Raw genomic sequence first — 56,921 nt, 5'->3', positions numbered from 1 at the left:
CCAGGTTGTCCATCAAGATCGCCTTGCGCACACCTCGGGCGTCCATCTCCTCGAGCAACTTCGACAACTCGACCGGGGCGAACATGGACTCCGGGCCCTTGAAGTAGTCGTCACGCACCTTGAGCATCCAGGTCGGCTGCTGCTCGGTCTCGCCGAAGTGCACGTTGACCAGGCAATCGATAGCTTTCATGTCGACATCGGCGCCCTTGCTGTCGCGTGACGTTTCGCCCAACGGTAATCGGCCTTGCCGTTGCCCAACCGCTGGACCTGCTCGACGACGAGGAACTCCTTGGGCGCCTTGAACCGCGCCAGTCGCGACGTGCAGAGTGTGTGCAACTCCTCGGCGGCCGCGGCGGCCCCATCACGGAGTTCGACGAGGGCGACGAGTTCTTCGCCCCACCGCTCGCTGGGCCGGCCGACCACCAGCGCGTCGGCGATCGCCGGATGCGCGCGCAGCACCTCTTCGACCTCCTCGATGAAAACCTTTTCGCCGCCGGTGTTGACCACCAGCGAGTCGCGGCCGTACAACCGCAACGACCCGTCGGGTTCCAGCCCGGCCCGGTCACCGGATATCACCACCCGCTTGCCGTCGATCTCGGGGAAGGTCTTGCGGGTGGCTTCGGGATCGTTGAAATATCCCAACGGTATTCGTCCTGCCCGGGCGACCCAGCCCACCTCCGACTCGCCGGGGGAAAGGAAGTGGCTGTAATCCTCGGACAGCACCAACCCGCCCTCGCGCAGTGTGAAGGTGTCGGCCTGGGTGCCTCGCCTGCTGTGGCCGAAGCCCATGTTCCCCGTCTCCGATGAGCCGTAACCGTTGATGAGGGTGATGTGGGGCAGCAGTTCCAGCAAGGCCTGCTGATATTTCGGATTGGTCGCGGCACCGCCGGTGCCGATGGCGTACAACGACGACAGCTCGTAGGAGCCACCCTGCAACTGCGCCACCAGCGGTGCGGCGTAGGCGTCCCCGACCATGGTCATCATGCCGACCTTCTCACGCTCGGCCGTCTCCCAGACGCCGTGCGGGTCAAGTCTTTTCGAGGTGTCGTAGAGCACCACGGGCGTGCCCGCCATGATCGCCGCGAACGCCGTCCACATGCCGGCCGCATGCATCAGCGGCGAGACAGCGAACCACGGGGCACCGGCGTCGCCCCGCACCTTGTCGTGGATCTCCCGGGCGCAGGCGTGGTCGGCCCCCACCATCGAGGACACGTAGATGTCGGACTGTCGCCACAGCACGCCCTTGGGCCTGCCGGTCGTGCCGCCGGTGCAGATCATCAGCACGTCGTCCGGGGACGGTGTCCCGCCATGGTCGGTATCCCCCTGCGCCAGTGCGTCTTCCAACGACGCCGCGCCGGGTAACTCCGGGACGTCGCTTCCGTCGTCGACCGACACCAGCACGTCAACGCGCGTCAGCACGTCGGCGAATTTTGCGCCCAAGGCGCGGTGGTAGATGACCGCTCGGGGTTTCACGTAGTCGAGCAGCTCGCCGACCTCGCGCGGCGTGTAGTTGTAGTTGATGTTCACCGGGACGGTGCGGGCCTTGAGGCAGCCGATGACCATGTCCGGGTACAGATCGTTGTGCATGACCAGCGCGACCCGGTGCTGCCCGCATTCCCAGTTCTGCAGAGATGCGCGTTCCCGGTGCGCACCTAACCCGTGGCCTGCCAGGAAATTCGCCAGCCGTCGGGTGCGCTCTGCCGACTCGCGGAAAGTACTGCGGCGGCTGCCGCACACCGTCATCGTCCGGTCTCCGATGACGTCGGCGATTTCGTCGAGAACCGCCCCTATGGTCCATTCGCTCACGGGCGTAGCCGGCCTTGGGTAATCAAGTCGATCAGGCAGCCGAGCCGACTTGGACGCCAAGGAGGTCTAGCGCGTTGTCGCGCATAATCTTTCGAACGTCGGACTCGCTGAAGCCTTTCAGCTCCTCGGCAAACGATACCGGCGCTTCGAGGCCCTCTCCGTGCGGCCAGTCGGAACCGAACAGAATCTTGTCGACGCCGATGGCCTCGGCCAGCTCCGCCAGGTCGTCCTCGTAGTAAGGGGCGACCCACACGTTGTTGCGCAACTGCTCCACCGGGTCTTCGGGGAAGAACCGGGGCTGGGTGTTCGCCGCCTTCTTCAGGCGCTTGATCAGCCGGTGCACGAAGTAGGAGCCGTTCTCGATGCTGACCGCCTTGAGTGTCGGATGACGGGTGAACACCCCGTGCACGATCATCGAGGCCATCGTGTCGTGGATCGCCCGGTCGTCGAGTAGCACCTGATCCAGCGGATCCTTGGCACCGAAGCCTTCGAACGTCGCCTTGCCGCCCCACGCCGCCGCGATGTGCAGATAACCGCTGTCGGACAGGTGGAATCCCACCGGCACCCCCGCCTCGGCCAGCCGGGCCCACACCGCGTCATGGCTGGGATCACCCAGCGACCGGGGTTTGACCAGGCCGGGCACCGGCGCCGGCCGAACCAGCACCAGCTTGGCGCCGCGCGCCAACACGAACTCGACCTCTTCGACCGCCTTGGCCGGGTCGGCCAGCGAAATGATCGGCGCGGCAATGATTCGGCGATCGGGCCGGGCGAAGCCCCAGTCCTCGTCGAGCCACAGATTGAACGCATGCACCGAAGCCATCGTCGCCTCGATGTCGTGTTTGAGCGCCTCCTCGACCCCGCACCCGAAGGTCGGCAGCATGAACACCGTCTCGATGTCCTGGGTGTCCATCACCGTGATCCTGGCGTCGCGGTTCTGATACTCGGGATGGTCCGCCAGCCGTTCGACCTTCATCAGCGAGGCCGGGTCGACGCCTTCGGGAATCTCGCCGCGGAACAACAGATCGAGGCAGCCCGGCACGATGATCGGGTCGAAAGTGGGGTTGGGGATGAAGTGGTTGACGCGATCCCCGATCACGGCCCAGGTCCGCTTGCCCTCATTGACCATCTGGACGCCGCGCCGTTTGAACCTCTTGTCCAGGTGGCGGGTGAAGGAGTCCAGCGGCTCGTAGTAGTGGTTGTCAACGTCGATCGCCTGGTAACCCAAGTCGGCCATAATCATCCTTTCCGCCATACCGGCGAACACTAAGCGTCGGTCGAATCGAGCGACGGGAATTGCGGCGGCCGCTTTTCGAGAAAACTCGTGATGCCCTCGATCACGTCCGGGCGCGGCATGGCCTCGTGCAACAAAACTTCGGCGAGCGAATTGGCCTGTTCGACGCCGCGGGTCGCGTCGCCGTAGACCTGCCTCTTGATCACGGCCATCGACGCCGGGGAGCAATTCGCGGCGATGTCCTCGGCGTAGTCCAGGGCGCGTTTCATCAGACTGTCCGGAGCGACAACCTCTTTCACGAGGCCCAGCTCGGCCGCCTCCTCGGCGAGGAAGGTCCGCCCGCTCAGCAACAGATCGAGAGCCACGCCCCAGTTGGTCAGCCGCGGCAGTATCCAGGAAATCCCGAATTCCGCGATCAGACCGCGGCGCGCGAACACGGCGCCGAACTTCGCGCCGGCGGCCGCGAACCGGACATCGCACATCAGCGCCTGGGTCAACCCGATGCCGACGCACGCACCGTTGATGGCCGCGATGACGGGCTTGCGCAGCGTCGTGACGAAATGGGGCGGGCGCTCCCCGACCAGGTCGGCCAGGTTCGTCTGCGCCGCCTTCTCCATCGTCTCGCCGTAGCTGGGTGCCGAACTCGGCGCGCCCAAATACGCGCCGGCACAAAACCCCCGGCCCCGTCCGGTCAATATGATGGCCCGGACGGCCGGGTCCTGCTCGGCGCGGTCGATCGCCGCATAGAACCCGGCGGCGATGTCGGGGCCCCAGGCGTTGAGTCGATCCGGGCGGTTGAACGTCAGAGTTGCAACACCGGTTTCAGTGGTCTCATACAGCACCGCCTCATCGGTGACCACATGGTCGGCGGCGCTCATCGGACCCGTCCCCTCATAGCCGATCAACAGGCGAGTTTGTACCCATACTGTATACCTATCGGTACCGCATTCCACAACCGGCGCCGTCGGGGGGTGAAACCCCGGCTAAACTGCGCTTTCGGGCGCCGAACCTTCGCTTTAGCCACCCACGGATGGATGGCCCGCCGAACAACGAATTTGACGGCGCCGTAACCGAACGCCGACAACTCTTTTTCCTCCCACAAACCGGCCGCGACGTGGCAAGACTTAATTCTTGTGGTGTGGGACACGTTGGAGCCACGTTTGCGTCTGTCGGGCGATCGGGAAACCCAGTACAAGCCAGCCGACAATGGGAGGTAGATGCAATGGTTGACGTCAAGAGCGGTCCGATCGAGCTCGTTCGAGGCATCGTCGAAGATGCCCTGGGCAAGACCAAGCAGGTCATCGGGATCATCATCGGCAACGACGGCCTGATCGACGAGGGCAAGGCTCAGCAGGACAAGGCGGACGCGCAGCGCAGCGCCGGCAAGAAGGAAGCCGCTGCTGAGAAGGCCCGCGGCAAGGCGAAGGCCTACGAGGAGCGTGAGCGGGCCGAGCAGAACTAGACGGCCAGCTAATGGAGCGGGCCCGGTCGCCGACCGGGCCCGCTTCGCTGTGTAATTCCCTCTACTGCAACACGGTTTCTAGAAGGCCCAGGCGCTGGTAGGCGTTCTCGATCTGGGCCTTCGCCGCGGCGGGCAGCTCGGCCTGCGGGGGACGGGAGTGCGGATACGCCCCGATTGGCAGGCCAAGCAGCGACGCGGCGTACTTGAACGCGCCGCCCCAGTGCGTGAAGTAATCCGCTCGCCCCGGGTAGCACGTCCACCAGGATCCGATGTCGAGATCGAACTGGTCCAGGCCGGACTCGCGGCCGTAGTCCATGGCCTCCACGAGCTTGTCGCTGCGCACCAGCTCCCAGTATTCGGAGAACAGGCGTCGCGTGGGCGTTTCGAAAAGGTAACCCGCGGTGCCCAATTGCGCCGGGCAGACGATTCCGTCGCGCAGCCACCCGGCCCGGTACACCGTCTTGTCACATTCCCACACCGCCAGACCGGGCGCCAGTTCATGCAGCATCCGGCTGCTCGCCGGCCGGAAGGCGCCCTCCTTGGTGGCACACACCGCGGGAACCTCGTGGTAAATCCGGGCACTTTCGGCCGGTGTCAACACATAGCCGGACGAAGGCGAATTGAACATGCCCAACGCGATATTCGTGCGCGCCGCCACGTATTCGAAGAAGCGCAGCACGCCGTCGCCGCCGTGTGCCTCCATCATCGGCGTTTGGATGTAGGCGATGTCGGCGCCCGCCTCCTGGGCGTGCACCGTCAAATCCACACAGTCCTTGGCCGACATGGCCGCCGTGCAGGCCTGTACCACCACGTCGGGATTGATGCTGCGCGCCTCGTCGACGGCCACCTCCAGCAGGCGTTTGCGCTCGTCGAGGGTCAGCGACCAGAACTCCGCAATTCCGCTGGTGCACCACAACATCGGATGCCCGAGATCGCCCACGCAGTAGCGCACCAGCGTCCGGTACGCGTCCCAGTCGATGTCATCGCCGTCGGTGCCGCAGAACGGGGTGTAAAGGGAATCACCGATCCCCCGCAACGCGCCGGGCGCCCACGCACGCGCCTCTGCTGCCGTAGCCATGGTCGACTCCTCTTGTCTGCCAATCGATTTCTTGAACCAAGATCAGGTGAAGTCTGAGCCGCCATCGACGTTGATGTTGGCTCCAGTCATGTAGGAGTTGCGGCGCGAGGCCAGGAATGCGGCGACCGGGCCGATTTCGTCCGGCAGGCCCGCACGCGGCATGTGCGCAGGATGGCCGAAATGCTTGGCGATGGCCTCCATCAGAGCGTAGGGGTCGTTGCCGTCGACCCCCACCGAATTCGCCCACCCGACCAGGGATTCCGACGCGATGCTGCCGGGCGATACCACGTTCACCAGGATCTCGTCCTTGGCCAGCAGCAGCGACAGGTTCTTCGAAACGCTCGTCAGCATCGACTTGGCCGCCGTGTAGGCCGGCAGCATGACGCTTTGCCGCTGAGTCGAGTGCGCCGAGAAGGTGACGATCCGGGCCCATTGCGCCTTGCGCAACAGCGGAAGCGCGGCACGCACGCAGCGCACCATCCCCAGCACGCCGTCTTCGACCGACTCGCGCCACTGGTCGTCGGTCAGATCTTCGAACGTGCCCGCGGCGCCAGGCCCCACCGTGATGACCAGTGCGTTGAGTTCGCCGTCCCATCGCTTCGCGAGCTCGCCGAACACCACGCCGACCGCATCGTCGTCCCGGATGTCGGCGGCCAGTCCGACCGCCTCCGGGCTGCCGCGCCGGGTGAGATCGGTCACCGCCGCATCGAGGGCGCCTCGGCTACGCCCGACGACCGCCACCCTGGCGCCTTCGTCGGCAAAGCAGCGCGCCGTGGCCAATCCCATCCCGCGGCTACCGCCGACTACCACCGCAGTGGCATTCGCCAGCCCTAGATCCATCGCTTTACCCGTAGCTCTAGTCTGGTCATTTTCGCCTGTCCAGCCGATTTACCAAAAAGCCTACGATAGGTATTACAGTAGCAGAGGAAGAATGCGACACGAAGGCGTATACGCAGGTCAGATAAGAAGTGCCGGTAAATTCGATATTACCGGCAGCACGGCTGCCAGACCGCATGCACGAAACAGATTTTGATGGAGGTGCCCGTAGTGGCAAGACAGGCAACCGCCGATAAGCGCCAGCGACGCGAACGCGGGTCCATCAATCCCGATGACATCATCAGTGGCGCATTCGAACTCGCGGAGCAGGTGTCGATCGACAATCTGAGCATGCCGCTGCTCGGCAAACATCTCGGTGTCGGTGTGACGAGCATCTACTGGTACTTCCGCAAGAAGGACGACCTCCTCAACGCGATGACCGACCGCGCCCTGAGTAAGTACGTCTTCGCCACTCCCTATGTCGAGGCCAGCGACTGGCGCGAGACGTTGGCCAACCACGCGCGATTGATGCGTAAGACGTTCATGGGCAACCCAATTCTGTGCGACCTGATTCTGATTCGGGCGGCCCTTTCCCCGAAGGCGGCGCGGATGGGTGCTCAGGAGATGGAGAAGGCGATCTCCAACCTGGTGCAGGCCGGCCTGTCGGCGGAGGACGCGTTCGACACCTACTCGGCGATTTCGGTTCACGTGCGCGGGTCGGTGGTGCTGCAACGGCTCTATGAAAAGAACCAGTCGTCCGACGTCGGCCCCCGGGCCATCGAAGACGCCGTGTCCATCGACCCGGAGAAGACCCCGCTCCTCGCTCAGGTGACCGGGATAGGTCACCGCATCGGCGCGCCCGATGAAACCAATTTCGAGTACGGCCTGACCTGCATTCTCGACCACGCCAGCCGGCTGATCGAAGAGCGAAAGGGAACGAAAAGTGGCAAGGCGGCGCCGTCACGACAGCGCAAGCCGACCAAGTCGGCTACCACTCGGAGCCGGACGAAGGCGGCGGCGGTCCGCTAACCCCGCTCGAAATGGCTTCTCAGCCTTCGGGTTCCGGTACGTGGAAGTGCTCGTCGCGTAACCGAAAAGCCTCCCTGGCGCCGTGCTGCGCACGGGTTTTGATGAAGTTGAATTCGTCCGGCCCGAATTGCAGATTTGTGCCGAAGGCGTGGAACAGATAGCTGGCGACCTCTTCGCCCTGGTACGCCTGGCTCTGTTCGACGAGCCGGAATGCCTCCTTGGCGATCACGACCCCGTCGGCGGGCATCTTCGCCGCCTTTTCGGCCCAATAGCGTGCCCGAGCCGTCACCGCGCCGGGCGCGCAGGTGTCGGTGAAGATTCCGAGGTGTTCGATCTCAGCCGCCTCGATGATGTCGCCGGTCAGCAGCAGGCGCCGGGCCAGCACCGGCCCGAGCCGGTGAAAGAACATGTGCAGGCTGCCGAGCGCGGGTCCGAGGAAACGGGTTGCCGGCATGCCGATCTTGGTGTCGCGCGCGATGACCGAGATGTCGGTCATCAACGCCATCTCGAAGCCGCCGCCGAGGGCGTAGCCGGCGATCTCCCCCACCGTCACCTTCGGGAAGCCCATGAAATTGTGATAGAAGCCAAAAGACTTGCGGTCCACGGAAAGTCGCCGGCGCTGGCTGGGGCGGCGGTTGGCCGCCCGGTCGTCGGCGGCTACCTGGCTCTGTGGCGCCGAGGCGCCGTACCAGCCGTAGGCGTTGTTCATGTCGGCTCCGGTGGAAAACACCCCCTCGGCACCGCGCAGTAACACCACTGTCAGGTCGTCGTCCTCGGCCACCCGGTCCAGGCAACGGGCGACTGCCTCACGCATCGACGCGTCATACGAGTTCCGTTGCTTGGGATTGTTCAGCGTGATGGTCGCGATGTGCCGATCGGGATCGACGTCGAAGAGCACCCGATCGTCTGAGCTGCTCGAGGCGGTCATGTATCGGACTCCTTTCGGCGCCTGCCGAATCGCGATCCGGCAAGCTTCTCGGGCCGTGACGCCAATGTGTTGACCTCGCCGGTACACAGGACGTCGTCGTCGAGAAACAGCCGCCCGGTCGACGTGATGCCGCGCTCACCCTCGGAGCGGGTGATGTCGAATCGCAGCTCGGTCAGCACCGGCGTCGGGCGGCGGAAGGTCACCACCAGGGATCGGGTCTTGCCGGACATCCCGGTGACACAGTTGTGGTGCTGTATGACGCAGTCGAAGAACACGCCCACGAATCCGCCGTGCACCAGCCCCGGCGGCCCCTCGTAGACCAGCGGGAACTCGACACTGCCCGTTGCGTTCTCGGCATCTAATCGGTCGAACCGGTATTCGGGAAAGCACGGGTTGTACGCACCGATGTCGGTTGCGTGGTTGAGGTAGACGCGGCGAGGATCGTCGGGCAGTTCGCCGATGCGCGGCGCGTTGTCCGCGGGCGCCGCGGCCGACAGCTCGCCCTCCCATTCGGCGAACTTCTGCAGCATGGCGTCGACCGCGCGGTGCGGGTGCTCGAGGGAGACCAGCAGCGAGCTCAGGCGCCGCATGGCGGCAGCTGCGGCGACGGTCTGGGCGAGCGGCGCCTCGCCGAATCTGGCGTCGCCGTTGCCCGTCGACGCGGGCGCGGCATGCCCCTCCGACAAAGTCATCTGCGCCACTCCTCTCCCCCGCAAGCGGGAGGTACCCCCACATCGCTGCGCTCCGCATCGTCGCCGGCGCGGCCATGGGTCTCTGTTTCACCCCGGGTTGTTTCGCAGGCAGCGTATCCTTGCTAACTTATACAGCGTATCAATCGTATTGCCTACTGTATGGGTAACCGTATCGGCGAAGAAAGGCCGGATTCGACGGTGAGTCAGGGGGCCGACACGGCCGGTGCCGAGGGTTCGGTAACAGTGCACCGCGACGGCGCGGTATTACGGGTGACGATCGACCGTCCATCCCGGCGTAATTCGTTGACGCAGTTAATGATCGGTAATCTGGTCCAAACACTGACCGATGCCGGCGCCGACGATTCGCTGCGAGCCGTCCACATCCGCGGCGCGGGCGACGACTTCTGCGCCGGCGCCGACTGGGTGGCCGCAAACAATCCGGGCGGGCAGCGTCCCCGCACCGGCGATCTGGTCCGACGGATCCCGCACGCCGCGCACCGGGTGATCGAGCTCGTGGCGACCATCCAGTTGCCGGTGGTGTGCAGCGTGCGGGGCTGGGCCGTGGGATTCGGCTGCAACCTCGCGCTGGCCGCCGACTTCACCGTGGCCGCCGACGATGCGGTGTTCTGGGAGCCCTTCATCGACCGCGGGTTCAGCCCGGACTCCGGATCCACCTGGTTACTGCCCCGGCTCGTCGGCATGGCGCGGGCCAGGCGCATGCTGCTGCTCGGCGAGAAGGTGAGCGCGCCGGATGCGGCCGATTGGGGATTGATTCACCAGGCGGTGGGCACACCCGACCTCGACCACGCCGCCGAGGAGTTGGTGCGCCGACTGGCCTCCGGACCGACGGCCGCAATCGGCCTGGCCAAACAGGCCCTGAACTTCGGCCAGCAAGCAACGCTGAGCCAATCGCTGACCCAGGAGCTGTTCAACCTGGAACTGTCCTGCCGGACAAGCGATTTCAAGGAGGGCCTGGAGGCCTTCCGGCAGCGACGCCCACCGAAATTCGATGGCCGATGATCGAAGGGATGATCAATGCCCACTGATTCGTTCGACACGATCAAGTACGAAGTCGACGGGCACACCGCGACTGTCACCCTGAACCGCCCGGATGCGCTCAATGCGCTCAGCCCACACATGATCACCGAGCTGCGAGCCGCTTACGACGAGGCCGAAAACGACGACAACGTATGGCTGACCATCGTGACCGGCACCGGCCGCGCGTTCTGCACCGGCGCCGACGTCAAAGAGATCCCCGAAGACGGCAAAGTGATCTACGAGCGGCCGTACCTGTCCACGTACGACCAATGGGAGGCGCCCCAGGAGGGCACGCCGCCGTTCCGCACCATGGCCAAGCCCGTGCTGACCGCCGTGAACGGAATCTGCTGTGGCGCCGGGATGGACTGGGTCACGACGACCGACATCGTCATCGCTTCCGAGCAGGCGACCTTCTTCGATCCACACGTCAGCATCGGATTGGTGGCCGGCCGGGAACTGGTGCGGGTGTCTCGGGTGTTGCCCCGCTCGATCGCGCTGCGAATGGCCTTGATGGGCAAGCACGAGCGAATGAGCGCACAACGCGCCTACGAGCTCGGGCTGATCAGCGAGATCGTCGAGCACGACAACCTGCTGGAGCGAGCTCACGAGATCGCCGAGATCGTCAATTCCAATGCGCCGCTCGCTGTTCGGGGCACCCGACTGGCGATCCTCAAGGGCCTGAACGTGCCACTGCACGAGGCGGAGATACTCGCCGAAACTTTCCGCGAACGTGTGCTGCGCACCGAGGACGCGGCCGAAGGCCCCAGGGCGTTCGTCGAGAAACGCAAACCGAATTGGCAATGCCGATGACCTTCGAAACCATCCTGCTCGACGTCGACGCGGACAGCCATGTCGCCACCATCACGCTGAATCGCCCCGATCAGCTGAACGCGTTCAACCGCACCATGTGCGAGGAGATGGCCCGCGCCTGGCGCACGGTCAAACTCGACGAGTCGGTGCATGCGGTGGTGCTGCGGGCGGCCGGAGACCGCGCGTTCAGTGCCGGGCTTGACATCAAGACACCGTACGGCCAGCCCGAAAACATCTGGAACCACGAGGATCCCGGGGAGCTGCTGAGCCCCAAGTGGCAGAAGATGTGGAAACCGGTGGTCTGCGCGGTTCAGGGAATGTGCACCGCTGGCGCGTTCTACTTCGTCAACGAGTCCGACGTGGTCATCTGCGCAGAAGACGCCACGTTCTTCGACTCTCACGTGTCGGCCGGCCTGGTCTGCGCACTGGAGCCGGTCGGCCTGATGCGGCGGATCGGACTGGGCGAGACGTTGCGCATCGCCCTGATGGGCAACGACGAGCGTGTCAGTGCCGACACAGCGCTGCGAATCGGACTGGTCTCCGAGGTCGTCGCCGCCGACCAGCTGTGGAACCGCGCCCACGAGATTGCGTCGACCATCGCCGCCAATCCGCCGACCGCGACCGCGGGCACCGTCAAAGCGATTTGGGAGTCGCTGGACAAGCCGTATCGCACGGCGATGGCGCAGAACTTGATCTACACCCGGCTGGGCAACCCGCTGGGCACCGCCGAGCTGGCCGCTCAGAGCGATTCGGAAGCCCGCGGCTCCGCGCGCACACCGAAGATTCGCTGATGTCGCGTCACCCGCTGGTTCAACGCATCGCCGACGTGCTCGACCTGGAACCGGACGCGCACGCCATCGAGTATGGCGGCCAATGGATCTCCTGGGCCCAACTCGCCACATCGGCACACCGCATCGCCGCGGTCACCGCCGGAGGCGAGATCGGGATGCTGTTGCGCAACCGGCCGGGACACGTGGGCGCGTTTCTGGGCGTGCTGCTGGGCGGCGGAACGGTCGTGGTCATCAACCCCTCTCGCGGCGACGAGCGCACCAAGACCGACATCGCGGGACTGCAGCTCCCCGTGATCGTCGGCGAGCGCGACGATCTGGCGACGCTGGTTGCCGCGGGCACGCCGACGATCACGATTTCGCGCCTGCTGGACGACGTCGACGTGTCCGCGCCGCCCACCGGCGGCACCCCGTCGCCGTCCGGTGTCGCGGTGCGCATGCTGACCAGCGGCACCACGGGCCCGCCCAAGCGAATCGATCTGGGCTACGACATGTTGGCGCGCAGCGTGATGGGGCCGGATCCCGAACAGGCTGCGCCGCCTCGAGAGCTGCGCCGAGGCGTCGCGATCGTGAACTCGCCGCTGGTGCATATCGGCGGCGTGTTCCGGGTGCTGCAATGCATCGCCGAGGCGCGAGCGTTCGTGCTGCTGGAACGATTCGAGCTGAACGCTTGGGCCGCGGCGGTGCGCAAGTATCGGCCCCGCGCGGCGTCGCTGGTACCGGCCGCCCTCCGCACCGTCTTGCACTCCGATATTCCGCGCGCCGACCTTCAGAGTCTGAAGGCCGTCACCTGCGGGACGGCGCCGCTGTCGGCAGAGGATGCCGATGCCTTCACCGAGAAGTACGGCATCCCGGTGTTGACCTCCTATGCGGCAACCGAATTCGGCGGTGGTGTGGCGGGCTGGACCCTTGCCGAGTACCAGCGGTACTGGCAAACCAAACGAGGCAGCGTCGGTCGGGCCAATCCGGGCGCCCAACTCAGGGTCGTGGCCGACGACGGAACCCCGTTGGGCCCGGGCCAAGTCGGCCTGCTGGAAGTCAAGCCGGGCCAACTGGGGCCCGCCGCGCAGTGGATGCGGACCACGGATATGGCACGGATCGACGCCGATGGGTTTCTCTGGATCGTGGGCCGCGCCGACCAGGCGATCATCCGCGGCGGTTTCAAGGTGATGCCCGACGACGTCCGCATGGCACTGGAGAGACACCCCGCAGTGGCCGGTGCGGCCGTGATCGCCCGACCTGACGAGCGGCTCGGCGAGACGCCGGTCGCGATGGTTGAGCTACGCGAACGAGCCGACGCCGACGCGCTGGTGGAGTATCTACGAGAGCGGCTGGCCCGCTACGAGATACCCACCGAAATCGCGATCGTTGACGCCATCCCCCGGACACCCTCGGGGAAGGCCGATCTCGGTGCAATTCGGGACTTCTTCCGCGAGCCCGCGGTGCAGCGCGACCATGCCCGTTGATCCGTTGACAGTCGCCGAGATCCTGCGGCAGCAAGCACGTTTACGCGGTGATCACCCGCTTCTGGTCTGCGATGCCGATCGGATCAGCTACGCCGAGGCCGATGTCCGGTCGGCGGGACTCGCCCGCGGTCTGATTGGCCTCGGCGCCGGCAAGGGAACCCATGTGGGGCTGCTGTATCCGAACGGACCCGAGTTCGTCGTCGGGATGCTGGCCGCGGCGCGAATCGGTGCCGTGGTGGTCCCGTTCTCCACCTTCGCCACCGCCCGCGAGCTGCGCGAGCAACTGGTCGACAGCGATGTGGGAATCCTGTTGACTGCCGCATCGTTTCGCTCTCACGATTACGTGCAGCGACTGTCCGAGATATTCTCCGGCGCCGATCTCGGGTTCCGGTTGTGGTGTGCCGCGGCACCGCAGCTGCGCCACGTGGCGATCACTCACGAGCCGGTGCACCGGCTGGCCGACGCCGTCGATCCGGCGCTGCTGACGGCGCTGGAAGATGACGTCGCGGAGGGTGATCCGCTCGCGATTGTGTACACGTCGGGCTCCACTAGCGCCCCGAAGGGGGCGGTGCACACGCACGGCAGCCTGCTCGCGCATCAGCGCAACCTCAACCGGATCCGGGGCTTGACGGCCGACGACAGGCTGTTCTGCAACTCGCCGTTCTTCTGGATCGGCGGGCTTGCGTTCGGCCTACTCGCGGCCTTGATGGCCGGATCGACCTTGGTGTGTTCCAACGCCACTGATGCGGGGGCGACGCTCGACCTGTTGGAAGCCGAAAAGCCCACCGTCACGAATGGATTCGTGACCGGGATCGCCCACCTGGCCGACCATCCGAGCTACCCTCGACGTGACCTGGCGTCGATGCGGCGCGGCAACCTATACCCGATCATGGCTCCGGGCGCGCGCCCGGCCGACCCGGAACTGCGGCACAACATGCTGGGGATGACCGAGGCCGGCAGCGTCGTGCTTATCGGTGATGACGAATCCGACCAACCCGAACACCGGCGCGGCTCGTTCGGCAAGCCGGCACCGGGATTCGAGACCAAGGTCATCGATCCCGACAGCGCGGCCGCCGTTGCGGTCGGCGAGGTCGGCGAACTGTGCCTTCGCGGGCCGTACCTGATGCAGCGCTACTACAAGCGCAGCCGGGAAGAGTGTTTCGATGCCGACGGTTGGTTCCACAGCGGCGATTTGGTGCGCATCGATGCCGACGGATTCGTCTATTTCGTCGGTCGGCGCAGCGCGATGATCAAGACGGCGGGCGCCAACGTCTCGGCAGCCGAAGTGGAAAAGACCATCACCAGGGTCACCGGCGGGGCGCCGGCCTATGTGATCGGCATCCCCGACGCCCGGCGCGGGCAAATCGTCGCCGCGGTGGTCGTGCAGCCAGGAGGAGCCGCGGATTTCGACGCAGCCGCACTGGTCGCATTGCTGAAAACGGAACTGTCCGCGTACAAGATTCCCAAACGGTTCCTCGCCCTACGCGGCGCCGAGATTCCGCTGCTGTCCAGTGGCAAGGTCGACATGCGGCGACTCAGAGAGCTCTTCGATGTCTAGCACCATCGACGAACTGGTGCGGTTGCGGGCCGACCACGACGGCGACGCGCCGATGGTGATCGATCCGACCTCCCGGATCAGTTACCACCAACTCGACTCCACCACAAAGGACTTGGCTGCGGTCTTCATCGAGGCGGGCGTGGGCAAGGGCACCCGGGTGGGACTCATCATGCCGAACAGCACCCGCTGGGTGCAGGTCGCCATCGCCCTGACCCGTATCGGTTCGGTGCTGGTCCCGCTGAGCACCCTACTGACGGTCGCGGAGCTGGCCGCGCAGCTGCGGGCGGCCGCGGTGCAGTTCTTGGTCAGCGTCGAGGAATTTCGCGGCCACCGCTACCTCGACGACCTCGCGACGGTGCGAAGAACCGATCTTCCTGCATTACACGAGATTTGGCCGGCCGACCGGCTCGATAACGCCGGCGCGAGCGCACAGGCCCGCAACATCGTCGGCCCCATGGCGTCGACGGTCACGCCCGCCGACCCGTTGGTGATCATGTTCACCTCGGGCAGCAGCGGTTCCCCGAAGGGAGTCATCCACTCGCACGGCAGCGCGTTGGGCGCCGTGCGGTCGGGCCTCGCGGCGCGGTGCATCACCGCCGAGACCCGGCTGTATCTGCCGATGCCCTTCTTCTGGGTGGGCGGCTTCGGCAGCGGAATACTCTCGGCCCTGCTGGCCGGCGCCACCCTGGTGACCGAAGAAATTCCCCGGCCCGAAACGACCCTGAAACTGCTGGAAGACGAACGGGTCACGCTGTTTCGGGGCTGGCCGGACCAGGCCGAGACGTTGGCGCGGCACGCCGGCAAGGTGGGCGCGGACCTGTCGACCCTACACGCGGGGAGCCTGCAGGCCGTGCTGCCGGCCGAGCAGCGCGCCCAGCCCGGCGCGCGCGCCACCTTGTTCGGCATGACCGAAGCCTTCGGCCCGTACTGCGGCTACCCCGCCGATACCGACATGCCCGCGTCGGCGTGGGGCAGCTGCGGAAAACCCTTCCCCGGCATGGAGGTCCGCATCGTCGACACCGACAGCGGCGCGCCCGTGGCGGCGGGCGCCACCGGGATGATCCACATCCGCGGACCGCACACGCTGCGCGGCATCTGCGGGCGAACCCGCGAGGACCTGTTCACCGCCGACGGCTTCTACCCCACAGGTGACCTCGGCCACCTCGACGAAGACGGATTCCTGTTCTATCACGGGCGATCCGACGACATGTTCAAAGTCAGCGGCGCGACCGTCTACCCCAGTGAGGTCGAGAGCGCCCTGCGCGCGATCGACGGCATCGACAACGCCTTCGTCATCAATGTTCCCGGCGCTGCGGGCAACCGGGTGGGCGCGGCGGTGGTGTGCCGTGCGCTGAGCGCCGACCAGCTGCGCCGCTCCGCCCGAACTCTGCTGAGCGCCTTCAAGGTCCCGACGGTGTGGCTGCTGCTGGATTCCGGCGACGACGTTCCGCGCGGCGGCACCGGCAAGGTCGACATCCGTCGACTGCGCGAGATGTTATCAGACCGGGCTCAGGGGACCCGGGTCCAGGGCTGACAGTTCTGCGTTGCCGCCGAGGCGGATTCACGAGGACGTTTGGCCGCCCCCGTCGGCCACCACCCCGCGCGCCACCAGGTGGTCGATCAACGGCACCGCGCCGGCGGCAAGGTGTTCCGACATCGCCGCGCGGGCGAGCTGGTCGTCGTGCTTTTTCAGCGCGGACAGGATCCGCCGATGGTCCTGCATCGATTGCTCGGGCCAGCCCTCGATGGCGGGAAACACCGATTCCGGGGCATACCGGGTGATCTGCGACATCAGCTGAGCGAGCTTGGGCGAGTCCGCCGCGACATTGATGGCGCGGTGAAATTCGTGATTCAGCCGCACGGTCCGTTCGTGTTCGTCGCCGGCATAGGCCTCCTCCAGCTGCGCCTGGATCTCCTTGAGCTCGTGCAGTTGATCATCGGTGATGTTGAGCGCGGCCCGCGCGGCCAACTCACCACCCACGTGCGCCTGCACGTTCGCCACATCGGTGACGTCGCGTCCGGTGACCGGCAACACCACGAAACCCCGGCGCGGCTGCTGGTTGATCAGGCCTTCGGCGCACAGCGCGAAAAGTGCCTCACGCACGGGTGTGACACTGATACCCAACTCGGCGGCCAATTGGTCCAACCGGACATACGATCCGGCGGCGTACGCCCCATCGAATATCCGCCCGCGGATGAGCCGCGCGACGTCCTCGGAAAGTTGAGGCCGCGCAGCGAATTCCGGAACGCTCATCTGCTTACACCTGATACTCGGCGAGCAGTCGCTTGCTGATGATGTTCTTCTGGATCTCGCTGGTGCCCTCACCGATCAGCAGGAATGGGGCGTCGCGCATCAGCCGCTCGATTTCGTATTCCTTGGAATAGCCGTAGCCGCCGTGGATCCGGAAGCTCTGCTGGGTTACCTCGGTGCAGTATTCGCTGCACAGGTATTTGGCCATCCCGGCGGCGACGTCATTGCGCTCGCCCGAGTCCTTCAGCCGCGCCGCGTTGACCATCATCAGGTGTGCTGCTTCGACTTTGGTGGCCATCTCGGCGAGCTGAAAGGCGATGGCCTGATGCTCGGCGATCGGCTTGCCGAAGGTCTGGCGTTGTTGCGCGTAGCGCACCGCGAGCTCGAAGGCACGAATCCCGAGACCACAGGCGCGCGCCGACACGTTGACGCGGCCGACCTCGATGCCGTCCATCATCTGGAAGAAGCCCTGGCCGGTGGTGCCGCCGAGCACGTCGTCGGGGCCGGCCCGGTAGCCATCGAAAATCATCTCCGTCGTCTCGATGCCCTTGTAGCCCAACTTCTCGATCTTGCCCGGAATGCGCAGGCCGGGAACGACTTCACCGAAACCGACCGGCTTCTCGACGAGGAACGCGGTGAGGTTGCGGTGGGGTTTGTCCGACCCCTCGTCGGTGCGCACCAGCACCGCCACCAGCGTGGAGGTGGCGCCGTTGGTCAGCCACATCTTCTGGCCGTCGATGGTGTAGGTGCCGTCGGTGTTCCGCCGTGCCCGGGTGCGGATCGCGGCCACGTCGGAACCCAGCTCCGGCTCCGACATCGAGAAGGCGCCGCGGGTCTCACCGGCTGCCATCCGCGGCAGGAACCGCTGTTTCTGCTCGTCGGTGCCGTGTTGGCGCAGCATGTACGCCACGATGAAATGCGTGTTCAGCACGCCGGATACGCTCATCCAGCCCCGTGCCAGCTCCTCGACGCACAGGGCGTAGGTCAACAGCGACTCACCCAGACCGCCGTACTCCTGCGGAATCATCAGGCCGAACAGGCCCATCTCGCGCATCTGGTCGACGATCGCCTGCGGGTAGGTGTCACTGCGTTCCAGTTCGGCCGCGTGGGGAATGACTTCCTTCTCGACGAATTTTCTTACGGTGGCGATGATCTCGGTCTGCACCTCGGTCAATCCGAGGGTCTGGGCGAGTTTGGTCATGTGCTGTGTTTCCCTTCCGGCGGCTCAGCAGGCGATGGTCTTGGCGTTGGTCAGGCGCTCGATGTCGGCGGCGCTCAACCCCAGGCGCGCAAGGACGTCGGCGGTGTCCTGTCCCAGGGCCGGCGCGGGAGCGCTGGCCGGATGTGTGCCGTCGAATGCGGCCGGCAGGCCCGGGGCGAAGTACTCGCCGAGACCGGGTTGCCGCAGCCGGGAAAACATCGGATTGTCGGTGACCTTGGGCCCCGCAGCTACCTCGGCGAAGGTGCGGTACCGCTCGAACAGCACCGTGGTCGCGGACAGCGCGGTGGTGATCTCGTCGGCGGTGTGATCGCTGAACCAGGTGGCGAACAGACTGGACAGCACGTCACGGTAGCGGTAGCGGTCGCCCTCGGACCCGAAATCCGCGCCCAGCGCCTCGGCGAGCGCCGACACCGCGGCGCCGGTGCCCGTCACCGCGAGCAGGTCGCGAAAGTGCCTGCCGGTCAAGGTGACCACCATGAACCTGGCACCGTCGCTGCTGACGAAGTCCTGCCCGTACTGGCCGTAGATAGCGTTACCCAGCCGTTCGCGTTGCGTCCCATTGACTTGCGGTTCGGTCAGCAAACCCAGGTTGGCCGCGGTGGCCAGGGCGACGTCCTCCAACGCCAGGCTGATCCGCGCTCCCGTCCCGGATTGCTCGCGGTGGCGCACGGCGGTGACGACCGCCAGCGCGGCGTACAGGCCGCAGCATACGTCCCAGGCCGGCAGCACGTGATTGATCGCTCCGCCATGATCGGTCGGACCGGTGACGAGCGGATAGCCCAGCCCCGCGTTGACCGTGTAGTCCACTCCGGTGGAACCGTCGCCGCGCCCGAGCAATTGAACGTGAATCACGTCGGGGCGCGTGGCCGCCAGCACTTCGTGGCTGAGCCAGGACAATCCCGCGGCGTTTGTCACCACGATGCCGTCACCCTCGACGATCAGCCGCTGGACCAGTTCATGGCCCTCCGGGGAACGCAGATCGATGGTGGCCGAACGCTTTCCCTTGTTCAGGCCGGTCCAATAGATCGAGGTGCCGTCCGCGGCCAGTGGCCACCGCTGCACATCGGATGCGCCGCCGATCGGGTCGACTCGGATGACTTCCGCACCAAGCTGACTCAGCGTCATGCCGCACAGCGGAGCGGCGACGAAACTCGACACCTCCACGACGGTGAGACCGTCCAGTGGCAACGCCGAAACGATCATCGCGATGCGACCCGTTCGAAGACGGCCGCCAGGCCCTGCCCGCCGCCGATGCACATCGTCTGCAGGCCGTAGCGCGCCTCACGGCGATGGAGTTCGCGTGCCAGGGTGGCCAGCATCCGGCCGCCCGTCGCGCCCACCGGATGGCCCAGCGAGATCCCCGAACCGTGCACGTTGGTCCGTTCGTGATCGGCGGCGCCGAAGTTCCACTCCCGCATCACCGCAAGCGCTTGCGCGGCAAAGGCTTCGTTGAGTTCGATGAGGTCGATGTCGGACAGCTGCAGGCCCGCCTTGGCCAGTGCGACCTCGGTCGCGGGCACCGGCCCGAGGCCCATGACGTTCGGTGCGACCCCCGCCACGCCCCAGGACACCAGGCGCACCAACGGCTTCAGACCGTATTCGTCGGCCTTCTCCGGTGTGGTGACCACGCACATCGATGCGGCGTCGTTCTGCCCGCTGGCGTTGCCCGCGGTGACCGTCGCCTCCGGATCATCCTTCAACAGAAGGGGTTTGAGCTTGCCCAGCGACTCGACCGATGTATCGGCGCGCGGGTGTTCGTCGGTGTCGATGAGTTCCTCGCCGCTGCGGGTGCGGACCGCGACTCCGATGATCTCCTCGGCCAGGACGCCGTCTTTCTGCGCGGCGACGGCGCGCTGGTGGGATCGCACCGCGAGCTCGTCCTGCTCCTGACGTGAAATGCCGTACTGGCGGCGCAGATTCTCGGCCGTCTCCAGCATTCCGCCCGGCACCGGGTAATTCCGGCCGCCGGCGGTGGTCCGTCCCCGGGCCAGCCCGTCGTGCACCTGTACACCGTTGCGGGCGCCGCCCCAACGCATGTCGGTGGAGTAGAAGGCGACATTGCTCATGCTCTCGCAGCCGCCGGCGACGACGAGGTCGTCGTCCCCGGCGCCCACCTGCAGGCACGCCTGGATGACCGCCTGCAGGCCCGACCCGCACCGCCGGTCGACCTGCATGCCCGGAACCGTCACCGGCAGACCGGAATCCAACGCCACCACGCGCCCGATCGCCGGCGCGTCGCTGTTGGGATAGCAGTGGCCGAGGATCACGTCCTGCACGGCGTCGGGCGCCAGCCCGGTCCGCTCGAGCAGGCCTTTGAGAGCGGTGACGCCGAGGTCTACGGCGCTGCACGCCTTGAACATTCCGCCGTAGCGACCGATCGGGGTCCGAACGGGTTCACAGATGACGGCCTCGGCACTCATAGGTGGCGGCCGCCGGTGATTTCCATAACGGTGCCGGTCATGTACGACGACAGATCCGAAGCCAGGAACAGCGCCACGCTGGCGACCTCGCTGGGCTCGCCGGCCCGGCCCATCGGCACCTCGGCGACCTTGGAATCCCAAATGCGCTGCGGCATGGCCTCTGTCATGGCCGAGCGGATCAGACCAGGTGCAATCGCGTTCACCCGGACGCCCAGGTAGGCCAGCTCTTTTGCGGCCGCCTTGGTCATGCCGACGATGCCGGCCTTGGCCGCTGAGTAGTTGGTCTGGCCGATCATGCCGACCTTGCCCGACACCGAGGACATGTTGATGATGGCGCCGCGCTTGTTTTCGCGCATGACGGCGGCGGCCAGTCGGGTGCCGTTCCAGGTACCCTTCAGGTGCACGTTGATCACCTGATCGAATTGCTCCTCGGTCATCTTGCGCATCGTCGCGTCCCGGGTGATGCCGGCGTTGTTGACCATGATGTCCAGGCCGCCGAAACGCTCGACCGCGGTCTGGATCAAAGTTTCGACGTCCGAAGACTGGGTGACATCGCACCGAACCGCGACCGCGACGTCATCGCCACCCAACTGCTTGGCCACCACCTGCGTTTCCTCGAGGTTGACATCGCCCAGTACCACTCGCGCGCCTTCGGCGACGAAGCGTTCAGCGATGGCCAGACCCAGCCCCTGCGCTCCGCCCGTGATTACCGCGGTCTGACCTGTCAACATCGCCACTCCGATCACACACCCTTCACTGTTATCGCCTACACCGGGCACCCGTAAGCCAAATATCATATTTGATATAGGATCCAGCCCTGAACCGGGGTGTCCCGGATCGAGAGAGGAGTGTGGAGCTTATGGCCACCGCCGAAGTCGCGGAAGTATCCGACGAGGACTTCCGCGAGATCCTCGCTCAGACAAGGCATTTCGTTCGCAGCGTGGTAGTCCCCCGGGAGCAGGAGATCCTCGACACCGACTGCGTCCCCGACGACCTGCGCGACGAGGCCAAGAAGATGGGCCTGTTCGGCTACGCGATTCCCCAGGAGTGGGGCGGCCTTGGCCTCAACCTGATGCAGGACGTCGAGCTGGCGATGGAGTTGGGTTACACGTCGCTGGCCTTGCGGTCGATGTTCGGCACCAACAACGGCATCGCCGGACAGGTGCTGGTGGGGTTCGGCACCGACGAACAGAAATCGCGCTGGCTCGAATCGATCGCATCCGGTGACGTCGTCGCCTCGTTCGCGCTGACCGAACCCGGCGCCGGATCGAACCCGGCCGGCTTGCGCACCAAAGCCGTTCGCGACGGCGATGATTGGGTCCTTTCCGGGCAGAAGCGCTTCATCACCAACGCGCCCGTCGCCGATCTTTTCGTGGTGTTCGCGCGTACCCGGCCCGCGGACGACCAGGGTCCGGGAATCGCCGTCTTCCTGGTGCCCGCGGACGCCGCCGGCGTCGAGGTGGGCGCCAAGGACGCCAAGATGGGCCAGGAGGGCGCCTGGACGGCCGACGTGAACTTCACCGACGTCCGCGTCGGCTCCGATGCCCTCGTCGGCGGCAGTGAGGACCACGGATACCGCGCGGCCATGACCTCGTTGGCCCGCGGCCGCGTACACATCGCGGCCCTGGCGGTGGGCACCGCCCAACGCGCGCTCGACGAATCGGTGTCGTACGCCGCCACCGCGACGCAGGGCGGGACGCCGATCGGAGGCTTCCAGTTGGTGCAGGGCATGCTCGCCGACCAGCAGACCGGGGTGATGGCCGGGCGTGCGCTGGTGCGCGAAGCCGCTCGGCTGTGGGTCGCCGACGAGGACCGCAGGATCGCACCGTCGGCCGCGAAGGTCTTCTGCACCGAAATGGCCGGCAATGTCGCGGATCTCGCGGTGCAGATTCACGGCGGCACCGGTTACATGCGCGGCGTTGCCGTCGAACGCATCTACCGGGATGTGCGGCTGCTGCGACTGTACGAGGGCACCAGTGAGATTCAGCGGTTGATCATCGGGGCGAATCTCGTCAAGGCGGCGCAGCGATAAGAGTGGCCGCGCAGCAACCGAACCCAACGGAGGAGCAAGAATGAGCGGCAAGCTTGCCGGAAGAGTCGCATTCATCACCGGCGCGGCACGCGGCCAGGGGCGGGCGCACGCGGTGCGCATGGCCTCCGAAGGCGCCGACATCATCGCCGTCGACATCGCGGGCACGCTGCCGTCCTGCGTGCCCTACGACCCGGCGACGCCCGACGATCTGAGCGAGACGGTGCGCCTGGTCGAAGCGGCGAACCGCCGGATCATCGCCTCGGTCGTGGACACCCGCGACTTCGACGGTCTGCGCAAGGTGGTCGAGGACGGCGTCGCCGAGCTGGGCCGGCTGGACATCATCGTGGCCAACGCCGGGGTCGCGGCTCCGCAGGCCTGGGACGACATCACGCCGGAGAATTTTCGCGACGTCATGGACATCAACGTGACCGGGACCTGGAACACCGTGATGGCCGGCGCGGACAAGATCATCGAAGGCGGCCGCGGCGGCTCCATCATCCTGATCAGCTCCGCGGCCGGAATGAAGATGCAGCCGTTCATGATCCACTACACCGCCAGCAAGCACGCCGTCACCGGGCTGGCGCGGGCCTTCGCCGCGGAGCTGGGTAAGCATTCGATCCGGGTCAACAGCGTTCATCCGGGTCCGGTGAACACCGCGATGGGCTCCGGCGACATGGTCAACGCGGTGGGCAGGACCATGGAAACCAACCCACAGCTGTCGCACGTCCTCACCCCGTTCCTGCCCGACTGGGTCGCCGAGCCGGAGGAGATCGCCGATACCGTGTGCTGGCTGGCCAGCGACGAGTCGCGCAAGGTCACCGCGGCGCAGATCCCGGTGGATCAGGGCTCGACGCAGTACTGACCGCCCTTTGGGCAGATCGGGAATAGCTCCACCGCCCGGGCGTTTGCACTCGTCATGAAAGCCTTCAGCGAAACCGAGCGCCAGGAATTCCTGGCCGACAAGCATGTGGCTGTGCTGTCCGTCGCCGCCACCGAAGGCCGGCCGCCGGCCAGCGTCCCGATCTGGTACGACTACACCCCCGGTGGAAACATCCGGATCATGACCGGGGCGTCGAGCCGCAAAGCTCGCCTCATCGAGCGGGCGGGGGCCGTGACGCTGGTGGTGCAGCGCGAGGAGCCGCCGTATCAATACGTGGTGGTCGAGGGCTCGATTGTCGAGACGACCAACCCGGCCCCGGTCGACGTGGCCGAGTCGGTCGCCATCCGTTACCTCGGCGAGGAAGGTGGGCGCGCGTTCGTGCGCAGCATGGAAGGCGTCGAGGAGGTGCTGTTCACCATCCGCCCGGACCGCTGGCTCAGCGCCGATTTCACCGGCGACCTCTGAGCGCTCAGCCGATCAGGTCCAGCGTCCCCAGCTCGCGGATCGCTTGGCAGCCGCGGCTGATCATGGTCAGCACCATGTCGTCGCCGCGCTCGGTGGCGGCGGCGAACGCGAACCCGAGTGCCGAGATCAGCGGGGCCTGCAATACCCCGAGCCGGTAATCGCGCCAACAGGTTTCGCGGTCGTAGTCGCCGACCCCGCCGGCCGCCAGCGCGCGGTGATAATCGGCGACCAGCCCCTCTTCGATGCTCGCACGCAGTTGCGGATTGAGGCTGGTCGCGGTGAAGTACGCGAGATCCCGGGTCGGCAGGCCCACGCCGAGCGTCTGCCAGTCCACCACGCTGACCCGGGTTCGCTCCGGATCGAACAGCAGGTTGTCCAGGCGATAGTCGCCGTGCAGCAGGGCGAACCGGTCATACTCGGACAGCAGCCAGGGCGCGATCAAACCCATTGCGGCACTGAAGGTATCGCGGTCTTCGGCGCTCATCCGGGCGCCCAGCTTCTCCAGCGTGATGTCGGCGCTCAACTTCGCCACCTCGCCCATACCGCCCGCACCGGCCTCGTCCGGTCGGCCAAACGCGATGCCCGGGAAATCCAGCCAGACGGGATCACACCAACTGGGGGCGTGCAGACCGGCCAGCGCGGTAACCGCAAGGTGGGCTTCGGTTTCCCCGCAGCCGACGAGCTGATCGCCCTGCACCGCCGGCGCCTGATCGGCGAGCAGCAGCGCGAAATTCATTGCATCCTCGGTGATCTCGGAGTAGAAGCAGCGCGGAGTGGGCACCTGGACCCGATCCACCACCGAGGAGTAGAACGCGCATTCGCTGCGGTAGCCGATGACCACCCGGTCGCGGACCGTGTCGTCCTGGGCGGGCAGTTTGATCACAAAGGTCTGCGGCAGGTCACCGGGATCCGTCGCGTAGCGGGCGGTCACCCGGTAGGTGGCCCCGGTCTGCCCGGTGCCGATCGCAACCACGTCCACGTCGGCGACCTCGACGGGTGTGCCGCTGCCACTGAGCGCGGCCGACAACCACTGTGGGGTCACGTCGCCGGGGTAACGCGGTATCGACAGCACGGCACTCATAAGCAGCACGCCTCCTGTACGCAGACAGCTCAGTCCGACTGACAAACTGTAAGGCATACCGCAAGAGTTGCGGTCAACCGCGGCGCGCTAGTCGGCCAGAATCCGCCATTCGGCGGCTTCGTGCTGCTGCCGCCAGAAATCGTCGAAACGGCCGCCCGCAGCGAGCAATTCGTCAACCGTTCCCTCCTCGACAACGCGGCCGCTGTCGAGGAACAGGACGCGGTCGGCGTGACTGATGCTGGCCAGCCGATGCGCGACGATCACCTGGGTGCGCGATTGCGGATCGGCGGTCAGCGCGTCGACCACCGCGGCCTCGTTCTCGGTGTCCAGCGCGCTGGTCGCCTCGTCTACCAGCAGTATCGGTGCGGGCTTGAGCAACGCGCGGGCGATGCTGACCCGTTGCCGCTCACCGCCGGACAGTGCCGAGCCGGCCTCGCCCACCACGGTGTCGGCGCCGTCGGGCAGCCGCCCGACGAGCTCGTCGACACGCGCGAGAGCCACCGCCCGCGCGAACCGATCAGCACCGGCGCCGGGATCCCCGGCGAACACGTTGTCGCGGATCGACCCGTGGAACAGGTAGGGATGCTGGAACACCACGCTGCTCGCCGCCCGACGGGCGTCTCCGTCCAGCGTCGCCGCGTCGACCCCGTCGATCAGCACGCGGCCGCCGGTGGGCTCGTGCAGCCCGGCGATCAGCGCCAGGATGGTGCTCTTACCCGAACCGGACGGTCCGACGATCGCCGTCGTGCTGCCCGGCTCCATCGCGAAACTCACCCCGTCGAGCACCGGCGCACTCGCGCCGTCGTAGCGGAACACGACATCGTCGAACTCGATACGGGGCGCCGTGGCACCCGGCAGCGTGCCGTTACCGGCATTCATCAGCGGCGCGGTGAGCACCGAACGGATGTTGTCGAGCGTGGCGCGGGTGCTCTCCAGCGCCGGCGCCAGCTCGCTGATCGTGGTGAACGGTTCCAGGTAGCGCACGATGACGACGATCAGCGCGATCGCCTCCGCCACCGTGAGCGTTCCGTTCACGGTCAGCGCGGTGGTCGCCCCGGCCAGCAGGATCAGCGCAAGCTGGCTGGCGAGGCTGAACAGCAGCTGCCCGGGGACCTGCATGGAGAGCAAGCGCATGGTGGCGCCGTGTTGGGCGGCCAGCGCATCGCCGACCAGGCTCCTCGCCGGCTCGACGCGCCGCGCGGCCCGCAGCGCCTGCTGGGTGCGGGCGAACTCGATGATCCGTTCGGTAAGCGCGCTATTGGCGTCGGCGGCCGCGGCATCGGCGCGCCGCGCCAAGCGGGCCGATGCCCACAGCGCGCCCAACAGCAGCGGCAGGCCACCCAGCGCGGCGAGCCCCAGTTGCCAGGAAACCGGAAGCAGGACCACCGCGATGGCGGCGGGCAGCAGGATGGCGGAGATCAACGGCGTGAGCAGGTTGACGACGAGGCCGACGAGTTCGGGTCCGGTGGCCGCGATCGCCTGCCGCGCGGTCGCGGTGTGCTCGGCGGTGAACCATTCCAGCCGCACGCCGGGCAGCCGATCCGCCACGTCGTGCTGGCTGTGATCCAGCACCGCGAAGCCCAGGTTGAAACCGATACGCGCGGTTGCGGTGTCGATCACCCAGCCGGTCACGGTCGCCGCGGTCAGCCAGCCCAGCCAGACCAGGGCACGCTGCGGCTGGTCGCTGAACAACGCCCCCACCAGGGGGACCAACAGCACGGTGGCCACCGCGCGCACCACCACGGAGATCAATGCCAGCACCGTGTAGGTGATGACCTGGTTGCGGCGATCCGCCGGAACCAAACTCAACCACGTGCGAATCATCGTGCCCCCTCGCCCGTCGTGCCGGCGGCCACCTGGTCACGGCGGGCGCCCTCCCACAGCCGCCGGTACCGGCCGTCGGCGGTCAGCAACTCGTCGTGGGTGCCGCGTTCGACGATGCGGCCGTGGTCGAGCACGATGATCTGGTGGGCGCGGGTGATCGTGTGCAATCGATGCGCGATCACCAGCACGGTGCGGTCCTGAGTCAGGCGGTTGAGCGCTTGCTGCACAAGGTATTCCGATTCGGGGTCGGCGAAGGCGGTGGCCTCGTCGAGGATGAGCACCGGGGTGTCGGCCAGGATCGCGCGGGCGATGGTGAGTCGTTGGCGCTCACCGCCGGAGAGCCCGCTTCCGGCGCCGAGCATGGTGTCGTAGCCGTCCGGCAGTCGCATGATGCGGTCGTGGATCTGCGCCTCGCGGGCCGCCTGTTCGATTTGCGCCGTGGTGGCATCCGGGACGGCCAGCGCGATGTTTTCCGCGACGGTGCCGTGCACCAATTGCGTTTCCTGCAGCACGAATCCGACCTGAGCATAGAGCTGGTCGGCGGTCATCGACCGAATATCCTGTCCCCCAACGCGTATCGCACCCTGTCCGACGTCGTGGAACCGGGCCAGCAAGGCGGCCAGCGTCGACTTGCCGGATCCGGAGGGGCCGACCAGCGCGGTGACCGTGCCGGGCCGCAAGGTCAGCGACACGTCATGGATGACGGGAACGTCGGGGCGGTAGCCGAAGCCGACGTTGTCGAACACCACCGTGCCCGCCGGATCCCGGTGGGCTTCGTCCTGGTCTCGCACCGCGAGGTCCGCCTCGTCGAGCGTGTTCTGCAGGCGCCGCGCGGCCAACATGCCGGCGCGGATGCCGCCGAGGCCGTAGGCGATGCCGAGCAGACGTGCGCCGAAGGTGGTGCCCAGCAACAAGAACGGCAGCAGATCCACCGGATTCATCCGGCCGGTGACCACCAGCAGAGTCCCCATGACCGCGATGAGCCAGAGGAAGGTGGCGGGACGGGTGACCAGGTCCATGAAGGTCTTCTTGCCGGCCAGCGGGCGCTGCCAGGCGACCAGGAAGCCGACGTATTCGTCCAGGCGGCGCCGGAAGCTGGATGCGGCCGCACCGCCGAAGACGCGGATCACCGGCTGGCCTTCCAGGTATGCGCCGGCCTCGCCGTTCATCGTCTCCGCCCAGCGCTGCGACTGCGGGATGCGCGGGCCCGACTGAATCGTCAGCGACGACGTCAGCACCAGGTAAACCAGGACGGGAAGGAACAACACCAGCGCCACCCGCCAGTCGACGGCGAACAGATAGACCAGCACCGCGACCGGTGCGACGCCCGCGGCCACCGCGTCCGGGATGGCGTGGGTGACGAGGTAGTGCAACGACAGCGTGTCGTCCTGCAGCAGTTGTTTGATCGACCCCGAGCCGCGTGCGCTGAACCAGCCCAGGGGCAGCCGAGACAGCTTGTGCAACAGTCGTGATCGCAGATCGCGCGCGAACCGGGCGTCGACGACGTGGAGCCAGAGAGTGAGCGCGGCACCGAGCAACGCGCCCAGGCCCAGCAGCGACACCGCGGCGATGCCGATATCCCACAGCCGGGACGCGGGCGCCCCGGAAACCAGCAGCCGCGCCAGCTCGACCAGCAACACGAACGGCGCCAGTTGCACCAGCGTGATCACCGCCTGCAGCACGCCCGAGACGATCAGCGCCGACCGCAGCGGCGCGAGCAGCCGGCCGGCGCCCTGCGCGCGCCAGTTCCCGCGTGCTAGAGGGGCGGGGTCCGCGTCGGATATCTGCGCGGCCGACTCCAGTTGCGCCGCAATGTCTTCCGTGGAAACGCTGGGCGCGGCGCTGCCGGATACCGCCGGTTCGTCGCCGCGGCGGGTGCCCATCGCGCGGCCGGCGCTCCAGTAAGCCTGGGCGTGTACCTCGGATTTGGGAAATCCGAACTCGTCGCGCAGCCGCGCTCGCACCTGCTTGAGCGTCGTCGCCTCGGGCGTCGCCCACGCGTACCAATTCGACCAGTCCCGACTCTCGATGGCGGCGGCCAGCGATTTCTCGTCGTGGCGGATGACCCAGTGCAATCGAAGCCGGGGATGCGGCGCAACCGGGATCAAGGTGTCGTTGTCGTCGTGCTGTTCGAGGTACATCTCGATCGGGACGTCGTCGGGGACGACGCCGATGATCCCGTTCATCCCCGGGATGGACGCCGAGTCGCCGATCAGCAGGTAACCGGCCGGCTGCTCGTCGGGCACGTCGAATCGCGACGAGCCCATCAGGGCCATGACCGCGATCGTCGCCCCGGGCCGCACGGTGCGCGCCCATGACGACGCCGGGCCGGCGGGATCATGCAGCACGATGTCGACCGCGAAACGTCCGGCGGGGACGTCTGCCTCCGAGATCGTGTAGGCGCGCTGGAATTCCGTTTTCGATCCGTCCGGGTCCGGGAACCAGAACCGCAGCCACGCAGCAGGTTCGGCATCGACGTCTTCGAACAGTGTCGGCGACGTCATGCGCACCCGCACGAAATGCGGAGCGATCCGGACGGTTTCGATCACCGTTGCGGTGTGGTCGCGCGCGCCGAAGCTGCGCAGCATCACGCCGGAGAATCCGCGTGCCATTAGCGGTCCTTTCTCGCGGCGCTCCGCGCCGCGACGGCCTCGCCGATCTGACGACCCGGCGGGTTCACCGCCACGAGGTCACGGATCGATGCGGCCGGCATCGGCCGCGCACGCCCAGAATTCGACACCTGCCACGACCCGACGTGGGCGCCGCGATCATCGGCCGGCCGCCCACGACTTGGTACGTTACCCCCACAAACTAAGGGTTGCCTTACCATAGGTCAACCTGGGCCCCGCCCGGTAACCTGGGAGGCATGAGCGGTGAGTTGGTGGCGCCCGTGCTGCTGTACGACGGGGTCTGCGGGGTGTGCAACCGGTCGGTCCGCACGATCCTTCGGTTCGATCCCACCGGTCCGCTGCGCTTCGCGGCGTTGGAGAGCGTCTTCGCCAAAGCGATCATCGAGCGGCACCCGGAAATCGGCGCCGTCGACTCGATGGTGTTTGTGGATGACCCGGGCGGGCCGTCGGAACGGGTGGCCGTCCGATCCGAGGCCGTGCTGCGCGTGGCGGATTATCTCGGCGGACCGTGGCGAATGCTCTTGGCCGCGCGCGTCATTCCGGCTCCGCTGCGAGATTGGCTCTACGACAGGTTCGCGGCGATCCGCTATCGCGTCGGCGGCAAGTACGACAGTTGTCCGCTGCCGGCCCCGGAGGTCCGTGCCCGCTTCGTGGCGGACTGACCGGCGTCGCCAGGATTACCCGGTCAGGAAGACCAGCCGGAACTTGCCGATCTGCACCTGATCGTTATTGGCCAGCACCGCTGAGTCCACCGGCTGACGGTTGACGTAGGTCCCGTTGAGGCTGCCGACGTCGGCGACCTCCCAACTGCCGTCGTCATTGAGGCGAAACTCGGCGTGGCGGCGGCTCACAGTTACGTCGTCGAGCAGAATGTCGCTGTCGGGATGGCGCCCCGCCGACGTGACCGGCTGATCGAGTAAGAATCGAGAACCGGCGTTCGGGCCACGCTTAACAACCAGCAGTGCCGATCCGGTCGGCAACCCTTCGATGATTTCCGCCGCGGTAGTAGCTTTCGTCGAACCGTCATCCTGCTCGTCAAGGAAGTCGGCACCATAATCCGCGGTGGTCTCCGCCGCCACTTCAGTGAGGTTTTGGTCGTCGTCGCCGCGGTTCACGTGATTCCATCCCCCGCCGCTCTTGGCCCGTTCTGCATGGTGCCGGCCCACTGGACGGCTCCATCGTTTACCCGGACCTCAGATAGTCGCTAGCCAGAAGAGGTACCCGGCTTCCGGCGGACTTATGCCCCACCAGCTAACCGAGTTGGGCTACCCCAGCGAGACGAGTGCGGGCGGAGGGACTCGAACCCTCAAGCTCTTTCGAGCAATGGCACCTAAAACCATCGCGTCTGCCAATTTCGCCACGCCCGCGGCGTGCCGATCGTACCGCTGAGTTCGCGGACAGACTTGTCGACGACGGCGCAGGAACGCAGTACCGGGTCAGCGGCCTGCCGACTCGGGCTGCGGTGAGGCTCGGCCACTAAAGCCAGGCGAGCGCCGCAACCACGAGGGCCTCGGTACCAACGTCGAGGGTGGGTTGCACGACCGGGGCGAAGTACGGCGAGTGGTTGACGGGGATGTCCTGGTTGACTCGCCCCGACTCCAACGCCTGCGCAAACAGCTTCGCGTCGGTGCCGCCGAAGGCCCAGTACGCGTAAGGGACGCCCAGGGCGTCGGGAATCACGCTGAAGTCCTCGCTGGCCGTGCCGCCGGTGGGCAGGATGGCGAAGCGGTCACCGAAATGCTCCACGAACGCGCCGCTCACCCGATCGGTGGTGTCGTGGTCGTTGATGGTGGGCGGAAAGGCGTCGTAGAGCTCGAATTCGGGTTCGCGGGGTGATCCCGAGGCCTGACATTCGCCGACGACGATCCGGCGGATGGCATCCAAAACCGTTGTGCGGACGGCCTTATCGTAGGTTCGCAGGTTCAGTTCCAGCACCGCGCGGTCGCTGATCACATTGCTCTTGCTGCCGGCGTGAATGCTTCCGACGGTGAGCGCCACCGTGTCGGTGGGCGCGACCTCGCGCGAGACGATGGTCTGCAGCCGGAGCACGATCATCGCCGCCAAGACAACGGGATCGACACCGGCCTGCGGCATCGATCCGTGCGAGCCGCGCCCGAATACCGTGATCCGCATGCTGTCCGCGGCCGCGGCAATGGGCCCGGACCGCGTGGCGACGTGACCCGCCGGCAGTGGCGCCACGTGTTGCGCGAGGGCCACGTCGACGGTCGGCAGGATGTCGACCAGACCGTCGTTCACCATTCCGCCGGCCCCGTCGCCGACCTCTTCCGCCGGCTGGAACAGCGCGATCGCGGTGCCGCTCCATTGTTCTCTGCGGTCGGCGAGCAGCGTCGCGGCGCCGAGCAGGCAGGCAACGTGGACGTCATGGCCGCAGGCATGCATCACCGGTACGTCGTCGTCCGCGCTGCGAGCGCGCGTGGTGCTGGCATAGGGCAGGCCGGTGTCCTCCTGCACGGGCAGGGCGTCCATGTCCGCGCGCATCAGCACGCCCGGCCCGTCACCATTGCGCAGAATTCCTACCACTCCGGTACCGCCGATCCCGAAGTGAACGTCGTAGCCGCACGCCTGGAGGCGCTGCTTGACCAAGTCCGCGGTGCGATGCTCCTGATGCGACAGTTCCGGGTGCTGGTGGATGTCGCGATACAGCGCTTCTTGCCAGGGACGTATGCGGGCCAAACCGTTCAAGATGGCCGCGACACGGGTTGAAGACGTGCTCACAAGTCGTCAGTATCCCCTCCTGGCGCCGGCGCCCGTGGCCGTGGCGCGGCTCGACGAATTCGCCGGGCCCAGATCGTGAGCGGTACGGTCAAGGGGTGTCCACTACGCATCGTCGCAGGCCCGCGCTCGTCGCGCTGGTTATCGTCGCGGCGTGCGGGTGCCTGGCCCTGGGCTGGTGGCAGTGGACCAGATTCAATTCCGTCTCCGGCTCCTTTCAGAACCTCGGCTATGCGTTGCAGTGGCCGCTGTTCGCCGGATTCTGCGTGTACGCCTACCGCAAATTCGTTCGCTATGAAGAGGAACCGCCACAGCCACGGAGCACAGACGCGATGACGGAGATCCCCGCCGGGCTGCTGCCCGCGCGTCCCAAGCCCGCGTCGCAGGCACCCGACGACCCCGCGCTGCGCGAGTACAACACCTACCTGGCCGAGCTCGCCGCGCAAGACGCCGAAAAGCAGAAGAGGACAACCGCATGACCACGCCGGAGACGCCCGGAACATCAGTGCCCGCAGTGCCCGCCGACAAGATCCGCACCGCGCTGCTCGGCTACCGGATCATGGCGTGGACGACGGGGCTGTGGCTCATCGCGCTGTGCTACGAGATCGTGTCGCACCTCGCCTTCGGCCACGAGATCCGGTGGATCGAAGTGGTCCACGGCTGGGTGTATTTCATCTACGTGCTGACCGCCTTCAATCTGGCGGTCAAGGTGCGCTGGCCGCTCGGCAAGACGGTCGGCGTGCTGCTGTCCGGGACCATCCCGCTGCTCGGCATCATCGTGGAGCACTTCCAAACCCGGGACGTCAAGGCGCGTTTCGGGTTGTAGGCCCGCGCAGCTCCGGCGGGGCCGGTCGCCCTAGCCCCCGGATCGGGCCAGCGTTTCCAGCGACGGCAACAGCAGCCGCAGCGCGCGACCGCGATGCGAGACGGCGTCCTTCTCCGACGGGCTCAGCTCCGCCGCCGTGCGGTCATGCCCCTGAGGAACGAAGACCGGGTCGTAGCCGAAGCCACCGTCGCCGCGTGGTTCGCGGGCAATGCTGCCGGGCCACTCGCCGCGGACGACGACCTCGCCGGCGGCCGAGACGAGCGCACACGCGGACACGAACGCCGCACCGCGCCGTCCGTCGGGCACGTCGCGCAATTGAGCCAGCAGCAATGCGGTGTTGCCCGCGTCGTCGCCGTGCCGGCCCGACCAGCGCGCCGACAGCACACCGGGCATGCCGTTGAGCGCGGCGACCTCCAGCCCGGAATCGTCGGCCACACTTGCCAGCCCGCTCGCGGCGAAGGCATCCCGCGCCTTGGCCAGCGCGTTGTCCTCGAAAATCGCGCCGGTCTCCGGCGCTTCCTCGAAGGGCGCCACGTCGTCGAGCGACACCAACGCCAATCCGGTCAGGCCGGCCGCGTCGAGCACCCGGCGCAACTCCGCCAGCTTCTTGGGGTTGCGGCTGGCGACCAGCAGCCGGGTCAACAGCTATTCCTGAACATGCGCCTGGGTCGTTGCCGATGCACCCGGCCACTTTACGGTCTGCGAGACGATGGGTCGGCGCACGGCCTACGCGCGACGCGCTCCGCAGGAATAGACGGGGCGACCAAGTGGCTGCGTCCAGAGTGAGTCAAAAACCCGATACCGAGACGCTCAAGGCGCTCAACAACAACATCACCGACGAGTTCCGCGCCAACGCCGGCATGGTCGGCGGGCGATTTGAAGGCAACGAGCTGTTGCTCCTGACTACGACGGGCGCGAAGTCCGGCGAGCCTCGCGTCGCGCCGCTGGTGGCCTTCCGCATCGACGGCAAGCTGCTGATCGTCGCCGGTTACGGTGGCGCCGACATCAACCCGGCGTGGGTGCACAACCTGCGGGCCAACCCGCGGGCGCGCGTTGAAGTCGCCACGGCCTCATTCGACGTCGTCGCGCACGAGCTCGACTCGTCCGAACGTGAGGCGATCATCCCCAAGATCAACGCGACCGTACCCGCGTTCGCGTTCGAGAACTACCAGTCGAAAACCACGCGCACCATCCCGATCTTCGAGCTGCGGGAGGACGAGTCATGACCGACCGCAATGGGTCTCGTCGTGCCCGCGGTGTCGGCGGTGGTGAACCGCGCGGCGGTTAGGCCGGGGTCAGGCCGGCGACCAGCAGGTGGGTCAGCTGCCGAACGCCTTCGGCGCCGGGGCCCCCTCGGGGAGCGCACCGGGGTATGGCTGCTGCAGCGCTTCGCGCTGCGCGGTGAACAGTTTTTCGCAGGCGGCCAGGGCCACATCGAGCAGCTTGTCCAGCGTCGAGCGCGGGAACGTCGCTCCCTCGCCGGTCCCCTGAACCTCGACGAGGGTCCCGGTGTCGGTGGCGACGACGTTCATGTCGACCTCGGCGCGGGAGTCCTCCTCGTACGGCAGGTCGACCCGGATCCGCCCGTCGACCACGCCGACACTGACCGCCGCGATCGCACAGGACAACGGCCGGGGATCCGACAGCTTGCCCGCCGCCGCGAGATAGGTCACCGCGTCCGACAACGCCACGAAGGCGCCCGTGATGGCCGCGGTGCGAGTACCGCCGTCGGCCTGCAAGACGTCGCAGTCGACGGCGATGGTGTTCTCCCCCAGCGCCGCCAGGTCGATGCACGCCCGCAGCGACCGTCCGATCAGCCGGCTGATCTCCTGGGTGCGCCCGGCCAGGCGGCCCTTCACCGACTCGCGGTCCGAACGGGTGTGGGTCGCCGACGGCAACATCGCGTACTCGGCGGTCAGCCACCCCAGGCCCGACCCCTTGCGCCAGCGCGGCACCCCGTCGGTCACGCTGGCGGTGCACATGACCTTGGTGTGGCCGAATTCGATCAATACCGAACCGGCGGGATGGTCAGTGAAACCACGGGTGATGACCACGGGCCGAAGCTCATCGTCAAGGCGGCCGTCTTCTCGTCTGGACACGACGCCCACAGTAGCCGGGTCTACTCAGACCCTTTCAGAACGCCGGATATCGAACGTCTCGCCGCACACCACCGCGTGTACGGGACCGTCGAACTCGGCCTTGGCCTCGCTGATGACGTCCTCGCGCGAGGTCCACGGCGGGATGTGGGTGAGCAAGAGTTCGTGCACGCCGGCCTCGGCCGCGGCCCGGCCGGCTTCGGTGCCTGACAGATGCAGCGCGGGCGGACGGTCCGGCGAATGCGTCCACGAGGCCTCGCAGAGGAAGACGTCGGCGCCGCGAGCCAGCTCGACGAGCTGATCGCAGAAACCGGTGTCACCGCTGTAGACGAACGAGGCGCCGGAGGGGTCGGTGATCTTCAAGCCGTAGGACTCGGTCGGATGGGCCACCACTCGCGGCGTCACCGTCAGCGCGCCGATCGTCACCGGCTCACCTTCGACCCAATGCCGAACGTCGAAAATGTCCGAACAGTCGTCGATTTCGCCGCCGTAGGGGGACGACGCCGCACCCAACCGCGACCAGGTGTCCCCCGGGCCGTAGAGCAACGCCTTACCCAGCGGACGCGTCGGGTGGTAGCGGCGCCACACGAAAAGTCCGGGCAAATCCAGACAATGGTCGGCGTGCAAATGGGACAACAGCACGTGCACCGAACCGGGATCGGCATAGCGCTGCAGCGCGCCCAAAACGCCTCCGCCGAAGTCGATGACCAACGGCGGAGTGTCCGGTGCCCGGAGCAGATAACCCGACGCGGGCGAATCCGGACCCACCACGCTGCCCGAGCAGCCGAGCACGGTTATTCGCACGGACACCACTGTGCCATGCCCACTGGCACCGTGACGAAAACATCGCCGCATTGGTGTGACGAGAATCTCGTCCGCAGGTCAATCAATGCGCACCTGCTGAACGGGCTGGACGCCGGTGACCGCCGGACCCAGGAAGCGCGCCGCCAAAGCGGTGAATGCCTCGGGGTCGCCGGTGGCTTCGAAAACCCGTGTCGCAGGGGGCGCGTCGTGGGGGCGGAGCAGGTCCCGCTCGGTCAGCACCCGAAGCACTTCCTTGGCGGTTTCCTCGGCGCTGGAGACCAACGTCACGTTGTCACCCATCGCCAACTGGATGAGCCCCGACAGCAACGGATAGTGCGTGCAGCCGAGCACCAGCGTGTCCACCTGCGCGCGCTGCAGCGGCTCCAGATAGCCCTCGGCCAGCCCGAGCACCTGACGGCCACTCGTCACGCCGCGCTCCACGAAGTCGACGAAGCGCGGGCAGGCCACCGCGGTGATCTCGGTGTCGCGGGCGGCGGCGAACGCATCCTGATAGGCGTGCGAGTTGATGGTCGCCTGGGTGCCGATGACGCCGATGCGACCGTTGCGGGTGGTGACGACCGCGCGGCGCACCGCCGGCAGGATCACCTCGACGACGGGCACGTCATAGCGTTCGCGCGCATCCCGCAGGCATGCCGCGGACGCCGTGTTGCAGGCGATGACCAACGCCTTGACGCCGCGGCCGACGAGGTCGTCACCGATGGCCAGCGCGTGCGCGCGGACCTCCGGGATGGTCAGCGGGCCGTACGGGCCGTGGCCGGTATCGCCCACATAGATGATGTCCTCGTCGGGCAGCTGGTCGATGATTGCCCGCGCGACGGTGAGTCCCCCGACACCGGAGTCGAAGACCCCGATGGGTGCCAATGCGGAGCTCATGTCTTGGGCCGCGCAACGCTGGTGCCGGCGTTCCTCGATGTCCGGCGCTTACGTTCCGGTGCCGACAACATGTAGGCGGCCACGACGCCGGCTATCGCCCCACACAGATGGCCCTGCCATGACACACCACCGCATCTGCCGAGCACGGGCATGGCTCCGAGCAGGACGCCGCCGTAGGCGAACAACACGATCAGCCCGATGACGATGTCGCGCATCCGGCGGACGAAGATCCCGAACACCAGCAGGAAGGCCAGCCAGCCGAAGATCAGGCCGGAGGCACCGATGTGGTCGGTGGGGCCGCAGCTGCTGCCGACGTTGCCGATCAGCCAGGTGCCGAAGCCGCCCAGGATCCACACGATCGCGGTCGCCCAGACGAACCGGGACAGACCGGCCAGCGTCATCAGGAATCCCAGGACCAGCAGCGGAACGGTGTTGGCCGCCAGGTGCTGCCAGCTCTCGTGCAACACCGGGGAGAACACGATGCCCCACAGGCCGTCGGCTTCCAGTGGCCTGATGCCGTTGGCGTCCAGCGAGTGCCGGGACAGCTGGTCGATCAACTCGACGAGGTAGAGCAAGGCCACGAAGGTGAGGATCGTTGCGGCGCCCACCGTCGCGGTGGACCGCTTCGTCGGCTGGGCGGCGCGCGCGCCGGGGCGTCCCCGCGGGGTCGTCTTACCCATGGCTGCCCTTCCAGCGTGTTTCCAGCATGTCAAGGCTACCGGCCGCAGCGGCCGGTCGATCTCATCGACCGAATGCCCCGGGCAGCACGTCGCGGTAGCTCGGTATGCCGGCGATCGACTCCGCGGCCAGCACGCCGCCCAGCACCGCGTCCGCCAGGCAATCGGCGGCGGCGATGCCTACCTCGGTGGCCAACGGAGTCTCCGGGGAGAAGGCGGCGGGCGGTGGTTTGGAACTGGCCGCCGCAGCCACCTCGACCGCACCGGTGGCCAACACGAACACCGTGTCACCGTCGACCGGCGTGTGCGCCGGCCGGATGCTGCGGGCCAGGCCGTCGTGAGCGGCGATCGCCACCCGCCGGCACGCCGCCGAACTCAGGGCGGCATCGGTGGCCACCACCGCGATGACGGTGTTGAGCGGGTTGTCCACCGGATTCGACGGGGACGGCAACCGGGCGAAGGCGTCGATCTGCTCGGCCGGCGGCGGCCGCAGGCCGAAGTCCCGAGTCAGGTCCGCCATCCACGGCAAGCCGGTGCCCCGGTCGACGACCTCGCCCACCGAGTTCACCACGGCCACCGCCCCAACGGTCACCCCGGACGGCAGCAGCCTCGACGCGGTGCCGACGCCGCCCTTGAGCGCGCCGGCGCGCGCCCCGACCCCGGCGCCGACGTTCCCGACACCCGCCGCCGCGCCGTCCTTGGCGGCGGCGCAGGCGGCGTAGCCGAACTCGGCCGTCGGGCGGCACTCCCAGCCGCCCACCGGCAGATCGAAAATCACCGCGCCCGGCACGATGGGCACCACCCCGCCGTCCATCGCCACGCCACGTTCGCGTTCCTCCAGCCAGCGCATGACGCCGTCCGCGGCGGCCAAGCCGTAGGCGCTGCCTCCGGCGAGCAACACCGCGTCCACGAACCGCACGGTGTTCGACGGGTCCAGCAGGTCGGTCTCCCGGGTGCCAGGCGCACCGCCGCGGCAATCGACGGCGCCCACGGTGCCGGGTGGGGTGAGCACGACGGTGACGCCGCAGGCCCAGCCGGCGCCCGGGGACGCATCGGGATCCAGTCGTTGGTAGTGGCCGACGCGGATGCCGCCGACGTCGGTGATGGCGTTCACCTGTCGCCGATCATCGGGGCCCCATCAGCACCAGGACCAGGTACTCCTGCAACACCGTCAGCCACTGGTACACGTCGAAGTGCACGGCCAGCGGATGGTCGGCCGGCAGGCGCTCCGGGCCTTCGGGCCCGACCTCGAGCATGACTCCCAGGGTCAGCCGGATGTCGTTGACCGCCGCGACCCAGGAGTTCGCGTCGTCTTCGGTCAGCTCGAAGCGGCCGCCGCCCTCCGGGATCGTGCTCAGTACCCGCTGTGCGGCAACGCGTTTGGCGTTGACGATGTCCGGCTCGTGCAGGCTGCGCAGCGCGGCGTTGAGGCTGTCCGCATCGTCGGGTGGCGCGGTGTCCTCGTCGTCGCGCCGGTAGAAGTCGGGCAGCAGCCGTCGCAGCGTGGGATCTTTCGGCGGGTCGGCGTTGCCGGTCTTGATCCCGGTGATCTCCTCGAGTTCGTCTGCGGGCGAAGACGATTCACGCTCGTCGAGCAGGCCGATCATCGCGGTGGCCAGGTTCTTGAGCAGGGTGGCCTCATGCGGAGCCAGGGACGAGCGAAAACGGGGACCGCTCGCGGTCTCGACCCGCTTCCATTTGCGCACAGGTAATCGCCAGCGCCTCGGGTTTCAGCGGTCCTGCTGCATGGTCGCCCACAAACCGGCGGCGTGCAGCTTGGACACATCGACTTCCATGGATTCGCGGCTGCCGGCGGACACCACGGCCTTTCCTTCGTTGTGCACCTGCAGCATCAGCTTGGTGGCGTGCGGCTCGCTGTAGCCGAACAACTTCTGGAACACATACGTCACGTAGGTCATCAGATTGACCGGGTCGTCCCAGACGATCGTGACCCACGGGCTCGACGTGGCCTCTACCGGAGCGGACTCTCGTTGTCCTGTAGTGCCCGGCTTAGTGGGCGCTGACATAACAACCATGGCGTACACGATACCGAGGGTTGGACGTCGTTTCCGAGCCCCGATCACAGCCGATACCGTTATGGAATGAACGACCCGGTCGTTACTGGGCTGCTGACCGACAAGTACGAACTGACGATGTTGGCGGCGGCGCTGCGAGACGGCAGCGCCGATCGGCGGACAACCTTCGAGCTTTTCGCCCGACGTCTTCCCGAAGGCCGCCGCTACGGCGTGGTCGCCGGGACCGGCCGGCTGCTCGAAGCGCTGCCGCAGTTCACCTTCGATGACCAGGCGTGCCAATCGCTGGAGCAATTCCTCGACCCGGACACGTTGCGCTACTTGCGCGAATTCCGGTTCGGCGGGGACATCGACGGCTACGCCGAAGGCGAGCTGTACTTCCCCGGTTCCCCGGTGCTGTCGGTGAGCGGGACGTTCGCCGAATGCGTGGTGCTCGAGACGCTGGCGCTGTCGATTTTCAATCACGACACCGCGGTCGCGTCCGCCGCGGCGCGCATGGTCAGCGCGGCCCGGGGGCGCCCGTTGATCGAGATGGGGTCGCGCCGCACGCACGAGCAGGCGGCCGTCGCCGCGGCGCGCGCCGCCTACCTCGCCGGCTTCGCGGCGACATCCAATCTGGAGGCGCAGCGCTGCTACGGGATACCCACCGAGGGCACCTCCGCGCACGCGTTCACCATGCTGCACGCCCACGCCGATTCCCCCACCGAATCGACGGAATTGGCGGCATTTCGAGCGCAGGTCGACGCGCTCGGCGTGGACACCACCCTGCTGGTGGACACCTATGACGTGACGACCGGTGTGGCCAATGCGGTGGCCGCCGCCGGCACCGGGCTCGGTGCGGTGCGCATCGACTCCGGCGAGCTGGGCGTGCTGGCCCGCCAGGTCCGTGAACAACTCGACAGGCTGGGAGCCACCGGGACCCGCATCTTGGTCTCCGGCGACCTCGACGAGTTCTCCATCGCGGCCCTGGCCGCCGAGCCGGTGGACAGTTACGGCGTGGGCACGTCGCTGGTGACGGGCTCGGGCGCCCCGACGGCGAACATGGTGTACAAGCTCGTCGAGGTGGACGGCCTCCCGGTCCAGAAGCGCAGCAGCCACAAGCAATCTCACGGCGGACGCAAGGAGGCCCTGCGCCTGTCGCGCGGCTCGGGCATCATCACCGAGGAGATCGTGTATCCCGCCGGCCAACAACCCGTCGTCTCCGATCCGGCCCGGGTCTTGACCGTCGCGCTGGTCCGCGCCGGAGAACTGGTGTCCAAACCGAACCTCGCCGCGGCGCGAGAGCTGGTAACTTCCGGGCTGCGCAGTCTGCCGTGGGAGGGATTGAACTTGTCGCACGGCGATCCCGCGATCACGACCACGCAGATTCCCGCCGGCCGGCGCTAGCACCGCCCGAAAGATGCCGCGGCGCGAGCGCCGCCCTGAACAGCGAAGAGGGTAGCCACGTCCGACGTTTCCGTGTCCGAGCTGCTGGCCACCGCGGTGGCCGCACTCGGCGGCAGTGAACGCCGCGGCCAGCAGGAGATGGCCGCCGCGGTGGCGCGGGCCTTCGCCACCGACGAGCACCTGGTCGTGCAGGCCGGCACCGGCACCGGCAAGTCGCTCGCCTACTTGGTGCCCGCGGTCGTCCACGCCCTGGACGACGACTGCCCCGTCGTCGTGTCCACGGCCACGATCGCTTTGCAGCGCCAGCTCGTCGATCGCGATCTGCCCCGGCTGGTCGATGCGCTGGCCGACGCCCTCCCGCGTCGCCCGCAGTTCGCGTTGCTCAAGGGGCGGCGAAACTATCTGTGCTTGAACAAGATTCACAACGGTGGGGCGGCCGACGGTGACGACGGCGACGACCGGCCGCAGGAGGAGCTTTTCAACCCGATGGCGGTCAGCGCGTTGGGCCGCGACGTGCAGCGGCTCACCGAATGGGCGTCGAGCACCGAATCGGGCGATCGCGACGACCTGAAGCCCGGCGTCGGTGACCGATCCTGGTCGCAGGTCAGCGTTTCCGCGCGGGAATGCCTCGGCGTGGCGCGTTGCCCGTTCGGCACCGAGTGCTTCTCCGAACGCGCCAGGGCGCAGGCCGGCCGCGCCGACGTCGTGGTCACCAACCATGCGCTGCTGGCCATCGACGCGGTCGCCGAATCGGTGGTGCTGCCCGAGCATGCGCTGCTGGTCGTCGACGAAGCACACGAGCTGGTGGACCGGGTGACGTCGGTGGCGACCGCGGAGCTGACGTCGGCCTCCCTCGGGGTGGCCGCCCGGCGGATCGCCCGACTGGTGGACCCGGGATTGGTCCAGCGTATGGAGGCGACGACGGCGAATTTCGCCTCGCTCATCCACGACAGCACGCCAGGCCGCATCGACCGCCTCGACGACGAGCTGGCGACCTACCTGACGGCGCTGCGCGACGTGTCGACGGCGGCGCGCTCGGCCATTGACACCACCAACGACCCCAAGGCGGCGTCGGCGCGCGCCGAAGCCGTTGCGGCGCTGAGCGAGATCTCGGACACCGCGTCGCGCGTGCTGGAATCATTCGGCCCGGCCATCCCCGACCGCACCGACGTGGTGTGGCTGGAGCACGAGGAGATCAGGGGCTCATCGCGCCCGGTGTTGCGGGTGGCACCGCTCTCGGTCGCGGGGCTGCTGCGGTCCCGGGTGTTCTCGCGGTCGACGGTGGTGCTGACGTCGGCGACGCTGACCATCGGCGGCTCGTTCGACGCCATGGCCGCGGCGTGGGGGCTGACGACCGAGGATGACGACGACGCGCCGTGGCGTGGCCTGGACGTCGGTTCGCCGTTCCAGCACGCCAAAGCCGGAATCCTGTACGTGGCCGCGCACCTGCCCCCACCCGGCCGCGACGGCACCGGCTCGGCCGAGCAGCTGAGCGAGATCGCCGAACTCATCACCGCCGCCGACGGCCGCACCCTGGGCTTGTTCTCGTCGATGCGCGCGGCCCGGGCGGCCGCCGAGGCCATGCGCGAACGCCTCTCGACGCCGGTGCTGTGCCAGGGCGACGACAGCACCTCTGCGCTCGTCGAGCAGTTCAGCGCCGACCCGCAGACCTCCCTGTTCGGCACGCTGTCGCTGTGGCAGGGCGTCGATGTGCCCGGGCCGTCGCTGTCGTTGGTGCTGATCGACCGCATCCCGTTCCCCCGCCCCGACGACCCCCTGCTGGGCGCCCGGCAGCGGGCGGTCGCCGCGCGCGGCGGCAACGGCTTCATGGCCGTTTCGGCCAACCACGCGGCGCTGCTGTTGGCGCAGGGATCGGGGCGGCTGTTGCGCCGCGTCACCGATCGCGGAGTGGTCGCGGTGCTCGACTCGCGCATGGTCACCGCCGGCTACGGCGGTTACCTGCGAGCCTCGTTGCCGCCGTTCTGGCAGACCACCAACGGGGAGCAGGTGCGCCAGGCGCTGCAGCGATTGCGCACCGCGTCGGATTCGCAGGAGGGCCTGTCGGCCTGAGCCCTATTCCCAGCAGACCTCATAGATGCGCTGGGGATCCTGCAGCCCCTTGAGTTGTTCGTCGCGCGATTCGCCGAATCGGAACTCGTGACTGCCGGCTACCAGTCCGCGCAGCACCGCCGACACAAGGATCCCGTTGCCGTTGGCTTTCGCCCCGATCCTCGCCGCGAGGATCACGGTGTGCCCGAAGAAGTCCTCCTGCTCGCGGATCACCTCTCCGGTGTGCAGTCCGATCCGGACGCGCAACACCTGGCTGCCGGACTGATCGCGATAGGCCGCCAAGTCGCGCTGGATCGCGATCGCGCAGCGCAGCGCGTTGCGAGCGCTGGCGAAGGCGACCATGAAACCGTCGCCCTGCGATTTGACCTCGAAGCCACTGTGTGCGGCCAGCTGACGACGAATGACGGCATTGTGGCGGTGCAAAAGCCTCAGCCAGCGCTCGTCGCCCAGCTGCTCGGCGAGCACCGTCGAACCTTCGATGTCCGAGAACATGATCGTGACCGTTCCGTCGGGAGCGGCCACCCTGCTGAGGTCGGGCCGGTCCGCCTCGACGGACTCCGCGACGTCGTCCATCACCGACCACCCGAGCTGCTGTTGGGGGCGCTCCTCGCTCCCTCGGCGCAGCTGCACGAGTCGCTCGACCTCGACGCGCATGCTGTTGCGCTGCGCGAGGTCAAGTCCCCGGTCGATCAGGCCCATCGCCTTGTCCCGAATCCCCGGCTCAGAAGTGCTGAGCAGCATGCGTGCGTACTCGTAGCAGACCCGGGGCGTCACGTAATCGCTGCCGATCTCCGCATTGCGCGCGAGGGCCAGGTCGAAGTGGTGCACGGCGTCCTCATGGCGGTCGGCCGCCGCAGCGGCGAAGGCGAGGAACGTGTGGTTGGAGCCGAGGCACCCGGCTCCGGCCAGAAACAGAGTGCAGCGGTCTTCGTAGGGCACCAGCAGCTCGTAGAGTGCGCTTGCGGCTTCTCGATCACCGATCGGGATGGACGCCATCGAGAGCACGCAGACCGAAGTCAACCAGTCACTGCCGCGTCGGAGCGCCTCGAAGCCGTCGGCCGTGAGCTCCGCGAATTTGGCGCGAGCCTCATCGAGCTGGCCGATCTCGGTCAGCAGCCACACGTACGATGCCGGCCACGCCTGCCCGTAGCGCGCGGCGGCTTCGCGGCCGACGTCGCGCAGCTGTTCCAGAGTGCCATCCGCGAGCCGGGTCAGAAACGAGTGCGCGCCAAAGACCACTGCCGCTACCTCCGGCTCGGCACGCTGGCCGATCGACAGCGCCGTCTGCGCGAGACGCTCCGACTCCTTGTAGCGACCCTGCATCAATGCCCGCATCGTGCGGAACACCGCCGTCTGCCAGAGGTAGCGCGGCTGGTGTAGCTCGCCGGCCAGCCGGTCACACGCCGCGATCTCTTGATCTACCGCCCGGAAGTCGCCGAGCTGGGCAAGCGCGATCAGGCGCAGCTGATGGCCCTCGAACTCCATGTCCCGGTCACCGACGATCCGGGCGAGCCGCGCCATCTCCTCGCCGGACGCGATGGCGTCCTCGGTCCGGTCGGGGCCCAAGGTTGACCACTGCCGGCTATGCATGGCCAGCAACAAGATCTTCGTGTCGCCGACGCGTTCGGCCATCTCGATGGCCTGCGCGCTGGTCCGGTCGGCTTCCGCCAGCGCGCCCTTGCGGCGGAGCTCGAGGGCCAGCCGGGCAAGCACCGTCACCCTGAGCGCGCTGTCACGTGCCGGCAGCACTTCGAGCGCTTCCTCCAACAACGCCACCAGCTGTTCATCGGCACGATCGGTGATCGAGAAGCCGCCCGGGCCGCCGCCGTATCCGAGGGCGGCACGGGCAAAGTGGTCGTTGAGCGCCAACTCGCGCGCGATGGTCGCAGCCTCGCCGAATGTCTTACGAGCGCCTTCGGCTTCGCCGGCCCGCCACCGCGCGTCCCCCAGCGCCAGCAGCAGATCGCATCGGCGCTGCGGTACCACCTCCGAGATCGTGTCGAAGAGCCGGAGCGCCGTCGCGTAAAGGCTGACCGCGTCTTCGTAGGCATACGTTGCCGCCGCGCGTTCCCCCGCCCACCACGCATAGTCGGCCGCCTTCGCGGCGTCACCGTATGGAGCGGCCTTCGCGAAGTGGAATGCGATTGCAGACAGATGAGACTCGATTCGCTCCTCGTAGAGCTCCTCGATCGCCTCGCCGGCGGCGATGTGCAGCTGGGAGCGCCGTAGCGCGGGCAGATCGTCATACAGCGCGTCGCGAGTCGCGCCGTGCGCGAAGCCGTACCGGCCCGGCTCGCCGGCGGTCTGCCGCACGATCGCCCCGTCCAGGGCCGGCTGCATCCGCGCAAACGCGACGTCCGCCTCCAGCCCGCTGACGTGCGTCAGGATCGGCAGATCGAACTCGCGGCCGATCACCGCCGCGGTCGAAAGCAGCTCGAGTGTTTCGGTCGGCAGCTTCTCCAACCGACGGGAGACCACTTCGTGGACACCCCGAGGGATGCCGAGCTCCTCGCCATCCTGGATGTTGGTGACCCATCGGCCGTCGCGCCAGTCGAGCACCTCAGAGTCGATCAGATGGCGGACGATCTCTTCGGTGAAGTACGGATTGCCCTCCGACTCGCGGCAAACGGCGTCTGCAAGCGCGAGTTCACTTCGTCGCTCCAGCGGTTGCTGCAGTACCGCTTCGAGCATCGCCTTGACATGTTGATCGGAGAGCCCCCGCAGCTTGACGCGTGCGTATCCGCGTTCCTTGCTGAGCCCGGTGAGTACCTCGTTCAAGGAATGGTTGTCGGGAAGCTCGTCGTCTCGATAAGTGCCCAGCAGGAACACGCGCGAGTGGGACAGCTCGCGCACGACGAACGCCAACAGCATCAACGAGGGGTGGTCGGCCTGTTGCAGGTCTTCGAGGAAGATCGCGAGTGGCTGGCGGTCGGCGGCGCCGATCAGAAACCGCGACACCGAGTCGAACAACCGAAAGCGCGCCTGTTCGGCGTCCAGCGGCGGCGATTCGGGGATCTCCGGCATACGCTCGCGTATCTCGGAGACGATCTGGGCGATCTCGAACGCACCTGAGCCCAGGTCAGAAGCCACCGTTTCGGCATCGTGACCACGTGCATAGTCGCGGATCACCTGCACCCACGGCCAATAGGCAGGAGCACCCGCGCCCGCATAGCAGCGGCCCCATAGAACCTGCGCGCCCCGAAGGGCGGCGTATGCCGCGGCCTCAGACGCGAGGCGTGTCTTGCCGATTCCCGACTCTCCACTTATCAGCACGGTGCGGCCGCGGCGGCCCATGGCGTCATCGATCGCGGCGCGGAGCTCGTGCGTTTCTCGTTCTCGCCCGAGGAACGTGCTGTCGGTGATGCGGTCGAGCGCCGCCATATCCCGAGTCGCGCCATCGCCACTCGCGACCGCGGCGGCGATCGCCCCAAGCGCATCGCGAACCTCGGTTGCTTGCTGGGGACGCGCCTCGGGCGACTTCGCCAACATCCTCAGCAGCAACTGGTCGAGCGGTGCGGGAATGCCGGAGCGATGCCCGCTTGGCGCGACCGGAGCGGTCGAAACATGCTGGGAGACAATGGCAGCAGGCGACTCGCCCGCGAAAGGTGTTATCCCGCAGAGCAATTCGTACAGCAAAGCGCCAAGGGAGTAGATGTCCGAACGGGCGTCAGAGCCGCGACCGAGAGCTTGTTCGGGCGGCATGTAGGCGACCGTTCCGATTACCGTCCCCACGGCCGTCACACGCGTTGAGCCTTCCGCGACCGCGAGGCCGAAATCTCCGATCTTGGCGGTGCCGTCGGGCGCCAGCCACACATTCTGCGGTTTGACGTCGCGATGCACCACTCCCTGCCCGTGCGCGTGCGCCAGCCCACTGGCGATGTCCTGCCCGATCCGGACCACCTCTTCGACGGCGAGCCGGTGATCCACCGCGTCTGACAACAGACCGTAAAGGTCGCCGCCGGCCATGTACTGGCTGATCAGGTATAGCTGCCCGGCCTCCTCGCCGAAGTCGTACACGTTGACGATGTTCGGATGCTCGCCAAGCTTCGCCATCGCCTCCGCTTCCCGGCGCGCGCGGCGCATGGCGGCCTCGTCCGTGCCGCCGGCCTTGAACACTGCTGCGGCCACGTCGCGCTGCAGGCGGGTGTCGGTTGCCAGGTACACCCGCTTGCCGGCACCTTCGCCGAGCAAACGGCCCAACGTGTAACGCCCTTCTGCCAGTGTCCGGGGAACCGGCGGTGCCGCCGGCTGCGACGCCATGGACTGGGCACCCAGCATGGTTCCGCACTCGTCGCAGAAGCGCTGTGAGCCCGGTTGGCGCGCGCCACAGCCGGGGCACGCGACCTCGACCACAATCGGGGCACCACAGCTGTTGCAGAACTTCGCCTGAGGCCGGTTCCCAGCCCCGCACTTACTGCATTCGACACTCGCGGCGGTACTCATCCGGTTACCTCAAAGCCGCCCCTGGAAGTCCGCCGACCACCAGCGTGCCCGGTCCGATGTGCGTTGCGACTACCGGTCCGACGTCCGTGACGAATTCCGGCTCGGTGCCGAGCAGTTCGGCGAGACGTTCGGCCAGCTGTTTCGCATCATCGTGCGCATACGCCTGTTGCAGGAACCACCGGTCGGCGCCCGCCGCGCGGTGCTGGCGCATCAGTTCGATCAGCCGCTCGATCCCGCGCCTACGCGTGCGCACGCGCTCGCCGGCCTTGAGCTCTGATTCGATCGTCAGGATCGGTTTGAGGTCGAGCGCCGATCCGACCCATGCGGCCACAGCGCCCACCCTGTTGCTTCGGCGGAGGTACTCGAGCGTGTCCACCAGAGCCCAGCCTTTAATCTCTTGGCGCGCTTGACGTACGCGCTCGATGACGCCCTGCGGGTCGGCTCCGCACAACGCGGCGCGCGCGGCCGCCATCGCCTGGAGCCCCAAGTGTCCACCGAAGCCGGCCGAGTCGATCACCGTGATCCGCTCGTCACCGCCCGCAGCTTCCAACTGGGCAGCCGCCTGTCGGGCCATGGAGCAAGTGTCGGAAACGCCCGAGGAGATCAGGACCGCAACGACTGCAGTGTGCTGCTGCAGCAACCGTTCAAAGACCACCGCGAAATCCTCGACAGTTGGCGGCGAAGTCGTCGCGACGGTCTTCGACGCGTCCAGTGCGGCGTAGAACCGTGCGAAATCACCGTCGAAGTCCAACTCGCGCAGCGGGCCGCCACCGACGTCGTAATACTGTGAGACAACCGTGATTTCGAACTTGTCGACGAGCGCACGCGGCAGGTAGCCGGTGCTGTCGGTAACCACCGCGACATCAGCCATACGCACCCTCCAACGCCGTGCCGGGAAGACCGCCGACCGTCACCATGCCCGGACCGGTATGAGTTGCGAGTACCGGCCCGACCTCGGAGATGAACTCCGGCTCAGTGCCGAACAGCCCGGCGAGACGCTCTGCCAGCCGGCGGGCGTCCTCGTGCGCATAGGCGTGTTGGACGAACCATCGATCGGCACCCACCGCGCGGCGCTGTCGCATCAGCTCAACCAACCGCTCGACCCCGCGCTTGAACGTGCGCACGCGCTCGACGGCCTTCATCTCTGACTCGATCATCAAGATCGGCTTGAGGTCGAGGGCAGAGCCGATCCATGCGGCCGCGGTACCGACCCGGCCGCCGCGTCGCAGATACTCGAGCGTGTCGACAAGCACCCATTGCCTGACCTCCTGGCGCGCCCGGCGCGCTGCCGCGGCCACCGCCGGGGCGTCACAGCCCGCGGCGGCCGCCCGCGCCGCCGCCAGTGCCTGAACACCCAGGTGCCCGGCCGTGCCGGCCGAGTCGACCACCGTCACCCGATCGCTGTCCACTTCTGCGGCCGCCTGCTGACCAAACGAGAAGGTCGGGGACAGGTTCGTGCCGAGCAGGACCGCGACGACGGCGCTGTGCTGATGCAACAGCCGTTCGTAGGCCGCGACGAAATCCTCGACGGTGGGCGGCGACGTGGTCGCCACACTCTTCGACGCGTCCAGTTCGGCAAAGAACCGTGCCCAATCGCCGTCGAAGTCCGACTCGCGCTCCCCCCGGCCAGGCAACTCGTGACCGCCGGTGGGCGACTCGGCACCAGTGATGTCGTAATACAGCGACACCACCGTGATGTCCAAGCTCTCGACGAGCGCCCGCGGCAGCGAGCAGGTGCTATCGGTAACCACTGCGACGTCAGCCATATGTACCCTCTAGCGCCGTGCCGGAAAGACCTCCGTCCGACAACAACCCCGGACCGACTTGCCTTGCGCATACCGGTCCGAGCTCTGAGATGAACTCCGGCTCGATGCCGAACAGCTCGGCGAGACGCTCGGCCAGCCGCTTCGCGTCCTCGTGCGCATCCGTGTGTTGGACGAACCATCGATCGGCGCCCACCGCGCGGCGCTGCCGCATCAGCTCGACCAACCGCTCGATTGCCCGCCTGCGCGTGCGCACGCGTTCGACAGCCGTGAACTCCGACCCGACCATCAAGATCGGCTTGAGGTCGAGCGCCGATCCTATCCATGCGGCCGCGCCACCGATCCGGCCGCTGCGCCTCAGATACTCAAGCGTGTCGAGGACGAACCACTGCATGACCTCCTGGCGCGCCCGGCGCGCCGCCGCGGTCACCCCCGAGGCGTCTTCCCCCGCAGCGGCCGCCCGCGCGGCCGCTACTGCCTGAACACCCATGTGGCCAGCCGTGCCGGCCGAGTCGATCACCGCCACCCGGTCGCCACCGCGGCCCTCGGACCCCAGCCGTGCGGCTGCCTGCCGAGCGATGGAGCAGGTCTCGGAAAAGTGAGAGGAGAGCAGTACCGCGACTACGGCGCTCTCCTGCTGCAGCAGCCGACCAAAGACCCCCACGAAATCCTCGACGGTAGGCGGCGACGTCGTCGCGACGCTCTTCGATGCGTCCAGTTGCGCATAGAACCGTCTGAAGTCACCATCGAACTCGGACTCGAGCACCCAGCCGCCACCGACGTCGTAATACAGCGGCAACACCGTGATGCCCAGGCTGTCGACGAGCGCATCCGGCAGACAGGCTGTGCTGTCGGTAACTACTGCGACGTCAGCCATACGTACCCCCCAACGCCGTGCCGGAAAGACCTCCGGCCACCAGCGTCCCCGGACCGGTGTGCGTTGCGAGTACCGGGCTGAGCTCCGAGATGAACTCCGGCTCTGTGCCCAAGATTTCGGCGAGGCGCTCGGCCAACCTCTTGGCGTCTTCGAGCGCATCCGCGTGCTGGATGAACCATCGATCGGCGCCCACCCCGCGCCGCTGTCGCATCAACTCGATCAACCGCTCGATGGCGCGCTTGCGCGTGCGCACGCGTTCGACGGCCCTGAACTGTGATTCGATCATCAATATCGGCTTGAGGTCGAGCGCTGATCCGAGCCATGCGGCGGCGCCGCCGATCCGCCCGCCGCGGCGCAGATATTCAAGCGTGTCGAGAACGACCCACTGCCGGACTTCCTGGCGTGCCCGGCGCGTCGCCGCGGTGACCCCGGTCGCGTCTTCCCCCGCGGCGGCCGCCCGCGCGCCCGCGATCGCCTGAAGACCCAATTGGCCGGCCGCACCGGCCGAGTCGATCACCACCACCCGCTCGCCACCGCGGCCCTCAGATTCCAGCCGTGCGGCTGCCTGTCGAGTCATCGAGCAAGTCTCCGAAAGACCCGAGGAGATCAGGACCGCGACGACGGCGCTGTGCTGCTGCAGCAGCCGCTCAAAGACGGCGACGAAATCCTCGACGCTCGGGGGCGACGTCTTCGCAACGCTTTTCGATGCGTCGAGTTCGGCAAAGAATCTGCCGAAATCCCCATCGAACTCCGACTCGCGCAGCCAACCGCCGCCGAGGTCGTAATAGAGCGAAACCAGCGTGATGTCCAGGCTGTCCGCGAGCGCAGGCGGCAGCGAGGCCGTGCTGTCGGTAACCACCGCAACGTCAGCCATACACACCGCCCAACGCTGCTCCCGGAAGACCACCGGCCGACACCGTCCCCGGACCGGTGTGTGTTGCGATTACGGGTCCGACCTCGGAGATGAACAACGGCTCGGTGCCGAAGAGTTCGGCGAGACGCTCGGCCAGCCGCTTCGCGTCCTCGTGCGCATAGGTGTGGGTGACGAACCACCTGTCGGCGCCTACCGCGCGGCGCTGTCGCATCAGCTCGACCAACCGCTCGATAGCACGCCTGCGGGTGCGCACGCGTTCAACGGCCTTGAGTTCCGATTCGATCATCAAGATCGGCTTGAGATCGAGCGCCGATCCGAGCCATGCGGCGGCTCCGCCAATCCGGCCGCCGCGCCTCAGATACTCAAGCGTGTCGACAACGAACCACTGCCTGACCTCCTGGCGCGCCCGGCGCACCGCCGCGATGACCCCCGAGGTGTCTTCCCCCGCAGCGGCCGCCCGCGCGCCCGCCAGCGCCTGCACACCCAGGTGGCCGGCCACGCCGGCCGAGTCGATCACCACCACCCGCTCACCACGGCCCTCAGAGTTCAGCCGTGCGGCTGCTTCGCGAGCCATCGAGCAGGTCGGATTAAGGCTCGAGGAGATCAGCACCGAGACGACAGCGCTGTGCTGCTGCAACAGCCGTTCATAGGCCACAACAAAATCCTCGATGGTGGGCGGCGACGTCGTCGCGACGGTCTTCGACGCGTCCAGTTCCGCAAAGAACCCTTCGAAATCACCGTCGAACTCCGACTCCCGCAGCCCGCGGCCAGGCAGCTCGTGTCCACCCTCGGGCGAGGCGCCACCACCAACGTCGAAATACTGCGACAACACCGTGATGTCGAAGCTCTCGATGAGCGCATTCGGTAGGCAGCAAGTGCTGTCGGTAACCACCGCAACGTCAGCCACCGACCACCTCCATGATCCGCGGCACCCACGACAGGCTGCTGATGTCGCTGCTGTGGAAGTACCGCTGGATGGCCGGGAAGGCGATGTTGACGATCGTGGAGTCGAGGAATGCGAGAAAGGCGCCGAAAGCCGCGACCAGCAGCACCGCCGTCGGGGAGGGTTGTCGGCGTCGAGTGAGCGGGGCGGGGGGCCGGCCCGTCCGGAGACGTCTGCGGCCCAAGCCGGTGTCTGGATCGACGACTCTGCCGGCTCGGCCATCCCCATTCGTCGTCGCGCGCTCGACTGCGCGCCTCGGGGGAGTCCGGGCTGTGACAGCAATTCTGTGCGTCATGGCGCACCTTCACTGTGAGGCTGTTGCGACTCTGACCGCGTCGCAATTGTCGCTCAACCGCCCGTGGTGGGTTCGAAAACCTACTAATTACTGTTGTGAAAATTACCAACCGGCGCCCGATCCGCGGCTGAGCACGGCAACGGTCCGGCCGGCACCACTAGATACCTCACGTTGCCCTCAAAGCCGTCGAACAGAGCGGCCGCGGCTTGCCGCGAAAGCTATTGCGCGCGAGTCCAATACATTAGGTTGACAGCGCTTCATCCGCTTTGGATCGTTGTCGAGCACTTAGGCCAGCGTGACCAGGCCGAGCTCATTGCTGGCCGCCAGCATCGGGTTGTGCGGCAGCACGCGCACGGTGTAGCCGACCGATCCCGCCAGCGGCAGCGGGGTCGTCGTCGAGAAGACCTGGTTGCCGCCCTCGGCGGTGCCGGTGTAGGACATCTCGACGGTGATCGGCTCCAGCAGCGCATCGCTGGAGTCGACGCGGCCCACCACCGCCTGAACGGTGACCTCGTCGGGCGCCAGGCCGGCCAGCTGCACGGTCGCGGTCAGGGTCAGCTTGGAGCCGAGCACGGGGCTGTCTGGCAGGCCGGTGCTGTCCACGTCGGTGATGACGATCTTGGGCCAGGCCTGCTGGGCGCGCCGGCGGTAGGCGGCCAGCTCACGGGCCGCGCCGAACTCGCCGGCGCCCGCCGCGTCGTCGGCGGGTGCGATCGTCTTGCGCAGCGACTGCGCGGCGGGCGTGTAGTACTGCTCGACGTAGTCGCGCACCATGCGTGACGCCAACACTTTGGGACCCAGCGTCTGCACCGTGTGGCGCACCATTTCGATCCAGCGCGGCGGCACGCCGTGTTCGTCGCGTTCGTAGAACTTCGGCGCCACGGCCTCTTCCAGCAGGGTGTAGAGCCCGCTGGACTCCAGGTCGTCGCGCCGGTGCTCGTCGGCCAGGCCGTCGGCAGACGGTATCTCCCAACCGTTTTCGCCGTCGTACCATTCGTCCCACCAGCCGTCGCGGATGGACAGGTTCAGCCCGCCGTTGAGTGCACTCTTCATTCCCGAAGTGCCGCAAGCCTCCAACGGTCGCAGCGGGTTGTTCAGCCAGACGTCGCAGCCCCAGTACAGCAGCCGCGCCATGGACATGTCGTAGTCGGGCAGGAACGCGATGCGGTGGCGCACTTCGGGCCGGTCGGCAAAACGCACCACCTGCTGGATCAGCGCCTTGCCCCCGTCGTCGGCCGGGTGCGACTTGCCGGCGACGATCAACTGGATCGGCCGTTCCGAGTCGAGCAGCAGCTGTTCCAGCCGATCCGGATCACGCAGCATCAGCGTCAGGCGCTTGTAGGTCGGCACCCGCCGAGCGAACCCGATGGTCAGCACCTCTGGATCGAATGCCGTTGCGATCCAACCCAATTCGGCGTCCGAGGCGCCCCGTTCCAGCCAGGAGCGGCGTAGCCGCCGCCGGACGTCGTCCACGAGCAGGGACCTCAGCTGCGAGCGGATCCACCACAGGTGGCCCGCGTCGACCTGCTTGAGGCGCAGCCAAACCCCCGGATCGCTGAACGAATCCGACCCGGCCAGCTCACGACCCAGCTGCAGCCATTGCGGGGCCGCCCACGTGCGCGCGTGAACTCCGTTGGTAATCGAGCCGATCGGCACCTCATTCGCGTCGAAGCCGGGCCACAGTTCGTTGAACATCGACCGGCTGACCCGGCCGTGCAGCGACGACACACCGTTGGCCCGCTGGGCGAGCCGCAGCCCCATGTGCGCCATGTTGAACTTGGTGGGGTCGTCCTCGGCGCCGAGGGCCAGGATGCGGGCCGTCGGCACCCCCGGCAGCAACACGGGCGTGCCATCGGATGTCGCGGCCTTCTCGCCGGGCCCCGTCTGATCGCCGGCGTGGTCGTCGAAATACAGCCGCACCATCTCGATGGGAAACCGGTCGATGCCGGCCGGCACCGGGGTGTGGGTGGTGAACACCGTGCTGGAGCGCACCACGGTCAGCGCCGTGTCGAAGTCCAATCCCGGACCGGTCATCAGCTCGCGGATGCGTTCCGCTCCGAGGAAACCCGCGTGGCCCTCGTTCATGTGGAACACCTCGGGTGCGGGCAGGCCGTGGATGTCGGTGAAAGCACGGATCGCCCTTATCCCGCCGATGCCGGCCAGGATTTCCTGCCTCATCCGGTGTTCCTGGTCGCCCCCGTACAGGCGGTCAGTGACGCCACGCAGATCGTGCTCGTTCTCCGGGACGTCGGAATCCAGCAACAACAGCGGAACCCGGCCCACCTGCGCGACCCAGATCCGGGCGTGCAGCTGCGCGGAGTCGGGCAGCATCAACTCGACCAGGGCGGGCTCGCCGGTCGCATCGGTCAACAGCCGCAACGGCAGACCCTGCGGGTCCAGCGACGGGTAGGTCTCGTTCTGCCAGCCATCGGCGGTAAGTGACTGACGGAAGTAGCCCGACCGGTAGTAGAGCCCCACCGCCACCAGCGGCACGCCCAGATCCGATGCGGACTTCAGGTGGTCGCCGGCCAGGATTCCCAAGCCACCGGAGTAGTTGGGCAACACTTCGGCGATGCCGAACTCCATCGAGAAGTAGGCGATCGCGGCCGGCATTTCGGCGCCCTGCTCCTGCCTCTGCTGGTACCACAACGGGCGGCTCAGGTAATCGTTCAGATCGGCGGTCAGCGTGTCGAGCCGGTCCAGGAAGGCCTCATCCATCGCCAGCTCGTCGAGCCGCGCCGGTTTCACCGCGCCCAGCAACGCCACCGGATCGCTGCCGCACCGTTCCCAGAGCTCGGGGTCGATGGTCGCGAAAAGCTCCTGGGTGGGTTCGTCCCACGACCAACGCAGGTTGGTCGACAGCTGGTCCAGCGCGGTCAGACGCTCCGGAAGGTGAGCACGGACGGTAAACCGGCGGAGGGCTTTCACGCGTTCCTACCTTACTGAGGTTCCCGGCCCGCGCACTGCGGCGGGACGGGCCGCATTTCTCCGGCGGTGTGTGACCGAAGACTAGGGTGGGTATCGGGTAGTTATCGGGGTCGCAATGATGCCTCCCCGCACAGAAAGTTTCCCCACGACAGGAAGTTTCCCGACGAGCGGGATTCCGCACGGAGCACACCGCGGGATCGACCGCACACAATCGGAACGGAGTGGTGGTGCCCGGTCGTGTCGAGATCGATGACGTCCAGCCGGTCGTATCCTGTGGCGCGTATCCCGCGAAAGCCGTAGTCGGCGAAGTTGTGCCGGTCAGTGCCGCGGTATGGCGGGAAGGCCACGAGGCGGTCGCGGCGACGCTAGTCGTGCGCTACCTCGGGCCCGGCTATCCGCAGCCGACCGAGACCCGCCGCGTCAAGGCGGTTCAGGCCCCGGCAAAGCCGGTGACCGAACGCGACGGCAAGGTGGACCAGCAACGGATCAAACCGATGCAGTTGCCGATGACGATGGGCCTGGAGCCCTACGTTTTCCACGGTCAGTTCACCCCCGATCAGGTCGGGTTGTGGACATTCCGGGTCGACGGCTGGGGCGACCCGATCCATTCGTGGCGCCATGGGGTGGTCGCCAAACTGGACGCCGGCCAGGGCGAGACCGAGCTGTCCAACGATCTTCTGGTCGGTGCGGGGCTCTTCGAGCGCGCGGCGACGGGCGTGCCGCGCGCACTGCGCGAACCGCTGCTGGCCGCCGCCACCGCGTTGCGCGAGCCCGGCGACCCGGTCACCCGGACCGCACTGGCACTGAGCCCGGAGATTGAGGAAATCCTGGCCGACTACCCGTTGCGCGACCTGGTCACCCGGGGTGAGCAGTACGGCGTCTGGGTGGACCGGCCACTGGCCCGGTTCGGCTCCTGGTACGAGATGTTTCCCCGCTCGACCGGCGGATGGGACGCCGAGGGCAACCCCGTGCACGGCACCTTCGCGACGGCCGCCGCCCAGCTTCCGCGCATCGCGGCAATGGGATTCGACGTCGTGTACCTGCCGCCGATCCACCCGATCGGCAAGGTACATCGCAAGGGCCGCAACAACTCCCCCACCGCCGCCCCCGGAGATGTGGGGTCCCCCTGGGCGATCGGCAGCGACGAGGGCGGCCATGACGCCATCCACCCGCAACTGGGCACCATCGACGACTTCGACGCCTTCGTCGCGGCGACGCGCGAGCTGGGCATGGAGGTGGCGCTGGACCTGGCACTGCAGTGCGCGCCGGACCATCCATGGGCGCGCGACCATCGCAACTGGTTCACCGAATTGCCCGACGGCACCATCGCTTACGCGGAAAACCCGCCGAAGAAATACCAGGACATCTATCCAATCAATTTCGACAACGACCCGGCCGGCCTCTACGACGAGGTGCTTCGGGTGGTCCGGCACTGGATGGACCACGGCGTCAAGTTCTTTCGCGTCGACAATCCGCATACCAAGCCGCCGGATTTCTGGGCCTGGCTGATCGCTCAGGTGAAGGCCATCGACCCCGACGTGCTGTTCTTGTCCGAGGCGTTCACGCCGCCGGCCCGGCAGTACGGGCTGGCCAAACTCGGCTTCACCCAGTCCTACAGCTACTTCACCTGGCGCACCGCGAAGTGGGAGCTGACCGAGTTCGGCAACGACATCGCCAAGCTGGCCGACTTCCGCCGGCCCAACCTGTTCGTCAACACCCCCGACATCCTGCACGCGATCCTGCAGCACAACGGCCCCGGAATGTTCGCCATC

At 67.3% G+C, this 56,921-nt stretch carries 51 protein-coding genes, 1 tRNA gene and 2 pseudogenes (2 of these 54 cut by a window edge); 18 read left to right on the top strand and 36 right to left on the bottom strand.

What is annotated here, in order from left to right; translation table 11 throughout:
- The 4 genes in view from MTY59_RS16710 to MTY59_RS16695 are tightly spaced (at most 31 nt apart) and all read right to left on the bottom strand, a layout consistent with a single transcriptional unit that may run on beyond the window.
- Nucleotides 1-190, bottom strand: the start of a protein-coding gene (locus tag MTY59_RS16710) for an amidohydrolase family protein (RefSeq protein ID WP_221042138.1). Its footprint begins 641 nt before the window's first position; only the first 190 of its 831 coding nucleotides appear in the window; its start codon is at nt 188-190; the stop codon falls past the left edge of the window.
- Nucleotides 187-1,806 carry an acyl-CoA synthetase gene (locus MTY59_RS16705; protein ID WP_221042137.1) on the bottom strand — a complete coding sequence of 540 codons (1,620 nt, stop codon included), beginning with the start codon at nt 1,804-1,806 and terminating at the stop codon, nt 187-189. The genes MTY59_RS16710 and MTY59_RS16705 overlap by 4 nt, the downstream gene beginning before the upstream one ends.
- Nucleotides 1,807-1,837: 31 nt before the next feature.
- Nucleotides 1,838-3,040: an amidohydrolase family protein gene (locus tag MTY59_RS16700; RefSeq protein WP_221042136.1), complete on the bottom strand. Its 1,203-nt coding sequence runs from the start codon at nt 3,038-3,040 to the stop codon at nt 1,838-1,840.
- A 29-nt stretch (nt 3,041-3,069) separates the two neighbouring features.
- A complete protein-coding gene (locus MTY59_RS16695) occupies nt 3,070-3,915 on the bottom strand; it encodes an enoyl-CoA hydratase (protein ID WP_221042135.1) in 846 nt (281 codons plus the stop codon).
- A 344-nt stretch (nt 3,916-4,259) separates the two neighbouring features.
- Here MTY59_RS16695 and mbp1 point away from each other — a divergent pair, with 344 nt between their 5' ends.
- Nucleotides 4,260-4,499 carry a microaggregate-binding protein 1 gene (mbp1, locus tag MTY59_RS16690; protein WP_221042134.1) on the top strand — a complete coding sequence of 80 codons (240 nt, stop codon included), beginning with the start codon at nt 4,260-4,262 and terminating at the stop codon, nt 4,497-4,499.
- Between the two features lie 61 nt (nt 4,500-4,560).
- On the opposite strand, the gene MTY59_RS16685 is transcribed toward mbp1, so the two are convergent.
- Nucleotides 4,561-5,577 carry a dihydrodipicolinate synthase family protein gene (locus MTY59_RS16685; protein ID WP_221042133.1) on the bottom strand — a complete coding sequence of 339 codons (1,017 nt, stop codon included), beginning with the start codon at nt 5,575-5,577 and terminating at the stop codon, nt 4,561-4,563.
- 42 nt (nt 5,578-5,619) lie between these two features.
- The gene (locus MTY59_RS16680; RefSeq protein ID WP_221042132.1) at nt 5,620-6,417 is read right to left on the bottom strand and encodes an SDR family NAD(P)-dependent oxidoreductase; all 798 of its coding nucleotides are present in this window, start codon (nt 6,415-6,417) and stop codon (nt 5,620-5,622) included.
- Between the two features lie 192 nt (nt 6,418-6,609).
- Between MTY59_RS16680 and MTY59_RS16675 the strand changes: the two genes are divergently transcribed.
- On the top strand, nt 6,610-7,422 hold the full coding sequence (locus MTY59_RS16675; protein ID WP_221042131.1) for a TetR/AcrR family transcriptional regulator: 813 nt from the start codon (nt 6,610-6,612) through the stop codon (nt 7,420-7,422).
- 19 nt (nt 7,423-7,441) lie between these two features.
- On the opposite strand, the gene MTY59_RS16670 is transcribed toward MTY59_RS16675, so the two are convergent.
- Together MTY59_RS16670 and MTY59_RS16665 are read right to left on the bottom strand one after the other, a co-directional pair.
- A complete protein-coding gene (locus tag MTY59_RS16670; RefSeq protein WP_221042130.1) occupies nt 7,442-8,350 on the bottom strand; it encodes an enoyl-CoA hydratase/isomerase family protein in 909 nt (302 codons plus the stop codon).
- Nucleotides 8,347-9,042, bottom strand: coding sequence for a hotdog family protein (locus MTY59_RS16665; protein WP_221042129.1), 696 nt, complete (start codon nt 9,040-9,042; stop codon nt 8,347-8,349). The genes MTY59_RS16670 and MTY59_RS16665 overlap by 4 nt, the downstream gene beginning before the upstream one ends.
- A 198-nt stretch (nt 9,043-9,240) precedes the next feature.
- Between MTY59_RS16665 and MTY59_RS16660 the strand changes: the two genes are divergently transcribed.
- From MTY59_RS16660 to MTY59_RS16635, 6 genes are read left to right on the top strand one after another with little or no spacing between them, the layout of a single operon-like run.
- Nucleotides 9,241-10,062 carry an enoyl-CoA hydratase/isomerase family protein gene (locus MTY59_RS16660; RefSeq protein WP_221042128.1) on the top strand — a complete coding sequence of 274 codons (822 nt, stop codon included), beginning with the start codon at nt 9,241-9,243 and terminating at the stop codon, nt 10,060-10,062.
- 15 nt (nt 10,063-10,077) lie between these two features.
- Nucleotides 10,078-10,890, top strand: a complete 813-nt coding sequence (locus tag MTY59_RS16655; protein ID WP_221042127.1) for an enoyl-CoA hydratase/isomerase family protein — start codon at nt 10,078-10,080, stop codon at nt 10,888-10,890.
- Nucleotides 10,881-11,681, top strand: coding sequence for an enoyl-CoA hydratase/isomerase family protein (locus tag MTY59_RS16650; RefSeq protein WP_221042126.1), 801 nt, complete (start codon nt 10,881-10,883; stop codon nt 11,679-11,681). The genes MTY59_RS16655 and MTY59_RS16650 overlap by 10 nt, the downstream gene beginning before the upstream one ends.
- Nucleotides 11,681-13,144 (top strand): class I adenylate-forming enzyme family protein, encoded by a 1,464-nt coding sequence (locus MTY59_RS16645; RefSeq protein ID WP_221042125.1) that lies wholly within the window; start codon nt 11,681-11,683, stop codon nt 13,142-13,144. The genes MTY59_RS16650 and MTY59_RS16645 overlap by 1 nt, the downstream gene beginning before the upstream one ends.
- A complete protein-coding gene (locus tag MTY59_RS16640) occupies nt 13,134-14,702 on the top strand; it encodes a class I adenylate-forming enzyme family protein (RefSeq protein ID WP_221042124.1) in 1,569 nt (522 codons plus the stop codon). The genes MTY59_RS16645 and MTY59_RS16640 overlap by 11 nt, the downstream gene beginning before the upstream one ends.
- A complete protein-coding gene (locus MTY59_RS16635) occupies nt 14,695-16,236 on the top strand; it encodes a class I adenylate-forming enzyme family protein (RefSeq protein WP_221042123.1) in 1,542 nt (513 codons plus the stop codon). Before MTY59_RS16640 ends, MTY59_RS16635 begins: the two co-directional genes overlap by 8 nt.
- 27 nt (nt 16,237-16,263) lie before the next feature.
- Here the strand turns inward: MTY59_RS16635 and MTY59_RS16630 are convergent, their stop codons facing one another.
- Genes MTY59_RS16630 through fabG form a run of 5 tightly spaced genes read right to left on the bottom strand, consistent with a single transcriptional unit; the run spans nt 16,264 to nt 21,326 of the window.
- Nucleotides 16,264-16,956, bottom strand: a complete 693-nt coding sequence (locus MTY59_RS16630; protein WP_221042122.1) for a GntR family transcriptional regulator — start codon at nt 16,954-16,956, stop codon at nt 16,264-16,266.
- Between the two features lie 4 nt (nt 16,957-16,960).
- Nucleotides 16,961-18,154: an acyl-CoA dehydrogenase family protein gene (locus MTY59_RS16625; RefSeq protein WP_221042121.1), complete on the bottom strand. Its 1,194-nt coding sequence runs from the start codon at nt 18,152-18,154 to the stop codon at nt 16,961-16,963.
- Between the two features lie 24 nt (nt 18,155-18,178).
- Complete coding sequence (locus MTY59_RS16620) at nt 18,179-19,378, bottom strand: CoA transferase (RefSeq protein WP_221042120.1); 1,200 nt, start codon at nt 19,376-19,378, stop codon at nt 18,179-18,181.
- Nucleotides 19,375-20,595: an acetyl-CoA C-acetyltransferase gene (locus MTY59_RS16615; RefSeq protein ID WP_221042119.1), complete on the bottom strand. Its 1,221-nt coding sequence runs from the start codon at nt 20,593-20,595 to the stop codon at nt 19,375-19,377. Before MTY59_RS16615 ends, MTY59_RS16620 begins: the two co-directional genes overlap by 4 nt.
- On the bottom strand, nt 20,592-21,326 hold the full coding sequence (gene fabG, locus MTY59_RS16610; RefSeq protein ID WP_221042118.1) for a 3-oxoacyl-ACP reductase FabG: 735 nt from the start codon (nt 21,324-21,326) through the stop codon (nt 20,592-20,594). Before fabG ends, MTY59_RS16615 begins: the two co-directional genes overlap by 4 nt.
- Before the next feature lie 128 nt (nt 21,327-21,454).
- Here fabG and MTY59_RS16605 point away from each other — a divergent pair, with 128 nt between their 5' ends.
- The 3 genes from MTY59_RS16605 to MTY59_RS16595 are packed head-to-tail and all read left to right on the top strand — an operon-like array spanning nt 21,455 to nt 23,972.
- Nucleotides 21,455-22,627, top strand: a complete 1,173-nt coding sequence (locus MTY59_RS16605; RefSeq protein ID WP_221042117.1) for an acyl-CoA dehydrogenase family protein — start codon at nt 21,455-21,457, stop codon at nt 22,625-22,627.
- 40 nt (nt 22,628-22,667) lie between these two features.
- Nucleotides 22,668-23,489 (top strand): mycofactocin-coupled SDR family oxidoreductase, encoded by an 822-nt coding sequence (locus MTY59_RS16600; protein WP_221042116.1) that lies wholly within the window; start codon nt 22,668-22,670, stop codon nt 23,487-23,489.
- A gap of 54 nt (nt 23,490-23,543) precedes the next feature.
- Nucleotides 23,544-23,972 (top strand): pyridoxamine 5'-phosphate oxidase family protein, encoded by a 429-nt coding sequence (locus MTY59_RS16595; RefSeq protein ID WP_221042115.1) that lies wholly within the window; start codon nt 23,544-23,546, stop codon nt 23,970-23,972.
- A gap of 4 nt (nt 23,973-23,976) precedes the next feature.
- On the opposite strand, the gene MTY59_RS16590 is transcribed toward MTY59_RS16595, so the two are convergent.
- From MTY59_RS16590 to MTY59_RS16580, 3 genes are all read right to left on the bottom strand, one after another.
- Nucleotides 23,977-25,053 carry a phosphotransferase family protein gene (locus MTY59_RS16590; protein ID WP_221042114.1) on the bottom strand — a complete coding sequence of 359 codons (1,077 nt, stop codon included), beginning with the start codon at nt 25,051-25,053 and terminating at the stop codon, nt 23,977-23,979.
- A gap of 87 nt (nt 25,054-25,140) precedes the next feature.
- Nucleotides 25,141-26,877: an ABC transporter ATP-binding protein gene (locus MTY59_RS16585; RefSeq protein ID WP_221042113.1), complete on the bottom strand. Its 1,737-nt coding sequence runs from the start codon at nt 26,875-26,877 to the stop codon at nt 25,141-25,143.
- On the bottom strand, nt 26,874-29,489 hold the full coding sequence (locus tag MTY59_RS16580; protein WP_221042112.1) for an ABC transporter ATP-binding protein/permease: 2,616 nt from the start codon (nt 29,487-29,489) through the stop codon (nt 26,874-26,876). The genes MTY59_RS16585 and MTY59_RS16580 overlap by 4 nt, the downstream gene beginning before the upstream one ends.
- Nucleotides 29,490-29,743: 254 nt before the next feature.
- Between MTY59_RS16580 and MTY59_RS16575 the strand changes: the two genes are divergently transcribed.
- On the top strand, nt 29,744-30,169 hold the full coding sequence (locus MTY59_RS16575; RefSeq protein WP_221042111.1) for a thiol-disulfide oxidoreductase DCC family protein: 426 nt from the start codon (nt 29,744-29,746) through the stop codon (nt 30,167-30,169).
- A 15-nt stretch (nt 30,170-30,184) separates the two neighbouring features.
- Here the strand turns inward: MTY59_RS16575 and odhI are convergent, their stop codons facing one another.
- The 3 genes from odhI to MTY59_RS16560 form a co-directional block, all read right to left on the bottom strand.
- Nucleotides 30,185-30,622 carry an oxoglutarate dehydrogenase inhibitor Odhl gene (gene odhI, locus MTY59_RS16570; RefSeq protein WP_221042110.1) on the bottom strand — a complete coding sequence of 146 codons (438 nt, stop codon included), beginning with the start codon at nt 30,620-30,622 and terminating at the stop codon, nt 30,185-30,187.
- Nucleotides 30,623-30,790: 168 nt separating this feature from the next.
- Nucleotides 30,791-30,874 (bottom strand) — tRNA-Leu (locus tag MTY59_RS16565).
- Nucleotides 30,875-30,983: 109 nt separating this feature from the next.
- Entirely contained in the window at nt 30,984-32,243 is a 1,260-nt protein-coding gene (locus MTY59_RS16560; RefSeq protein WP_221042109.1) for an amidohydrolase, read from the bottom strand.
- Between the two features lie 95 nt (nt 32,244-32,338).
- On the opposite strand from MTY59_RS16560, the gene MTY59_RS16555 reads away from it, so the two are divergent.
- Complete coding sequence (locus MTY59_RS16555) at nt 32,339-32,719, top strand: hypothetical protein (RefSeq protein ID WP_221042108.1); 381 nt, start codon at nt 32,339-32,341, stop codon at nt 32,717-32,719.
- Nucleotides 32,716-33,066, top strand: coding sequence for a DUF3817 domain-containing protein (locus MTY59_RS16550; RefSeq protein ID WP_221042107.1), 351 nt, complete (start codon nt 32,716-32,718; stop codon nt 33,064-33,066). The genes MTY59_RS16555 and MTY59_RS16550 overlap by 4 nt, the downstream gene beginning before the upstream one ends.
- Nucleotides 33,067-33,096: 30 nt before the next feature.
- Here the strand turns inward: MTY59_RS16550 and rdgB are convergent, their stop codons facing one another.
- Nucleotides 33,097-33,711, bottom strand: coding sequence for an RdgB/HAM1 family non-canonical purine NTP pyrophosphatase (rdgB, locus tag MTY59_RS16545; RefSeq protein WP_221046480.1), 615 nt, complete (start codon nt 33,709-33,711; stop codon nt 33,097-33,099).
- A gap of 137 nt (nt 33,712-33,848) precedes the next feature.
- Between rdgB and MTY59_RS16540 the strand changes: the two genes are divergently transcribed.
- Nucleotides 33,849-34,292 carry a nitroreductase family deazaflavin-dependent oxidoreductase gene (locus MTY59_RS16540; RefSeq protein WP_221042106.1) on the top strand — a complete coding sequence of 148 codons (444 nt, stop codon included), beginning with the start codon at nt 33,849-33,851 and terminating at the stop codon, nt 34,290-34,292.
- 93 nt (nt 34,293-34,385) lie between these two features.
- Here the strand turns inward: MTY59_RS16540 and rph are convergent, their stop codons facing one another.
- From rph to clpS, 7 genes are all read right to left on the bottom strand, one after another.
- The gene (gene rph / locus MTY59_RS16535) at nt 34,386-35,165 is read right to left on the bottom strand and encodes a ribonuclease PH (protein ID WP_221042105.1); all 780 of its coding nucleotides are present in this window, start codon (nt 35,163-35,165) and stop codon (nt 34,386-34,388) included.
- Nucleotides 35,166-35,189: 24 nt separating this feature from the next.
- Nucleotides 35,190-35,972 (bottom strand): cyclic nucleotide-degrading phosphodiesterase, encoded by a 783-nt coding sequence (locus MTY59_RS16530; protein ID WP_085289091.1) that lies wholly within the window; start codon nt 35,970-35,972, stop codon nt 35,190-35,192.
- 72 nt (nt 35,973-36,044) lie between these two features.
- Nucleotides 36,045-36,860 (bottom strand): glutamate racemase, encoded by an 816-nt coding sequence (gene murI, locus MTY59_RS16525; protein WP_221042104.1) that lies wholly within the window; start codon nt 36,858-36,860, stop codon nt 36,045-36,047.
- Nucleotides 36,857-37,540, bottom strand: a complete 684-nt coding sequence (locus MTY59_RS16520) for a rhomboid family intramembrane serine protease (RefSeq protein ID WP_221042103.1) — start codon at nt 37,538-37,540, stop codon at nt 36,857-36,859. Before MTY59_RS16520 ends, murI begins: the two co-directional genes overlap by 4 nt.
- Before the next feature lie 61 nt (nt 37,541-37,601).
- Nucleotides 37,602-38,651 (bottom strand): P1 family peptidase, encoded by a 1,050-nt coding sequence (locus tag MTY59_RS16515; protein WP_221042102.1) that lies wholly within the window; start codon nt 38,649-38,651, stop codon nt 37,602-37,604.
- Between the two features lie 10 nt (nt 38,652-38,661).
- Nucleotides 38,662-39,243: an oxidative stress transcriptional regulator AosR gene (gene aosR / locus MTY59_RS16510; protein WP_221042101.1), complete on the bottom strand. Its 582-nt coding sequence runs from the start codon at nt 39,241-39,243 to the stop codon at nt 38,662-38,664.
- Between the two features lie 24 nt (nt 39,244-39,267).
- Complete coding sequence (gene clpS, locus MTY59_RS16505; RefSeq protein ID WP_064950340.1) at nt 39,268-39,573, bottom strand: ATP-dependent Clp protease adapter ClpS; 306 nt, start codon at nt 39,571-39,573, stop codon at nt 39,268-39,270.
- Between the two features lie 66 nt (nt 39,574-39,639).
- On the opposite strand from clpS, the gene MTY59_RS16500 reads away from it, so the two are divergent.
- Complete coding sequence (locus tag MTY59_RS16500; RefSeq protein WP_221042100.1) at nt 39,640-40,956, top strand: nicotinate phosphoribosyltransferase; 1,317 nt, start codon at nt 39,640-39,642, stop codon at nt 40,954-40,956.
- A gap of 72 nt (nt 40,957-41,028) precedes the next feature.
- A complete protein-coding gene (locus MTY59_RS16495) occupies nt 41,029-43,026 on the top strand; it encodes an ATP-dependent DNA helicase (protein WP_221042099.1) in 1,998 nt (665 codons plus the stop codon).
- 3 nt (nt 43,027-43,029) lie between these two features.
- Here the strand turns inward: MTY59_RS16495 and MTY59_RS16490 are convergent, their stop codons facing one another.
- The 9 genes and pseudogenes from MTY59_RS16490 to glgP form a co-directional block, all read right to left on the bottom strand.
- On the bottom strand, nt 43,030-47,286 hold the full coding sequence (locus MTY59_RS16490) for a protein kinase domain-containing protein (protein WP_250160579.1): 4,257 nt from the start codon (nt 47,284-47,286) through the stop codon (nt 43,030-43,032).
- A 33-nt stretch (nt 47,287-47,319) separates the two neighbouring features.
- Nucleotides 47,320-47,469: pseudogene (locus tag MTY59_RS27980) on the bottom strand (double zinc ribbon domain-containing protein); the annotation flags it as partial.
- 4 nt (nt 47,470-47,473) lie between these two features.
- Nucleotides 47,474-48,340 carry a DegV family protein gene (locus MTY59_RS16485; protein ID WP_221042097.1) on the bottom strand — a complete coding sequence of 289 codons (867 nt, stop codon included), beginning with the start codon at nt 48,338-48,340 and terminating at the stop codon, nt 47,474-47,476.
- Nucleotides 48,333-49,235: a DegV family protein gene (locus MTY59_RS16480; protein WP_221042096.1), complete on the bottom strand. Its 903-nt coding sequence runs from the start codon at nt 49,233-49,235 to the stop codon at nt 48,333-48,335. The genes MTY59_RS16485 and MTY59_RS16480 overlap by 8 nt, the downstream gene beginning before the upstream one ends.
- Entirely contained in the window at nt 49,228-50,109 is an 882-nt protein-coding gene (locus tag MTY59_RS16475) for a DegV family protein (protein ID WP_221042095.1), read from the bottom strand. The genes MTY59_RS16480 and MTY59_RS16475 overlap by 8 nt, the downstream gene beginning before the upstream one ends.
- Nucleotides 50,102-50,983: a DegV family protein gene (locus MTY59_RS16470; RefSeq protein ID WP_221042094.1), complete on the bottom strand. Its 882-nt coding sequence runs from the start codon at nt 50,981-50,983 to the stop codon at nt 50,102-50,104. The genes MTY59_RS16475 and MTY59_RS16470 overlap by 8 nt, the downstream gene beginning before the upstream one ends.
- The gene (locus MTY59_RS16465; protein WP_221042093.1) at nt 50,976-51,890 is read right to left on the bottom strand and encodes a DegV family protein; all 915 of its coding nucleotides are present in this window, start codon (nt 51,888-51,890) and stop codon (nt 50,976-50,978) included. Before MTY59_RS16465 ends, MTY59_RS16470 begins: the two co-directional genes overlap by 8 nt.
- Before the next feature lie 22 nt (nt 51,891-51,912).
- A pseudogene (locus MTY59_RS16460) lies at nt 51,913-52,110 on the bottom strand (hypothetical protein); the annotation flags it as partial.
- A 396-nt stretch (nt 52,111-52,506) separates the two neighbouring features.
- Entirely contained in the window at nt 52,507-55,149 is a 2,643-nt protein-coding gene (gene glgP, locus MTY59_RS16455) for an alpha-glucan family phosphorylase (RefSeq protein ID WP_221042092.1), read from the bottom strand.
- 227 nt (nt 55,150-55,376) lie between these two features.
- Here glgP and MTY59_RS16450 point away from each other — a divergent pair, with 227 nt between their 5' ends.
- Nucleotides 55,377-56,921, top strand: partial view of an alpha-1,4-glucan--maltose-1-phosphate maltosyltransferase gene (locus MTY59_RS16450; protein ID WP_221042091.1) — the 5' portion only. The gene runs 549 nt beyond the window's last position; the window shows 1,545 of its 2,094 coding nt (coding positions 1-1,545); its start codon is at nt 55,377-55,379; its stop codon lies off the right edge, out of view.

Source organism: Mycobacterium senriense, assembly GCF_019668465.1.
Lineage (GTDB): Bacteria > Actinomycetota > Actinomycetes > Mycobacteriales > Mycobacteriaceae > Mycobacterium > Mycobacterium senriense.
Note: the sequence above shows the minus strand (reverse complement) of the source record. Positions and strands in the feature narration are given on the sequence as shown.

What these genes read in the sequence shown, in the direction of transcription:
- MTY59_RS16700 (WP_221042136.1), bottom strand. Translation starts at nt 3,040, where the DNA reads ATGGCCGACTTGGGTTACCAGGCGATCGACGTTGACAACCACTACTAC.
- MTY59_RS16695 (WP_221042135.1), bottom strand. Translation starts at nt 3,915, where the DNA reads ATGAGCGCCGCCGACCATGTGGTCACCGATGAGGCGGTGCTGTATGAG.
- mbp1 (WP_221042134.1), top strand. Translation starts at nt 4,260, where the DNA reads ATGGTTGACGTCAAGAGCGGTCCGATCGAGCTCGTTCGAGGCATCGTC.
- MTY59_RS16685 (WP_221042133.1), bottom strand. Translation starts at nt 5,577, where the DNA reads ATGGCTACGGCAGCAGAGGCGCGTGCGTGGGCGCCCGGCGCGTTGCGG.
- MTY59_RS16680 (WP_221042132.1), bottom strand. Translation starts at nt 6,417, where the DNA reads ATGGATCTAGGGCTGGCGAATGCCACTGCGGTGGTAGTCGGCGGTAGC.
- MTY59_RS16675 (WP_221042131.1), top strand. Translation starts at nt 6,610, where the DNA reads ATGGAGGTGCCCGTAGTGGCAAGACAGGCAACCGCCGATAAGCGCCAG.
- MTY59_RS16670 (WP_221042130.1), bottom strand. Translation starts at nt 8,350, where the DNA reads ATGACCGCCTCGAGCAGCTCAGACGATCGGGTGCTCTTCGACGTCGAT.
- MTY59_RS16665 (WP_221042129.1), bottom strand. Translation starts at nt 9,042, where the DNA reads ATGACTTTGTCGGAGGGGCATGCCGCGCCCGCGTCGACGGGCAACGGC.
- MTY59_RS16655 (WP_221042127.1), top strand. Translation starts at nt 10,078, where the DNA reads ATGCCCACTGATTCGTTCGACACGATCAAGTACGAAGTCGACGGGCAC.
- MTY59_RS16650 (WP_221042126.1), top strand. Translation starts at nt 10,881, where the DNA reads ATGCCGATGACCTTCGAAACCATCCTGCTCGACGTCGACGCGGACAGC.
- MTY59_RS16645 (WP_221042125.1), top strand. Translation starts at nt 11,681, where the DNA reads ATGTCGCGTCACCCGCTGGTTCAACGCATCGCCGACGTGCTCGACCTG.
- MTY59_RS16640 (WP_221042124.1), top strand. Translation starts at nt 13,134, where the DNA reads ATGCCCGTTGATCCGTTGACAGTCGCCGAGATCCTGCGGCAGCAAGCA.
- MTY59_RS16635 (WP_221042123.1), top strand. Translation starts at nt 14,695, where the DNA reads ATGTCTAGCACCATCGACGAACTGGTGCGGTTGCGGGCCGACCACGAC.
- MTY59_RS16630 (WP_221042122.1), bottom strand. Translation starts at nt 16,956, where the DNA reads ATGAGCGTTCCGGAATTCGCTGCGCGGCCTCAACTTTCCGAGGACGTC.
- MTY59_RS16625 (WP_221042121.1), bottom strand. Translation starts at nt 18,154, where the DNA reads ATGACCAAACTCGCCCAGACCCTCGGATTGACCGAGGTGCAGACCGAG.
- MTY59_RS16620 (WP_221042120.1), bottom strand. Translation starts at nt 19,378, where the DNA reads ATGATCGTTTCGGCGTTGCCACTGGACGGTCTCACCGTCGTGGAGGTG.
- MTY59_RS16615 (WP_221042119.1), bottom strand. Translation starts at nt 20,595, where the DNA reads ATGAGTGCCGAGGCCGTCATCTGTGAACCCGTTCGGACCCCGATCGGT.
- fabG (WP_221042118.1), bottom strand. Translation starts at nt 21,326, where the DNA reads ATGTTGACAGGTCAGACCGCGGTAATCACGGGCGGAGCGCAGGGGCTG.
- MTY59_RS16605 (WP_221042117.1), top strand. Translation starts at nt 21,455, where the DNA reads ATGGCCACCGCCGAAGTCGCGGAAGTATCCGACGAGGACTTCCGCGAG.
- MTY59_RS16600 (WP_221042116.1), top strand. Translation starts at nt 22,668, where the DNA reads ATGAGCGGCAAGCTTGCCGGAAGAGTCGCATTCATCACCGGCGCGGCA.
- MTY59_RS16595 (WP_221042115.1), top strand. Translation starts at nt 23,544, where the DNA reads ATGAAAGCCTTCAGCGAAACCGAGCGCCAGGAATTCCTGGCCGACAAG.
- MTY59_RS16590 (WP_221042114.1), bottom strand. Translation starts at nt 25,053, where the DNA reads ATGAGTGCCGTGCTGTCGATACCGCGTTACCCCGGCGACGTGACCCCA.
- MTY59_RS16585 (WP_221042113.1), bottom strand. Translation starts at nt 26,877, where the DNA reads ATGATTCGCACGTGGTTGAGTTTGGTTCCGGCGGATCGCCGCAACCAG.
- MTY59_RS16580 (WP_221042112.1), bottom strand. Translation starts at nt 29,489, where the DNA reads ATGGCACGCGGATTCTCCGGCGTGATGCTGCGCAGCTTCGGCGCGCGC.
- MTY59_RS16575 (WP_221042111.1), top strand. Translation starts at nt 29,744, where the DNA reads ATGAGCGGTGAGTTGGTGGCGCCCGTGCTGCTGTACGACGGGGTCTGC.
- MTY59_RS16550 (WP_221042107.1), top strand. Translation starts at nt 32,716, where the DNA reads ATGACCACGCCGGAGACGCCCGGAACATCAGTGCCCGCAGTGCCCGCC.
- murI (WP_221042104.1), bottom strand. Translation starts at nt 36,860, where the DNA reads ATGAGCTCCGCATTGGCACCCATCGGGGTCTTCGACTCCGGTGTCGGG.
- MTY59_RS16520 (WP_221042103.1), bottom strand. Translation starts at nt 37,540, where the DNA reads ATGGGTAAGACGACCCCGCGGGGACGCCCCGGCGCGCGCGCCGCCCAG.
- clpS (WP_064950340.1), bottom strand. Translation starts at nt 39,573, where the DNA reads ATGGTTGTTATGTCAGCGCCCACTAAGCCGGGCACTACAGGACAACGA.
- MTY59_RS16500 (WP_221042100.1), top strand. Translation starts at nt 39,640, where the DNA reads ATGAACGACCCGGTCGTTACTGGGCTGCTGACCGACAAGTACGAACTG.
- MTY59_RS16490 (WP_250160579.1), bottom strand. Translation starts at nt 47,286, where the DNA reads ATGGCGTCGCAGCCGGCGGCACCGCCGGTTCCCCGGACACTGGCAGAA.
- MTY59_RS16485 (WP_221042097.1), bottom strand. Translation starts at nt 48,340, where the DNA reads ATGGCTGATGTCGCGGTGGTTACCGACAGCACCGGCTACCTGCCGCGT.
- MTY59_RS16480 (WP_221042096.1), bottom strand. Translation starts at nt 49,235, where the DNA reads ATGGCTGACGTCGCAGTGGTTACCGATAGCACCTGCTCGCTGCCGCGG.
- MTY59_RS16475 (WP_221042095.1), bottom strand. Translation starts at nt 50,109, where the DNA reads ATGGCTGACGTCGCAGTAGTTACCGACAGCACAGCCTGTCTGCCGGAT.
- MTY59_RS16470 (WP_221042094.1), bottom strand. Translation starts at nt 50,983, where the DNA reads ATGGCTGACGTTGCGGTGGTTACCGACAGCACGGCCTCGCTGCCGCCT.